Here is a 55181-nt window from a genome sequence, read left to right as displayed (position 1 = left end):
GGCTTCATGCCCTCTTCGATATGGCGGTGGATGTTTTCCACCACCACGATGGCGTCATCCACCACAAGCCCGATGGCCAGAACCATCGCCAGCAGCGTCAGCAGGTTGATCGAATATCCCAGCGCCAGCAGAACCGCCATTATCCCCACCAGCGACAGTGGGATGGTGACGATGGGCATCAGCACCGAGCGCACAGACCCCAAGAACAGCAAGATCACCAGCACCACGATGATCACCGCTTCGGCGATCGTGTGGAACACCTCTTCGATCGAGGCCGAGATGGTCTCGGTGGAATCATAGACGTTCTGGATTTCCATCCCCTCGGGCAGCGAGGCATTGATCGCGGGCAGCGCATCATGCACGGCCTGCGCGGTATCAAGCGGATTGGCGGCAGGCGTCGGCATCACGCCGATGAAGGTGCCCGACTGACCGTTGAAGCTGACGATCTCGCCCGATTCATCCGAGGCCAGCTCGATCCGCGCCACATCGCGCAGGCGGATGACGCTATCGCCTTCCCCACGCAGGGGCAGGGCACCAAAGGCCTCGGGCGAAGACAGCGTGGATTTCAGCGTGATCGACTGGGTGTAGAAGTCGTTTTCCGTGGCCCCCGGTGCCGAAAGGAAATTCGAGGCTTGAATCGCCGCAAGCACCTCGGCGGCGGTCACATTGCGCGCGGCCAGCTTCTTCGGGTCGATCCAGACGCGCATCGCATAGGTAGAGCCGCCGATGATCTGGATCTCGGCCACGCCCTGAATGGTCGACATGCGTGGGCGGATCACGCGGTCCAGATATTCGGTCAGCTGCTCTTGCGTCATATTGGGGTTGGTCGCGGCCAGATACATCAGCGCGAAGGTCATCCCCGTGCCCTTGACGATCTGCGGGTCCTCCGCACCATCAGGCAGATCCGAGCGCACCTGCTGCACTTTGGCCAGCACCTCGGTCAGCGCAACATCAGGGTCGGCACCCAGCTTCATATTGACCGAGACGGTCGATACCGAAGGCCGCGACGAGGAGGTCACGAAGTCGATATTCTCGGTGGTGGCCACGGCAGCAGCAATCGGCGCGGTGATAAAGCCCTGAATGAGGTCCGGCGCGGCCCCGGGATAGGTGGTGGTGACGGTCACCACCGTCTCATCCACCTCCGGGTATTCGCGCACAGGCAGGTTGAAAAACGCCTGCGCCCCGATCAGCAGCATGAAAGCGCCGATGACCATCGACAGCACCGGCCGCCGGATGAAGATTTCGGTGAAATGCATGATCCGTCGTCCTTATTTCGAGGCTTCGGGTGCGATATCGCGGCCCGGATCGGCGGGGAGGGTCACCGAGTTGTCGATCGTGACGGGGGCGCCGGGGGTCAGGCGGTTCTGGCCGGCATTGACGACCTGATCACCGCTTTTCACGCCCTCGGTGATTTCCACCATGTCTCCCGAGCGGCGGCCCAGTTTGACGAAGACCTGACTGGCGATCTGGCGGGTCTCGCCGTCTTTGTCCTCGTCGCGCACGACATAGACGGAAGCGCCATAAAGGCTGGAGGTCACGACCGTTTGCGGCAGGGCGATCACACCGGCTTGCGTGGGCAGGATAACCCGCACCTGCAGGAACTGGCCGGGTGTCAAAGCGCGGTCGTCATTGGAAATTTCGGCGCGCAGCCCGACCAGACGGGAGTTCGCGTCGATTTTGGGTTCGATCCCGATAATTTTTCCCGCTTTGGTGATGCCGCCCACTTCCGAGGTCACCTCGACATCCTGTCCGACAGAGACATTGCGCACCTGCTGTTCGGATAGCGTAAAATCGACATGCATCCTGGAGGCGTTCTGGAGCGTTGCATAGGGGGTGCCCACCGTTGCATATTCGCCCAGATCCACTTGCGGGATGCCGATCGTGCCGTCAAACGGTGCCAGAAGGCGTTTTGTCTCCAATGCGGCTTTCAGTTTCTGCACGGTGGATTGTGCGGTGGTCGCATCGGCGATGGCGCTATCGAGGGTGGACACCGCCGACACGCCACGCTCGTTCAGTTTCTGCGCCCGCGCCAGCGAGGTCTGCGCCAGTTCCAGCGAGGCTTCTGCGGCTGCCAGATCCGCCTTTTCCTGACGGTCGTCGATCTGCACCAGAAGCTGGCCTTTCTTGACGGTATCATTGGCCGCAAAGGTGATCTCGCGCACGATGCCCGCCGCTTCGATGGCAAGATCGGTGCCTTCTGCCGCATTGGCTGTGCCGATGGCTTCGATCCCCGGGGTCCATGTCACCGGCACGACCTTGGTCACCGATACAACGGCTGCGGGCTGCTGCATCGTGGCGAAGAACTGGCCGATCATTTTTTCGCGGAACAGGTTGAAACCGATAATACCGCCCGCAATGACTGCCAGCAAAAGGAGGGCAATAGCGGCGACGAGGAGTCTCTTGAACATGGTGGCTCCGATACGGCACAGGCGTGCACTAGACGAGAAGAGGTGAACTGTTCGGTTTAGTTAGGGTAACTTATTCCGATCACGTTTCGCTGAGCAAGCTTAAAATTGATCGGATGGGAGCACGCCGATTTTATGTGGCAAAAGTTGTCTCAGCCTGTCTTGCGTGCGCGGGCTTCATATTTCGTCAGCTTCTTAGTGCCAAAGTCGTGTAGTAACCTGCGTCACAAATGCATTAATGGACCCTTGAGGCCATCTATGCGATGCTGCAGGTGCAGCATCGTTTAGGTCGCATCTAGTATTGGAAAGGTGACCCATGTTTTTCGACCCTTTGGCTTCGGCTTCTTTGCCCATCGAGACGGCTTGGCTTAGCTGGGAGGCTCAAGCCGTGATCGCGATGCGTCTCGCCGGTATGGCAGGGCTCTGGCATGCCGCCCCCGACGAGATGACCCGTATGGTCACCGAAAAAATCGACGCGGGATTCGAGGCGACGGAGGCGGCCACCCGCACCGTTTTCTCCGGCGGCACCATGGACCAGGCTATGCGCGCTGTGGTGCGGGAATTCAGTCGCCATACCGCTGATAACGTGCAGCGACTGTCCAAGCTTGGCCCCGCACAGGTTTTCTGACCACGCGCAGCGCGCGGGCCAGACGTTTTTGAACGGTCCATGAAACCCATGGGCCGTTTTTGCGTTCTGCCTGTAATCACAGGAGATCGCTTGAATGTCAGTTACATTTGCCCAGACAGAGACACCTGAGGATGAGGCGCGGCATGGGGCGAACCTTGCTGCGACGCGGGTGCCCTTCCGCCGTATCTATGTGGTCGCCAACCCGAATTCGGGGCAGAATTCGCGCACGCGGGAGCCGATCGAAGCCGCGCTGAAAGTGTTCGGGGACGAGGCGAAACTCTATCGTTGGGAGCCGGATCACGAAGTCTCCGAGACCGTAGATCGCGCCATTGCCGACGGGGCAGAATTGATCGTTGCGGCAGGGGGGGACGGGACAGTGATGGCCGTCGCACAAGCCATGCTTGGAAAGGGTGTGCCGATGGCGGTGCTTCCTCTTGGCACGTTCAACTTCTATGCGCGGGGGCTACGGTTTTCGGAAGACGCGACGGAAGCTGCGCAACAGATCCTCAAAGGCGAGACGCGGGAGATCCAGGTTGGTTCTGTTGATGGGCGGGTGTTCCTGAACAATGCTTCTTTGGGGATCTATCCGAAAATCCTGAAAGCGCGCGAGGCGATCTATGCCCGTTGGGGGCGGCACCGGATGGTGGCCTATTGGTCTGTAATCAGGACTTTCCTGAAATTCCAGAAACCTATGAAGGTGGATTTTCAGACGGAAGATCTAGCCGATACGCGCGCGACGCCGCTGATTTTCGTCGCGCGTTCGGCCTACCAGCTGGATTTCTTCGGGTTGCGGGGGGCGCGCGCGATCACCGATGACAAATTCGCGGTCTTGATTGCCAAGGGGGAAAACCGGATGCAGCTGTTCCGCCTTGCATGGCGTCTGGTGACGCGGCAGGTCCGTGAAGGGCGGGACTATGATGTGCTGCGCTGTCGCGAATTCACGGTCGGTCTGCGGGGGAAACGTCGCGCGCTTCTGGCTTTCGATGGGGAAAAGGCGCGGATGGAATCGCCATTTGCGTTCCGCATGCATCCGGACCTGTTGACCATCGTGCTACCGGAGGAGAAAGAGCAGGAGGCGGCATGAGACGCATTCTGCATCTGTCGGATCTGCATTTCGGTAAAATCGACCCGCGGCTGGAGCCCCCTTTGTTGCGCAAGATCGCGGAGCTGGAGCCCGATCTGGTGATCGTCTCGGGCGATTTTACCCAGCGGGCGAGGCGTCGGCAATTTGCGCAAGCGCGGGCCTTTCTGAACCGGATCAAGGCACCGGTTCTGGCTGTGCCGGGCAATCATGACACGCCGCTGGATAATATCTTTGTCCGTTTCGTGACACCGTGGAGACGCTACCGGCAGGCCATTGACCGCGAGCTGGAACCCGAATGGCGTGACGCCAAGATACATGTGATCGGGGTGAATACCGTGAACCGCTTCAAATGGCAGCGTGGCCGGATTTCGTCGCATACGATCCGGCGGGTCTGTTCCCGTTTTTCTTCCGTCTCGCGGGAGGTACTACGCATTGTCGTCATGCATCATCCGTTGGAACACGGGCCGGAAACCGACAAGAAACTGATGGAGGGGGCGTCAAAGGCGCTGAAACGGTTGTCCCGATGCGGGGCGGATATTGTTCTGTCAGGGCATTTGCATGAGGGGTCAGCCGCCCCCTTTCATGCCGCCCCCGGGCTGCTGTTCGTACAGGCTGGAACGGGGCTGTCGACCCGGTTGCGCGGAACTCCCAACATGTTCAATATGCTGGACTATCACATGACGGGGGAGGTCTCGATCACCCGCTTTTTCTCCGGCGCGGATGGCCAGTTTGTGGCGCAGGATCGGCGGCATTTCCGTAAAAGCGGATCGGACTGGGCCGAGCTTGTACGCCCGAGTGCTGCGGAGACCCCGTCCTATCAGCTGATCCGCTCTGTCGCCTGCGAACTTTAAGCTTTCCGGTTTTGGTTTAACCTCGTGTTAACCATCTGCGATCCAAACTGGAAACCTCCGTCAGATCTGGGAGGGCACCATGCAACGCGGCCGGAAGTCTCTTGTTTTTGCAGGACTGTGTCTGGCCCTAGCGGGGTGTGGTGCCCAACCTGCGCCGCAGTTCTTCGGGGCCGAGCGTCACGATATCACGCTGGAGGGAATCCGTTTTGTTGTATTCGATCGGGGGGGCGATGCCGAAGTCATCCGGCTTGGCTATCTGCGCTTGCGCGAAAGGGACAGGGTTCCGGCCCTGATGCGGCAGGCGGTCGAGGTGAGCACGGGGTGCAAGGTCGCAGGCCCCTCGACGGGGCCCTTGCGTTCGCCCTCATTGCCCGGAGATACCGGTGAGGCCCGTTTCCGCCTGCAATGCTAGTGGGTTCAGGCCGTTCAGGCGATGAAATCCCGCACGATCTGCTCGAATTCGCGCGGTTTCTCGGCATGAAGCCAATGCCCCACACCGTCAATCTTGGCCATCGTGTTATGCGGGAACAGCCTGTCGATTGTCGGCTGATAGCCAGGCTGCACGTAATCGGACGCCCCGCCATAGACAAACAGCGTCTCGCCGGTGAAAGCGCCGGATAGCTCGGGGAAGCCCACGATCTTGCCCATCTCCGCTTCCAGCACGTCCAGATTGAGCTTCCAGTGCGGCGGTGTCGATTTCAGGTCCAGAGATTGCAGCAGAAAAGCCCGAACCGCCTCGCTTCCGACGGTTTGCGACAAGCGCCGATTGGCTTCCGAGCGGAGCGTCAGCCCGTCCAGATCCAGTCCTTTCATGGCCTGAATGAGCGAATCCTGCGAGTGCTGATAGGCAATCGGCGCCACATCCGCCACGATCAGCCGGTTGACCAGATCGGGGCGGGTCAGGGCCAGTACCATAACCGCCTTGCCCCCCATCGAATGGCCGAGCACGTCCATTTTGCCGCCATTGGCCTCGATCACCTTGGCGATATCTTCGGCCATGTCGAAATAGCTCTGGCTGTCCTGCCAGGGACTGTCACCATGATTGCGTTGGTCAACGGCAAAGACTTCCCGAGCGTCTGACAGACGCTTTTGGATCACGCCCCAGTTACGGGCGGAACCGAAGAGGCCATGAACGATCAGAAGCGGGGGCTGCCCCGTGGGGCTGCCTTGAGAAAGCGTGTTTAACATGCGCATATAGCTAGCGCGCGGATTGCCGCTGCGCCAGCGGTTTCATCGCTTGTTCCTGCACAGTCAGGGGGCTAGCCTGCGCAGATAAAGGAGGCCTGCGATGAACCCTGCCGATTTCCAGAGTAAGCTGGACCATGTGTCAAAGCTCCTGGCCACGCGCCTTGGGGCGAAGGGCGCCACCCTGAGCGACCGGATCAACCATCGCGCCCGTGCGCTGCCGCGTCGTGTGCGGGTGGCTGCGCGCGAGTTGGCCGCGTCGGAGGTGCTGATGGGAGCCCCCAAACTGATGCGGCAGGTTGACGAGAAGGCGACCGAGCGGAACTATCGGCTATGCGTCAAATATCTCGAGCCGCTCGGTTCCGAGCAACGTCTGGTGCAAGGGGTGATGAAGGTCGTGACGGGGGTGGTGTTTGTCATCGTCATGACGGGCGGTGCGATGTTGGCTTGGGCGATTGCGCACGGAAACCTTTGACCTGCCCTGCGTATGAAAACCCTATGCATGAAAAAGGCCTCGGAAAAACCGAGGCCTTTTCTATTGTGCCAAACCGGATCAGAGGTTCGGATAGAGCGGGAATTTGGCGCACAGAGCCGCCACTTCCTCGCGGACAGCCGCTTCCACGGCCTCGTTGTTCTCTTCGCCATTGGCGGCCAGACCATCGACGACCTTCACGATCATGCGGGCGATCTGACGGAACTCTTCTTCCTTGAAGCCGCGGGTGGTGCCTGCGGGGGTGCCCAGACGGACGCCCGAGGTCACGGTCGGCTTTTCGGGGTCGAACGGCACGCCGTTCTTGTTGCAGGTGATATGCGAACGGCCCAAGGCTTTGTCGGTCGCATTGCCCTTCACGCCTTTCGGGCGCAGGTCAACCAGCACGACATGGGTGTCGGTGCCGCCGGTGACGATGTTCAGGCCACCTTTCATCAGCTCGTCCGACAGCGCTTGCGCGTTCTTCACGACCTGCTCGGCATAGACCTTGAACTCGGGGCGCAGCGCTTCACCGAAAGCAACCGCTTTCGCCGCGATGACATGCATCAGCGGGCCACCCTGAATGCCCGGGAAAATGGCCGAGTTGATCTTCTTGGCGATCGCCTCGTCATTGGTCAGGATCATGCCGCCGCGCGGGCCGCGCAGGGTTTTGTGGGTCGTGGTGGTCGCCACATCGGCATAGGGGAAGGGCGAGGGGTGCTGACCGCCGGCCACGAGGCCTGCGAAGTGGGCCATATCGACCATCAGCAGCGCACCCACGGAATCGGCGATCTCGCGCATTTTCGCAAAATCGACCTGACGCGGGATGGCCGAACCACCGGCGATGATCAGCTTCGGCTTATGCTCGTTGGCCAGTTCTTGGATCTGGTCATAGTCGATGCGCTCGTCCTGACGGCGCACGCCATACTGGATCGCGTTGAACCATTTGCCCGACTGGTTGGGCTTGGCGCCGTGGGTCAGGTGGCCGCCTGCATCCAGCGACATGCCCAGAATGGTGTCGCCCGGTTGCAGCAGCGCGGTGAACACGCCCTGGTTGGCCTGGCTGCCCGAATTCGGCTGCACGTTGGCGAATTCACAGCCGAACAGCTGCTTGGCGCGCTCGATGGCGAGGTTTTCGGCCACATCGACGAATTCGCAGCCGCCATAATAGCGCTTACCCGGATAGCCTTCGGCATATTTGTTGGTCAGAACGGAGCCTTGGGCTTCCATCACGGCTGCCGAGACGATGTTCTCGGAGGCGATCAGTTCGATCTCGTCGCGCTGGCGGCCAAGCTCGTTGCGGATCGAGCCAAACAGCTCGGGGTCACGGGTTTCGAGGCTCTCGGTGAAGAAGCCTGCATCACGCTGTTCGGTCATCTCTCGGATCTCCCGGGTAAGGAATTTTCGTGCATCGTTTATCGCAGAAAATCTCCGGCGGAAAGCGCTATAGGCGACAAATATGCGACGAATGGCGGCAGGTGCGGGCTTTGTTCGGGGATTGTCTTGTCTTTCCTTTTGGAGCTTGATCTATCTTCCGACCGAATAGAGGAGAGGGCAGGTGGGCGTTCGAGACAAAATCCATTTCACGGCTTCCCGTGGGGAGGTCGCCCAGTCGGCTCTCAAGATGCTGCTTGATGTCTATGGGCAGACCCCGATTGCAGAGGCCAATGTGATTGTGGCTCTGGGGGGGGACGGGTTCATGCTGCAGACGCTGCATGAGGGGTTGAACCTGCCGGTCTACGGGATGAATCGCGGCACGGTCGGCTTTTTGATGAACCAGTTCTCGGCCGAGGATCTGAACGACAGGCTTGCGCTGGCCGAAGAGGCGGTGATCCATCCGTTGTCGATGACGGCGCAGACTGCCGATGGCGAAATCCACAAAGCTTTGGCAATCAACGAGGTTTCGCTTTTGCGTGCAGGGCCGCAGGCCGCGAAATTGCGGATTTCGGTCAATGGTCGCGTGCGGATGAACGAGTTGATCTGCGACGGGGCGATCTTGTCGACGCCTGCCGGTTCGACCGCCTATAACTATTCCGCGCATGGTCCGATCCTGCCGATCGGGGCGGGGGTGCTGGCTCTGACAGGGATTGCCTCCTTCCGTCCGCGTCGATGGCGCGGGGCGATTTTGCCCGATGCGGCCAAGGTGCGGTTCGAGGTGCTGGAACCGATGAAACGCCCGGTGATGGCGGATGCCGATTCACGTTCGGTGCAGCCCGTCAAATGGGTCGAGGTCGAACTGGAAAACCGCGTGTCGCACCGGATTCTTTTCGATCCGGGGCATGGGTTGGAAGAGCGGTTGATGAACGAGCAATTCGCCTAAGTCGGCTCTTCGCCGGTGGTCTTCCAGGCCTCGAGCTTCCGGTAGAGGGTCGAGGGCGCAATATGCAGCCCCCGCGCGACCTGCGGTACGGAATGGTCATTCTGGCTCAGGCGGTATTCGATGATTCTCCGCTCGATCTCCGCAAGGCTTTGCCCGTCGAACATCGACAGCTCATTGCCGCCCGACATATCACCCATATGCGTTCCGTCAGATGTCGGGAGCATATCCGCTGTCAGATCCGGTCCGCAATTCAGAATAACCGCCGAGCGGATCATGTTCATCAGTTCCCGCACATTGCCGGACCAATATGCCGATTTCAGCCGTTGCAGGGCCTGCGGCGTGATGCGCGTGAAGTTGCGTTGCTCCTGCGCGGAGAATTCTGTCAGGAAGTGCTCTGCCAAAGCAGGGATGTCTTCCGACCGGTTGCGCAGGGGCGGAATATGGATGGCCACCACGCAGAGCCTGTAAAACAGATCAGAGCGTAGCTTGCCCTGTTCCACCGCCTCTTGCGGCGGAATATCCGAGGCGCTGATGATCCTGAGGTCAACTTTCCGCTCTTCGGCAGCGCCTACGGGCCGTACCCTCTGGGTCTGGAGAAACCGCAGCAACTTGCCCTGCAAGGCGGGGTCCAGTTCGGTCAGCTTGTCCAGAAATAATGTGCCGCCATCGGCGCGCATGGCGGCCCCTGCATGGTCGGTAATCGCGCCGGGCAAGGCCCCGCGCATATGGCCGAACAGTTCGGAATCGAAACGGTCCTGACGTATGGCCGAACAGTCGAAGACCACAAACGGATTGCTCGCACGGGGCGACAGAAGATGGATGGCTTCAGCGCAGATTTCCTTGCCGGTCCCTGATTCTCCGACGATAAACACCGATGCATCGGACGCCGCCGTCTGCCGGATACGGTCATAGAGCTTAAGCATTTCCGGCGCATGGCCGATAAAGGCCCCCACCGCGCCGGAATGTGCCGCATCGCGTGTCAGCGGCCTGATCTCGCGGGCATGGGACAAGGCGCGCGACACAACCGATTGCAGGCGCGCTTCACTGACCGGTTTGGTGAGATAGTCAAACGCTCCGGCGCGCATCGCGGTTACGGCGCGTTCGGGCGAACGTTCTGCGGTGATGACAATGATCTGGGTATTGGGCGCCAGCCGCAGCAGACGATCAATCAACTCCATGCCGTCGCCGTCGGGCAGCATCAGATCCAGCAGTACAATCGAGAACGGTTTCTGGGTAAAAAGCGACAGTGCCTGTTTGGCGGTATCAACGATATGCGCTGTCAGCCCCATTTTCTGCACATGCGAGGCGTACACGAGTTGGAGGCTTGAAATATCCTCGACAATCAGGACTTCAGCAGCATCGAAAAATGGCTTTGATGAGGGCGTGGGCACAATGGGCATCATTCCAATTTTTCTTCTGTTTGCTTGTATTTGTGGCGGTCAATTATTTCGTATAGCGCAACAATCTGTTTCCGCATATCTCTGATTTCCCTAGGGACACCTGTAGCGGGGATTTCCGCCACCCGAAGCTCAATTTCTTGTGCAATCTCATGGCTCTCTGCCAAATCGGGCCGCAGTTTCCGTATATGGGCCTTACAAAAAAGGCTCCGGACTGAGAGGAAAAGAAATGCGGTCCGCGCGTCCGGTCGATCTGCCGGACCGCAGGGACAGTCTGTTGCATGGGAAGTTGCCGCAGATCGGGGCTGTTCGGAGGGCGGCATATCTGTCGTGAGATGCCGAGCCGACGCGGCAGGGGCCGCTTTCCCGACATGGGTCAGCGCGGGCTGCGTAAAACGAGGGCGACTGGAAAGGGGCCGTTGCAGGTGAAGCCGTTGGTCGAACACGGCTGCGTCCATCCCGTCTGCTTCATCATGACACCCCAAGGTTTTGTAATCGGTTCTATATTTCAAACGCTGCAAGCGCCGCTTTCCGGCGGCCCGATGGTGTTTTTGCGTATGGGGAATGCCATGCCACATCCGTTGCGAGCCGTGCTTGGCACGGTTCGCGGCCTGATTCCCGCGCAGGCCTTGCGGCTGCGGCAAAGAGGGGGGGCAAGGAAGCGTTTCTGAACTGGCTCGATGTGTCATCTGTGTGCGAACAAAAGAATCTGTTCTACACGTCGTAACGGAAAGGTCTTTGAAAACAGTTACTAATCAAGGAAGCTGAATATTTTCGCCAAGGCGAGGGGCTTTGGCGCAGGGCGCGCCAAAGCCGGTTTGTCCGTATCAGGCCGATTTCGGCAGCCCCAAGACGTGCAGCGCCTCGGCAATTTCGGTCAGCACCGAAGGGTCGTCGATGGTGGCAGGCACATTATAGGGCATGCCATCGGCAATCTTGACCATCGTGGCCCGCAAGATCTTGCCAGAGCGCGTCTTCGGCAGCCGGTCCACCACGCAGGCGGTCTTGAAGGCGGCAACGGGGCCGATCTTGTCCCGCACCAGACCGAGACATTCGCGGATGATCTCGCCATGGGGGCGCGTGCACCCCGCGTTCAGGCACAAAAAGCCCAGCGGCATCTGGCCCTTCAGCGCATCCGATACCCCGACCACCGCACATTCCGCCACGTCGGGATGGGAGGCAAGAACCTCTTCCATCGCACCGGTGGACAAACGGTGGCCCGCCACGTTGATCACGTCATCCGTGCGCGCCATGATATAGACATAGCCGTCCTCGTCGATATAGCCCGCATCGCCGGTTTCGTAATAGCCGGGGAAGTGGTCCAGATAGCTCTTGCGGAAACGTTCTTCGGCATTCCAAAGCGTGGGCAATGTTCCGGGCGGCAGCGGCAGCTTGATTGCGATCGCGCCCAGCTCGCCTTGCGGCAGCGGGTTGCCCTCGTCATCCAGAATATGGATGTCATAGCCCGGCATCGGGACCGAGGGGCTGCCCAGTTTGGTCGGCAGAGTCTCGATCCCGATCGGATTCGCGGCAATCGCCCAGCCGGTTTCGGTCTGCCACCAGTGATCGACCACCGGCACGCCAAGATGTTTCTGCGCCCATTCCACCGTGGCCGGATCGGCACGTTCGCCCGCAAGGAACAGGGCTTGCAGGTCATGCAGTTTGTAGCGGCGGATCCATTCCCCATCGGGGTCTTCGCGGCGAATGGCCCGCAAGGCCGTCGGGGCGGTGAAGAAGCTCTTGATGCGCTGGTTCTGGATGATGCGCCAGAATACGCCCGGATGCGGGGTGCCCACCGGCTTGCCCTCGAAGACCACCGTGGTGGCGCCCGCCAGAAGCGGCCCGTAGCAGATATAGCTGTGGCCCACGACCCAGCCCACATCGGACGCCGCCCAGAAACGGTCGCCTGCTTCGATGTTGTAGATGTTTTTCATCGTCCATTGCAGGGCGACAAGATGGCCGCCCGTTGCACGGATAACCCCTTTGGGTTGGCCGGTCGTGCCGGAGGTATAGAGGATATAGGCGGGGTGGTTGCCCTCCACCGGAACGCATTCCGCCGGTTTGGCACCATACTGGAAACCGTGCCAGTTGAAATCGCGCCCTTCGATCAGCTTGGCGACCTCTTGTTCGCGTTGCAAGATGACACAGAATTCCGGCTTATGGGTCGCCTGCTCGATCGCCTGATCCAGAAGCGGTTTGTAATGGACCACGCGATTGGGTTCGAGGCCGCAGCTTGCCGCGATGATCGCCTTGGGAGTGCAGTCATCAATCCGGACGGCCAGTTCGTTGGCGGCAAACCCGCCAAACACGACCGAGTGGATCGCGCCCAGACGGGCCACCGCCAGCATCGCCACAAGGGCTTCGGGGATCATCGGCATATAGATGATGACGCGGTCGCCCTTTTCGACACCACGCATGCGCAGCGCGCCGGCAAGTGACGCGACGCGGTTCTGGAGTTCTTTATAGGTAATGCCTTTGGTGGAATGGGTGATCGGGCTTTCATGCTGGATCGCAATCTGGTCTCCCCGACCGGCTTCGACATGGCGGTCGACCGCGTTCCAGCAGGTGTTCACCATGCCGTCGTTGAACCACTCGTAAATCGGAGCTTTCTCGTCAAAAAGTGCTTTGCTGGGGCGTTTGTCCCAATCGATTGCCTGAGCGGCCTGCATCCAGAACGCATCCGGATTCGCTTTCCAGCCGTCATAGACATCTTTGTAGTTCATGATTTCCTCCTCCTACCTTAGTCTTTGTTAGGGTGAGGAATGAAATCGGGCAATATTGTTACCGCTGAAGCTGCCGGAATGCCGAAAAAATTTGCATATTTCAGCGCGTCAACGGGGCAATAGTTTGCAAATGCAGCCTCGCGGTAGGGTTTAATCGCAGAATTTGAATAAGTTTGCAAAAATCTGGCAAAAAATAAGCGGGGAGTCTTGCGACACCCCGCTCTATGGTCTGGCTTGACAAGGTGCCTAGCTGTAATGCGCCACCGGTGTTCCCGCGATGGCCGACATGTTCAACAGGCCGCGCGTGGTGATGGATGGCGTGACGATATGGGCCTTGTTGCCCATCCCCATCAGAAGCGGGCCGACTTCAAGGCCATTCGCTTTCATTTTAAGGATGTTGCGCACACCCGATGCGGCATCGGTATTGGCGAAGACCAGAATATTCGCCGAGCCTTTCAGCCGCGAACCGGGCAGAAGGCGGTCACGGACGGTTTCGTCCAGTGCCGCATCCACATGCATTTCGCCTTCGAAGCAGAAGTCCACTTCGCGCGCTTCCAGCAGGTTCATCGCCTCGCGCATGCGCTGCCCCGAGTCGGTGTCGAGATTGCCGAACTGGCTATGCGAGCACAGGGCGATCTTGGGCTCCAGACCGAAGCGCCGCACGTGACGGGCCGCGCCAATCGCGGTTTCCATGATCTGCATCGGCGTCGGCATGTGGTGCACATGGGTGTCGGCAATGAACAGCGGCTCGTCCTCGAGGATCATCAGCGACAACGCCCCGACCGGATGCAGCCCCCCGCGCGCCAGAATCTCGCGCACATATTTCAGGTGCCAGCCGAACTGGCCGAAGGTGCCGCAGATCATCGAGTCGGCTTCGTTGCGATGCACCATCACCCCCGCAATCGCGGTGGTATTGGTGCGCATGATGGCCCGTGCCAGATCGGGGGTGATGCCGCGCCGCGCCATGATATCGTGATAGGTGCCCCAGTAATCGCGGTAACGCGGGTCGTTTTCGGGGTTCACGATCTCGGTCTGGTTGAGATCCAGCGTCAGCCCTGCGCGCTCGCAGCGCATCTGCATCACATCCGGACGCCCGATCAGGATCGGCGTATCGGTGGTTTCCTCGATCATCGCCTGAGCGGCGCGCAGCACGCGCTCGTCCTCGCCCTCGGCAAAGACGATCCGGCGCGAGGCCTGTGCGGCGGCCTCGAAGACCGGACGCATCAGCAGGGCGGATTTGAAGACCGACCCGTCGAGCTTTTGCTTATAGGCTTTGATGTCGGGCAGCGGGCGCTCGGCGACGCCGGTTTCCATCGCGGCACCGGCCACGGCGGTGGCGACGATCCCCATCAGGCGCGGATCGAACGGTTTCGGGATCAGGTAATCCGGCCCGAAGGTCAGTTTTTCCCCCTGATAGGCGGCTGCCGCCTCGGCAGAGGTGGTGATGCGCGCCAGTTCCGCGATGCCTTCGACACAGGCGATCTTCATCGCGTCATTGATCTCGGTCGCCCCCACATCCAGCGCACCGCGGAAGATGAAGGGGAAACAGAGCACGTTATTGACCTGATTGGGATAATCCGACCGGCCCGTGGCCATGATCGCATCGGGCGCCACGTCGCGCACCTCTTCGGGCATGATCTCGGGGGTCGGGTTGGCCAGCGCAAGGATGATCGGCTGCTTGGTCATGCGGCTGACCATTTCGGCCTTGAGAACGCCCGGACCGGAAAGCCCAAGGAACAGATCCGCCCCGTCGATCACCTGATCCAGCGTGCGCAGATCGGAGGCCTGCGCATAGGCCGCCTTATGCGGGTTCATGTCTTCCTGACGGCCTTCATAGACCAGCCCGTTCAGATCGCAGAGCCAGACATTCTCCCGCTTCACGCCAAGCTTGAGCAGCATGTTCAGGCAGGCGATCCCCGCTGCACCGCCGCCGGTCGAGACGATCTTGATGTCTTCGAATTTCTTGCCCGCAATTTTCAGCGCGTTGGTCACGGCAGCCCCGACCACGATCGCCGTGCCGTGCTGGTCGTCGTGGAAGACCGGAATATTCATCCGCTCGCGGCAGATTTTTTCGACGATGAAACAGTCGGGGGCCTTGATGTCTTCAAGGTTGATCGCGCCGAAGGTGGGTTCCATCGCGCAGACGATATCGGCCAGTTTCTCGGGGTCGGATTCGTTCAGTTCGATATCGAAACAGTCGATATTGGCGAATTTCTTGAACAGGACGGCCTTGCCTTCCATCACCGGTTTCGAGGCAAGCGCCCCGATATTGCCCAACCCCAGCACGGCGGTGCCGTTCGAGACCACCGCCACGAGGTTGCCGCGTGCGGTATAGCGGGCGGCGTCACGCGGTTCGGCCTTGATTTCAAGGCAGGCCTCTGCCACGCCGGGGCTATAGGCGCGGCTGAGGTCGCGACCGTTCGCCATCGGCTTGGTCGCGCGGATCTCCAGCTTACCGGGTTTGGGGAATTCGTGATAGTCGAGCGCCGGATGGCGCGGCTTGTCGGACCGGATGTCTTCCATTCTTGCCTCCGATGAGAGTTGGTTTGGTATTAAACTATTTCTTTTGCGGTGGAAATGGCTGCAATGCTCCTTTGTCGGGCTTATACTCGGCTGTCCATCACTTCGCTGTGCGTCGCGTGATGGCATAGGGGGAGGGTGCAGGGGGAAGATGCGGACCGAAACGCCAGCCCTTGCATCGCTGCCACGCTCGGCGCAGACTCCGTGAAACGATGCCCTTGAACGATGCCTGCCTGAGCCGGAGATTATACCATGTCGCTCCTTGATGCTGCCCGTAATGTCCGGGAAAATGCCTATGCTCCCTATTCCAGATTCAAGGTCGGGGCGGCAATCCGCTCGGTCTCGGGGGCCGTCTATGTTGGGGCGAATGTCGAGAATGTCGCCTATCCCGAAGGCACCTGCGCCGAGGCGGGCGCGATTGCGGCCATGATCGCGGCAGGCGAGACGGAACTGGCCGAGGTCGCGGTAATCGCCGACAGCCCGACACCGGTGCCGCCCTGTGGCGGTTGTCGTCAGAAACTGGCCGAATTCGGCAGCATGACCACACCTGTCACGCTTGCGACCCTGTCCGGCAAAGAACTGCGGACCACGATTGGCGAACTGCTGCCGGGCCAATTCGACAAGAGCCATATGGACAACGCCTGATGGATGCGCGGCGGGTGATCGAGGCCGTTCGCGATGGCGAGGGTCTGAGCGTGGAAATGGCCGAGTGGTTCACGCGCGGGCTGGTCGATGGGTCGGTCGGGGATGCGCAGGCCGGAGCCTTCGCGATGGCGGTGTTGTGTCGCGGGGTCGGCGAGGCAGGGCGCGTGGCGCTGACCGAGGCGATGCGCGACAGTGGCAAGGTCATGCGCTGGGATCTGGGCGGGCCGGTGGTGGACAAACATTCGACCGGTGGCGTGGGCGATTGCACCTCGCTGCTCTTGGCGCCCGCGCTGGCGGCCTGCGGGGCCTATGTGCCGATGATCTCGGGGCGGGGGCTGGGCCATACGGGGGGCACGCTGGACAAGCTGGAAGCCATTCCGGGCTATAGCGTCAATCCCGACGAGGAAAGCTTCCGCGATCTGGTGGCCGCAGTGGGCTGTGCCATCGTGGGGGCCAATGACCGGATCGCCCCTGCCGACAAGCGGCTTTACGCGATCCGCGATATTTCCGGAACTGTGGAGAGTATCGATCTGATCACAGCCTCGATCCTGTCGAAGAAACTTGCGGTGGGTCTGGATGCGCTGGTGCTGGATGTGAAGACCGGCTCGGGGGCGTTTATGGCAGGGCAGGATCAGGCCGTGGCGCTGGCGCGGGCCTTGGTGGATACGGCCAATGGGGCAGGGTGCAAGACCTCGGCGCTGATCACCGATATGAACCAGCCGCTCTGTTTTGCGGCGGGCAACGCGCTCGAGATCATCGAAGTCATGCAGACCCTGACCGGCTCGCAGGTCAACGAGGCGCTCTGGGATGTGGTCTCGGCGCTCGGGGGCGAGGCGCTGATGCTTGCGGGGCTTGCCCGCACCGCCGAGGACGGCGCGGCGCGGATCGATCAGGCGCTGGAAAGCGGGCGTGCGGCAGAGGTATTCGGCCGGATGGTGGCAGGGCTTGGCGGGCCGATTGATTTTGTCGAGCATTATCTCGACCGTCTGCCCTCCGTGCCTGTTATGCGCCCCGTGCCCGCGCCGAGGCGTGGATATGTGGCAGCGATCGACACACGGGCCTTGGGCGAGGTCGTGGTGCATCTGGGCGGTGGGCGGTTGCGCGCCGGTGACAGGATCAATCCCGGTGTCGGGCTGTCCAGTCTTGCAATGATCGGCGAGGACCGCGAACCGAACGAGCCGCTGGCGATGGTCCATGCCCTGAATGCCGAGGCCGCCGAGCGTGCGATTGCCCGTGTGCAGGCGGCCTATCACCTTGCGGAGGGCGCGCCCGAAGAGCCGCCCCTGATCCATGAGAGGATCGTCTGATGTCACGTGCGTTTCTGATTGTCATGGATAGTGTCGGCATTGGCGGTGCACGCGATGCCGCGTCCTTCTTCAATGACGGTCGGCCCGATACGGGCGCCAATACCGTGGCCCATATCGCGCAGGCCTGCGCCGAGGGCCGTGCCGAAGAGGGGCGCAGCGGTTTTCTGCATATGCCCGCGCTGGACCGCTTGGGGCTCGGGGCGGCGGTGCGTCTGGCCTCGGGCGCGGCGACGCCGGGGCTGGAGGCGGTGCCAGAAGGGGCGTGGGGGGCGGCCAACGAGGTCTCGAAGGGCAAGGATACGCCCTCGGGCCATTGGGAGCTTGCCGGTGTGCCCGTGCCGTGGGACTGGGGATATTTCCCCGACAGGCAGAACAGCTTTCCCCCCGATCTGGTCGCATTCGTGGCGCAGGCTGCGGGCACGGACGGTCTTTTGGGAAACTGCCATGCCTCGGGGACCAATATCATCGAGGAATTGGGGGATGCGCATATCCGCAGCGGCTGGCCGATTTGCTATACATCCGTGGATAGCGTGTTTCAGATCGCCGCGCATGAGACGCATTTCGGGCTCGACCGGCTGTTGCAGCTGTGTCAGGACATCGCCCCCCGCCTGCATGCGATGAAAATCGGGCGGGTCATCGCGCGCCCCTTCACGGGCGAGAACGGGCAGTTCTTCCGGACCCCGAACCGGCGTGATTTCGCGATCGAACCGCCCGCGCCCACGCTTCTGGACTGGGCCTATGAGGCAGGGCGCGTGACCCATGCCATCGGCAAGATCGGCGATATCTTCAGCCATCGCGGCATTACCCATCTGCATAAGGGCAAGGGGGATGCCGATCTGATGGAGCATCTCCTGCGGCTGGGGGCGGAGGCCGAAGACGGCAGCCTGACCTTTGCCAATTTCGTCGAGTTTGACAGCCTTTGGGGGCATCGTCGCAATGTGTCGGGCTATGCGCGTGCGCTGGAATGGTTCGACCAGGGGACCGCGCGTTTTCTCAAGACGCTGCGTCCAGGTGATCTGGCGATTTTCACCGCCGATCATGGCAATGATCCGACATGGGCCGGCACGGACCACACCCGCGAACGGGTGCCGGTGCTGGCCGCCGGTCTGGGGGCGGCACGGCTGGGACAGTTGGCCTTTGTCGACGTGGCCGCCACGCTTGCCGCGCATCTGGGCGTTCCTGCGCAAGGGGCGGGGCGGAGTTTTCTAACTCAAACCGGTCTGAAGGCCGTGCTGTAGCCGCACGCTGGGCCGCCGATATCATTCACAGGGAACACCATAAGAAGGAGAGGCCAATGGGCCAGCATCTCACCATCGTTGATCATCCGCTTGTCAAACACAAGCTGACGCTCATGCGGAAGGTCGACACCTCGACCGCATCCTTTCGCCAGCTCCTGCGCGAGATCAGCCTGCTTCTGGCCTATGAGGTCACGCGCGATCTGGAACTGACCTCAGTCACCATCCAGACACCGCTGCAGCCGATGGAGGCCCCGATCCTCGAGGGCAAGAAGCTGGCGCTTGTGTCGATCCTGCGGGCAGGCAACGGGCTGCTGGATGGCATCCTCGAACTGATCCCCGCCGCGCGTGTGGGCTTTGTGGGCATGTATCGCGACCCCGAAACGCTACAGCCGGTGGAATATTACTCGAAGCTGCCCAATCTTCTGGAAGAGCGGATGACCATCGTGGTCGATCCGATGCTGGCCACGGGGAATTCCTCGGTGGCCGCTATCGATCTGGTCAAGAAGAAGGGCGCGAAAAACATCATTTTCCTGTGCCTTCTGGCCGCCCCCGAAGGGGTTGCGCGGATGAAAGAGGCCCATCCCGACGTGCCGATTGTCACAGCCGCGCTGGACGAGTGCCTGAACGATCATGGCTATATCGTGCCGGGGCTAGGGGATGCGGGTGACCGTATCTTTGGCACCAAATAAGCCATTTGGGTGCTTTACTTGCGGCGCGTCCTGATTCATCTTTAGGTAACTTCTATTCCGGGGATGGTATATGCGTATGGGCCGCTGGTTAACGAGCACTCTGATCCTTGCGGTTCTGGGGACAACCGGAGCCGCTTTCGCACAGGATGGCGCCCCTTCGGAACTGCCGCCTGCCTCGTTCAAGGGGCGGCAATATGTGGACAGTCAGGGCTGTGTCTTCGTGCGGGGGGGCTTTGGCAATGCGGTGCGCTGGGTGCCGCGGGTCAACCGTGACCGTACACCGGTATGCAATTACAAACCCACATTCGGCGGCAGCGAGAAGGTGCTGGATATCGCCAAATCCGTGCCGGAAGCCCCGAGCGCGCCCGCAGCCCCTGTCGCGCCTGTCCCGCCCAAGGCCAGCGTTGTTGCCGCGGCCCCCAAACCCAGCCCGAAAGCCGATGCGCTTGCAGGCTATTCCGACGGGAATGCGCTGCATCGGGCTTTGACCGGCGCTCCGATGCGGACCATCGCCCTGACCACGACGCCGCCGAAAATCGGGCTGTCGGCGGCCAAGGTCCAGACCATTCCGACAGCCGGTGCCGTGCGCACGGCCCCTGTGGCGATGCCGGTCGCGCCGGTTGTGCCAAGCACGGCGGTGGCGGCGCAGGGCTATGTCTCGCCCTATATGGTGGAGGGAGCGCCCGCGGCTGTGACGATTGCCAGCACCGAAATTCTGTCCGGTCAGGCGACGAACTGCCCCAATCGCCCCGCACAGGCGACGCGCTACCGTCTGAGCGACGGGCGCAGTGTCCTGCGGTGCGGTGCGCCTGCACAGGATCCGGCGGCGTTTATCAATACCGCCAATATCGGCAATCTGACGATCCGGCCCGCCGCGTCGACGGGCGGCTACCAGTCACCCTATGTGGCAGGCGGTGTGGCGCCGGCGCCGGTTTCGGTGGCAGGCAATGGTCGGGCCAGGGTCAACCATAACGTCACCCGACTGCCTGCGGCGATGCCTGTGGCGGCACCCGTGACGGTCTCGCCACAGCAGGCCTATGCAGCCAGCTCGCCCTATGCCATCCCGCGGGAAGTCTATGTGAAAACGCCCAATGCGCCTGTCAGCCTTGCGCCGGTGGCCATTGCAACGTCCAATTCCAACGGCTACGCGCCGGCCTTCGATGATGGCCGCCTGAACCCGTTCCGTGGGCCGCGCAGTCGCAGCGGGGACGCGCAGATGCAGCAACTTTGGGACGATTCCGTGCCTGCCAAGCTGATCCGCTATCCCGCAAGTGGGGCTGCCGTGCCCGCGCAGACGGTTCAGGTCTCGGTCTCGTCGAAATCGCCGTCTGCGCAGGCCCCTGCACCCGCCTCTTCGCGGGCGGTGGCGCCGTCGGGCCGGTTCGTTCAGGTGGGCACCTATGCCGAGGCATCGAATGCCGAGGCTGCCAAGGCCCGCCTGCGCGCGCGTGGTCTGCCGGTAGCGGCCAGCCGGACGGCAAAAGGTCTGGTTGTGGTCTATGCCGGACCCTTCGACAGGGCGGCCCTTGCGGGGGCTTTGGGAACGGCGCGCCGCGCGGGCTTTGCCGACGCCTATATCCGCTAGGCACCGGACACCCGTTTCAGGACGTCCAGAGCCGGTCCGGAGAAGGGCCGGCTTATTTTATGGCGGAGAGGCCCGGTCAGGGGGACGCGATCAGGGGGACGCGGTCAGGGTTATTCGGTGGTGCAGATGTCCTGCAACGCGACCCATTGGCCGTCCTCCAGAAGGGGCGCCGGTGCGGGCGCGCCCTTGAACGGATCGGCTTCGATCAATGGCAGGACCTTCTCGCCCGAAGGGTCAACCGCATAGGCATAGGGGGTCGAAGAGACGCCGACGCTTTCGAATTCTTTCAGAAGCGGAGGGATCTGGGGCAAGGGTTGCGACTGCTCAAGGATCACTCCGTCATATCCGGTGAGGTCATCCTTATCCAGAGCGCCCGTGGTCAGCAGGCGGAAGGCGGCACGAATGCCCGCCCAGTCCAGCAGGCTGCGCAGCGGATCATGTTCCTGTGCATAGACCTTCGCGGCCAGCACAGAACCTACCGCCACTTCGGGTGTGTCATAATTGTTGAGCATATCCTGCCCCATCACGACGATGCCACCCGGCAACCATCGCACCCCGTTGATGCCTTTGGGCAGAACGGCAATGCCCGAAACACCCGGAATGCGCGCGCTCAGGCGGCGCAGCGCGTCATTGCCTGCCTCACCGCCGCAGGGCGCCCCCGTTTTGCGGACCAGATCGCGCAGGATATGCTGGCCGATCTCGTGGCGGGTCGGGGCCGGAGCCACACCTGCGGCATGGCTGATCAGGGCGCTTGGCAGCCAGAACACCGCCGCCCCAACCACTGCAACCGCCAGCGTGACATACAAGATCCCCCGCAGCCGTCCGGGATGGGGCATGCGCGAGGCAATCACATGATGCACCCGCTCGATGGCCTCGACCAATGTGTCGTCGTCAATCTCCAGCCGCTCTTCGGTGTCTTCGGTGGGCGCGTAAAGGGCAGGGCGCTTGCCGGGGTTGAGCCGGACCACAGCGGGCAGGGACCAATGCGCGATAAAGCGGGAGTCCTTGATATCCGAAAGTACGATCGAGGCACGCCCGAAGGACACCACGACTTCTTGCGCGGGCGCATCGGAGGTTTGCATCCAGCGGCCAGTGGCCTCCAGGCGATCATATTTCGGTAGGGAAACCATCTGCTACGTTTCTGTTTTTGTCATTTTGTCCGAAGATAAACGAAAGGGATGCAGGGTCAATCGAATGCAGCTCTGGGCTGTGTTCGAACTGTCTTGGGCGGGCGGATGGAAATCCGATTGCTGGCAGGGGGCAGTTTGCGCCATTATGCAGGGATGATCGTTTCACATGGCCGCCGCTATATTTTCGTGCATATCCCCAAGACCGGCGGCACGGCGCTGGCCTTGTCGCTTGAGGCGCGGGCGATGGCGCAGGATCTGATGCTGGGGGATACGCCCAAAGCGCAGAGGCGGCGCAAACGTCTTGCCGGTATCCCCACTGCGGGCCGCAAGTGGAAACATACGACGCTGGCGGACGGGATCGGCCTTTATACAGCGCAGCAGGCGCACAGCTATTTCACCTTCACGCTGGTGCGCAATCCGTGGGACCGGCTGGTGAGCTATTACCACTGGCTACAGGATCAGGCGTTCGCGCATCCGGCGGTGCAATCGGCGCAGCAGCATGATTTCCGCAGTTTCCTGTCCTTGCCGCATATCCAGCGCAGCCTGTCCGCGCATCCCTATACAAGCTATATGCAGTTGCCGGATGGCGAGGTCTGTTGTCGGGCATTTCTGCGGCTCGAGCATCTTGCCGAGGATATCGCCCCTCTGGAGGCGCATCTGGGATTTGCCCTCAGCCCGTTGCCCGTGGCCAATTCCTCGCGGCGGCGACGCGATTACCGCAGCTATTACGATAGCGCGCTGGCCGAATTGGTCGGGCAGGTCTGCGCGGCGGATATCGCGCGCTTCGGCTATCGCTTCGAGGACTAGCCACATGCCGGTCGCGGGCAAGTAGCAGGCAGGCGGTTGGCATAATCTGACACTGTCGCTGCCCTTAATTAACCTTAATTGCGCCCCTGATTTTCCATCACGGCAGGGTGAACTGGGCTGGCTCCCTCTTGGTCGGGGCGGTCTTGCGATGGAGATGGTTGTGTTTGGCTTGAAAGCGCGTCGGAATGAGAAAAGCTCTGTGCTGCGGTCTGGCATCGACACCCGCCCCAGTCTGCGACAGATGGTGCCGGTGCCGCAGGATGGCAGAACCGAAGGCATCTGTGCCGGAACGCTGATCCTGACAGAGCTGGGCTGGCGCACGGTGGAATCCCTGCAGGCCGGAGATGCGGTCATGACCTTCGATCACGGCTATCGCCCGGTGCGCAAGATCGCGCGGGGGCTGTCTCTGGCAGGGGGGGCGGACTGTCCGGATCACGGGCATGTCATGCATGTTCCGGTGGCGGCTCTGGGCAATCATAATCCGATGGTGCTGCAACCCGACCAGCATGTGATGATTGAAAGCGATCTGGCCGAAGAGGCGTTTGGCGACCCTTTCGTGCTGGTGCCTGCTGCCGCGCTAGAGGGCTATCGCGGCATCAGTGCCGCGCAAAGCGCCCAGAGGCTGTCGGTCTATACGGTGCAATTTGCCGATGACGAGGTGATCTATGTCAACGGGGCGGGGCTTGTGCATTGTGGGGGGCTGTCCAAGATCGGGCTGGAGCAGATGATCGGGGACAGCCTGCCGTCCTACATCTCGCTGCCGGTGCTGGCGGCGCGCGCCGTGGTCGATGCGCTGAAGGAGGCGGACGAGCAGTCCGCGCTTCTGGCCTGACACCCGGCGCCGCCCCGCCGTCTTACAGTCGGTCTGCCGGAGATCCGGGCATCATGTCATAGGGATGCGCCCAGCCGGGCAGGGCGCTGATCCGGTCCAGCCAGCGCGCGATTGCGGGGTGGGTCTGGGCGCTATAGCCGAAGCCCTCGGGGTAATAGAGATAGGCGCAGCACGCGAAATCCGCGATGGAGGCGCTGCCGCCCACCAGCCAGTCCGATTTGGACAGGTGGGTTTCCAGCGTCTGAAGCGCGGCCTGCACCCGCCCCGACAGCCAGTCGATGGCCGCATGCGGGCGCTTTTCTGCCGGAAGGAAATGCATCATAAAGCGCAGCGCCCCGAACTGGCTGGAGCCTTTGTGGTTATCCCAGAACAGCCAGCGCAGCACCTCGTCGCGGTTTTCGCCGCCGAAGCGTCCGGTCTGTTCGGCAATGCGGAGCTGCATCACCCCCGATTGTGCCAGAATTTCGCCCTCCAGATCGAGCACGGGGCATTCGCCCATCTCGTTCAGGGCGCGAAATTCGGGGCGACGGGTCTCGCCGTTGAAGAAATCCACATAGACCGGTTCCCAGTCGAAACCGGAAAGGGTCATCGTCAATGCGGCTTTATAGGCGTTTCCGGATTCCCCGAAACAATAGAGCTTTGCGGTCATGGCATCCTCTGGCCTGCTGGAACGGGTCCAGTATGCGCCCGAATGCCGCGAAGGTCACGCTTTGCGATCTGCCAGTTCGGCTTTGAACAGGCTCAGGCGCGCGGCAAGATTGTCGTCACGAAAGACCGAGCTGAAATTCTCGAAGAGGAAGGTCAGGGCTTCGTCTTGCGACAGCTCCGCGTCCTGCGCAAATCGCTGCAGGCGGCGATAGGCGTCATTGGTCATGGCAACGGGAAAGCGGCGGGTCAGTCGGAGACGTTTGGGCATGGAGATCCTGCGGTTTTCTCCCTTCTAGAGGCAGAATATGGCGGGATTTTGAAGCGCTGGAAGAACGACAACAGGGGGGCTGAGTTTTTGCCAAGAGTGGATTGGCCAAAGCCCCCCTGAGAACAGGCTGCCATGAAAAGGTGGCCGTTTGTCGGAATGGGTTACGAAAGGGATTGCATGAATGGTCAGGCGGCCGAACTTTCGGCGCGACGCGCCTCAAGCCGGTTTTCCCCTGACTCGATCTCTGCACTCAGCTCGTCAATAGCGGTTACAAGATCGTCGCGTTGCTGCTGCATTTCTTCAAGCCGGTTGCGCGCCAGTTTGAGCGTTTCGGTCAGCTGCGTCACCTGATTATCGCCAACGCTGTAAAGATCCAGAAGCTGGCGGATATCTTCGAGACTGAACCCGAACCGTTTGCCGCGCAAGATCAGCTTGAGTCGCGCGCGGTCGCGGCGGGTGAACAGTCGCTTTTGACCCTCTCGTATCGGGAACAGGAGTTCCTTACTTTCGTAGAACCGCAATGTGCGCGGGGTCACCTCGAAGGCGTCGCACATCTCGCGGATCGTCATCACTTCATTTTCCATCCGTGCCTCACACAGTTAATGCACAGGCAGCAGATGAATTTCCACCTATGCGATACTCGATATTTCAAAAGCAGCGCTGGTGGTGCAGCGCAACAATGCCCGACAAGATCGGTAGTAGGTATACATGAAAGGCTTTTTAAAAGGGGTAGATACGGACAAACTACCTATCCGCGATATGCATTCCCAAGCGTAAAAGATCAAGTTGCTTATATGTTACTGGCTCATGGCAAGCGCTTGTTCGCGCAAGTTGCGCAATTCCGATATAGTTTTGTCCAATTCGGCGCGTTGTTTCTCTAATGTGGCTAATTGCCGTTCCGACAGGTCCAAAAACACGCGTAATTGTTCTTCCGTGCCCTCGGTGTCGTAGATTTCCAGCCACTGGCGGAGTTCCTCCAGAGAAAAGCCAAATCTTTTGCCGCGCAGAATGATCGTCATCCGCGCGATTTCTCTTGGGCCATAAAAACGTTTTCGCCCCTCACGTGTGGGGGCGAGCAATTCGATATATTCGTAATATCGCAGGGTCCGAGGGGTGACTTCGAACTTTGCGCACATTTCCTTTAGGTTGAGCATTCGCCTTGCCATTCTTCTTTTCGGCGATACGCTAACAGCAATGGCCAGTATTTCAACCGCAATCAATGCGGGAATTCGTTGGGTGCGGCACTTGTGCTGCGGTGACGGCAGGCAGATAGTGTTAGCGTAGAAAGTCGGAGTTAGCACGTGAACACCACAAATAATCTAACAAATGACACGAAAAACGACAGTTTTCTGATGAAATCGTTTTTGGAAGGCCTGCCGCATTGCCGATCTTTGAATATGAAAGTCGTCGATGTGTCCTCGGGTAAGGCCCGTATGGTCTTGCCATATAACGAAAAGTTGATAGGAGATCCCGAAACCGGCGTCATTCATGGCGGGGCTGTTTCGGTGTTGATGGACACCTGCTGTGCCACGGCTGTCATGGCGCATCCCTCGCAGCCCCGAAGCACCGCAACGCTGGATCTGCGGATCGACTATATGCGTCCGGCCAAGCCGGGACAGAGCATTGTTGCCTCTGCAGAGGTCTATCATATCTCGCGCAGCATCGCCTTCGTGCGGGCCGTGGCGCATGATGAAAGCGACGCGTCGGGCGGTGTGCCGGTGGCGCAGGCCACTGCCGCCTTTACCGTCTATCTGCCCGAGGAGGCCAAAGCATGAAAACCCGTCTGTCTCCGGAACCTGTGCAGGTCATCAAGAAACGGCGCGACGAGGCGCTGCGGCAACTGGTGGCGGCGATCCCCTATATCAACTTCCTCGGGGTGGAATTCGACCGTCGTGGCGACGAGCTGACCGCGATCCTGCCGTTCAAGGAAAGCCTGATCGGCGATGCGTCGGTGCCAGCGCTGCATGGCGGGGCAACGGCGGCCTTCATGGAGATTACCGCGATTGTCGGTCTAAGCTGGTCCACCCTCTGGCCGGATTTCGAAACCGGAAAAGTGGCGCTGGACGGGCTGCCCCCCACGCCGAAGACCATCGATATCACGATGGATTATCTGCGTCCGGGCCTGCCGCGCGACGCCTATGCACGCGCCAAGATCACCCGTTCGGGGCGGCGGTATGCCAGTGTGTTTGTCGAAGCTTGGCAGGACAACCGCTTGCGGCCTATCGCGCAGGCGACGGGACATTTCCTGATGCCCGAACCGGCTGATCTGGCCGGCTAAAAGGAGCCTGCCCATGCCGGCTTCGCCCATCACCAACCGCCGTGTCTTGTCCATCGCCGTTCCGGTGGTGATTTCCAATGTGACGGTGCCTTTGCTGGGCCTCGTGGATACGGCGGTTGTCGGGCAGATCGGGCAGGCCGCGCCCATCGGAGCCGTGGGGGTGGGGGCGGTGATCCTGTCGTCGCTCTACTGGATCTTCGGGTTTTTGCGCATGGGTACGACAGGGCTTGTGGCGCAGGCGCATGGGCGGGGGGATGCGGTGGAAACCGCAGCCGGTCTTCTGCGCGCGCTGTTGCTGGCGCTTGTTGCGGGGGGCGGGCTCTGGATCGGGCAGCAGGCGCTGTTCGATCTGGCGTTCCGCCTTGCACCGGCCAGCGCCGAGGTCGAAAGCCTTGCCCGCACCTACCTGTCGATCCGTATCTGGGGCGCGCCTGCGACAATCGGGCTTTACGGGCTGATCGGCTGGTTGATCGCACTAGAACGCACGCGCGCCGTTCTTATGATTCAGATTGTGATGAACGCGCTCAATGTGGTGCTGGATCTGGCGTTTGTTCTGGGGCTGGGCTGGGGGATCAAGGGCGTGGCCACGGCCAGCCTGATCTCCGAGATATTGGGCGCGGGGCTGGGTCTGTGGTTTGCGCGCGCAGCCTTCCTTCCCGCAGCCTGTGCGTTGGGCCGTCTGTTTGACCGTGCCGAACTGGGACGGCTGGTGCGGGTCAATACCGATATCATGATCCGCTCGGTTCTGCTGCAGGCCAGTTTCACCACCTTCCTGTTCATTTCGGCGGGGCGCGGGGATGTGGCTCTGGCGGCCAATCAGGTGCTGCTGCAATTCCTGCAGATCACCTCTTTCGCGCTGGACGGTTTTGCCTTCGCGGCAGAAAGCCTTGTGGGGCAGGCCGTCGGGGCGGGGTCGGTGGCGCGGCTGCGACGGGCAGGCTGGCTGAACGGGCTCTGGAGCTTTGGTTTCGCCGTCCTTCTGGGGGTGGTCTTTGCCCTGCTCGGGCCGCAGATCATCAATCTGATGGCGCGGGCCGAAGAGGTGCGTGCGCTCGCAAAACACTATCTGCCGTGGATGATGATCATGCCGCTGGCCAGCTTCGGCAGCTATATTCTGGATGGCATTTTTATCGGGGCCACACAGACCCGTGCCATGCGGAATGCGATGATTGTCTCTGTCGCCTTTTATGTAGCGGCGCTGTTCCTGATGGTGCCGCTTTGGGGCAATCATGGCCTCTGGGCGGCATTGATGGTGCTGAACCTGCTGCGTGCGCTCAGCCTCGGGGCGCTTTATCCCCGCCTTGAAGCGCGCATCGTTTAGTTGACGATCTGCATGGCTTGCGCGGTGATCCACGCCACGGCGGCATAGCGGCCGGTTTTTGCCAGAAAGACGATGGGCAGATAAAGCCAGAGCGACATCCGCAGGATGCCTGCGATCAGGCAGATCAGGTCTCCACCCGGGGCCCAGCTAAGAAACAGGATCCATAGGCCCCAACGGTCGAACCAGCGATGGCCGCGGTCAAGCTGCTTCTGGCTGGCGGGAAACCATTTGCGGTCACGCCAGCGGTTGATCTGCCGCCCTATGTAATAGGTGATCAGGGCGCCGAGCGTGTTGCCGATCCCTGCGATCAGGATCATCAATCCGATAGGTGCCGCCTGCGCGGTCTGCATTGCCACAAACACGATTTCGGATTGCGCGGGGATCGGAGTGGCCGCCAGAAGTCCGGAGAAGAACAGGCCGGTCAGGGAGGCGGATAGGTCGAACATAGGGGCTCCGTCGCAGGCATGGTGTGACCCTCGAAAGGGTAATCGTTGGGCCCGAAAAGCAAAACGGGCGATGACAGTGAAATGTCTCGCCCGTCGAACCGGTTCCGTGAGTGATAAAACGGATCAGTTTGAGTCTTCTTCGCGCGGGTCGCGCGGGGGACGGCCAACGACGTCACGCAGGGCGTCAAGCTCGATGAAATTGTCGGCTTGGCGGCGCAGTTCGTCCGCGATCATCGGCGGCTGCGAGCGGATCGTGGACACGACCGATACGCGCACGCCTTGGCGTTGCAGCGCCTCGACCAGGGGCCGGAAATCGCCATCGCCGGAGAACAGGACCGCGTGATCAAGACGCGGAGCAAGCTCCATCGCATTGACGGCCAGTTCGATATCCATGTTGCCCTTCACCTTCCGGCGGCCCATGGAATCGGTGTATTCCTTGGCCGGCTTGGTGACCATCGCATACCCGTTGTAATGCAGCCAGTCGACCAGCGGACGGATCGGGGAATATTCTTCGTTCTCGAGCAGCGCGGTATAATAGAAGGCCCGAACAAGCTTGCCGCGGCGTTCAAATTCCTGACGCAACAGCTTGTAGTCGATATCGAACCCGAGCGACTTTGCCGCTGCGTAGAGGTTCGAGCCGTCAATGAACAGCGCAAGCCGTTCGTCTTTGTAGAACATGAAATCAAAATCCTTTCTATTTCACACTCGCTACAACACGGGCATCCAAAGTGGGGCCGGATGCCCAAAACTTCCCTACTCATTATTCGACGCGAGTGATACCGATCTCAGATAGCAATGCAGCTCGGTCATGGGTATCTGTCTAAATGGATAGTAACACGATTATCATCGCCTTCGGGGCCAATATGACATCCACTTTGGGTAGCCCATCTGATGCAATCAGGGAAGCCTTCAAACGGCTCTGCGTTGCGTCATTTCGTCCCGTGGCGATGTCTCGCTTTTATCGGTCGGCGGCCTATCCGGCGGGCAGCGGGCCGGATTTTGTCAACGCCTGTGGACTGTTCCGCGCTTCCGGCAGTCCTACTGACATATTGTATTTGCTGCATGAAATCGAAAGCGGTCTTGGCCGTGTGCGGCACGGGCGCTGGATGCCGCGGGTGATCGATATCGACTTGATTGATTGCGGTAACATCATTCATCCGTCCGAGGTGACGTTGCGTCACTGGCGGGATTTGCCCTTCGAAGAGCAGCAAAAAGCCACTCCGGAGCAGTTGATTCTGCCGCATCCGAGGCTTGAGGATCGGGGATTCGTGCTGATTCCCATGCGGGAGATCGTCCCGAACTGGGTGCATCCGCTGACCGGACAGACACTGGAACAGCTTGTCGAGGCGCTTCCAGAATCACAAATTGCCGGGCTTTCCCCGCTTGTGGCCGACGATCTGCGCGAATGAGCGCTTGTCAACCGTGCTGTTTGTCCCTATGTAGGCGGTTCAGACATTCCCCGAGATCCGACTGGAGTGACATATGGCCCGCGTGACGGTTGAAGATTGCGTTGACAAAGTCCCGAACCGTTTCGAACTGGTGATGCTTGCTGCCCATCGTGCACGCGAGATCGCCGCCGGTTCTGCCCTGACGGTTGATCGTGACAACGACAAAAATCCGGTTTGTGCGCTGCGTGAAATCGCGGATGAGACCCAATCCGCAGACGATCTGCGCGAACGTCTTATCGAGGCGAACCAGACCCAGATCGAAGTCGATGAACCCGAAGACGATCAGATGGCCCAGCTTATGGCAGGCGAGCCCGCCTCTGCCGACAAGCCGGCTGATGACGACATGAACGAAGAGCGGATGCTGCGCGCGCTGATGGAAGCGCAGGGCCGCGAATAATCTGATCTGTTGAATGGTATGCGGAACGGGCGTCAATGATCGAAGTCGAAGACCTGATCGCGCTCGTTCGCAACTACAACCCGCATACCGATGACGGGTTGATCCGTAACGCTTATGCGTACGGGCTGAAGATGCATGAAGGGCAGTTCCGCCGCTCGGGCGAGCCCTATTTCACGCATCCTGTCGCCGTTGCCGCGATCCTGACCGAGATGCGTCTGGATGATGCGACGATTGTCACGGCGCTTTTGCATGACACGATCGAAGACACCCGTGCCTCCTATGCCGAGGTCGCGGGGCTTTTCGGGGAACCTATCGCCGAGCTGGTCGATGGTGTGACCAAGCTGACCAACCTGCAACTGTCTTCTTCCGAGACCAAACAGGCGGAAAATTTCCGCAAGCTGTTCATGGCGATGTCGAAGGATCTGCGGGTTATTCTGGTGAAGCTGGCGGACCGTCTGCATAACATGCGCACGATCAAGTCGATGAAGCCGGAAAAGCAGGCCCAGAAAGCCCGCGAAACCATGGAGATCTATGCGCCGCTTGCGGGCCGCATGGGGATGCAGTGGATGCGCGAGGAGCTGGAGGATCTGGCCTTCAAGGTGCTCAACCCCGAGGCGCGCACCTCGATCATCCGCCGCTTTGTCGGGCTGCAGAAAGAGACGGGGGATGTGATCCCCAAGATCTCGGGCGATATCCGTCTGCTGCTGGAAGAGGCCAAGATTGACGCCGATGTGTTCGGTCGGGCCAAGCGTCCCTATTCCATCTGGCGCAAGATGGAAGAGAAGCAGCTGGCCTTCTCGCGCCTGTCCGACATCTACGGGTTCCGCGTGATCACCAAGACCGAGGCCGAATGCTACCGTGTGCTGGGGCTGATCCACCACCGCTGGCGCGCCGTTCCGGGCCGGTTCAAGGATTACATCAGCCAGCCGAAAACCAACGGCTACCGCTCGATCCATACCACCGTGTCGGGTCGTGATGGCAAGCGCGTCGAGGTGCAGATCCGCACCCGCCAGATGCATGAGGTCGCCGAATCGGGGGTGGCCGCGCATTGGGCCTATAAGGATGGCGAGCGGTCCTCGAACCCCTTCGCGGTTGATCCGGCACAATGGATCACCACGCTGACCGAACGCTTCGGGGAGGGGGATCACGAGGAATTCCTCGAGAATGTCAAACTCGAGATGTATTCCGATCAGGTCTTCTGTTTCACGCCCAAAGGCGATGTCGTGAAGCTGCCCAAAGGGGCGACGCCGATCGATTTTGCCTATGCGATCCACACGCGGATCGGCAATTCCTGCGTCGGGGCGAAGGTGGATGGTATCCGTGTGCCGCTCTGGACAAGGCTCAAAAATGGTCAGTCCGTTCAGGTGATTACCGCTTCGGGGCAACGGCCTCAGGCGACGTGGCTGGATATCGTGGGCACCGGTCGGGCGCGTGCGGCTATCCGCAAGTCGCTGCGCGAGGAAGACCGGACACGCTTTGTCAAACTGGGGGCGGAGCTTGCGCGTGTGGCCTTTGAACATGTCGGTCGTAAAGTCACCGATAAGGCGCTGCGCACGGCGGCACGGTCGCTCGGGCTGACCGACGAGACCGAGGTTCTGGCCCGTCTGGGTTCGGCCGAGATTGCCTCGGGCGATGTGATTGGCGTGCTCTATCCCGAGCTTGTGCACCGTCGTGAAGAAACGGTCGAACCGACGCGTGCCGTGATCGGGCTCGGGGCCGATCAGAGCTTTACCCGTGCGGGATGCTGTCAGCCACTGCCGGGCGAGCGGATCGTGGGGATTACCTATCGCGGGCGCGGGGTCGTGATCCATTCGATCGACTGCCCCGCTTTGGAAGATGTTGAAAGCGAACCCGAACGCTGGGTCGATCTGCATTGGCAGGGGGGGCAGCATCCGCCGGTCTATACGGCCTCGCTGAAGGTCACGATTTCCAATGACGCAGGGGTGCTTGGCCATATCTGCACGCTGGTTGGCCAACAGAGGGCGAATATTTCCGATCTGAATTTTGTCGATCGGAAACCGGACTTTTACTCTTTGATTATAGAGGTGGAGTTGCGGGATATGGAACATCTGCACCGCCTGTTGACCGCGCTTGAAGCGGAAACAGATGTGGCACAGGTGGAACGTTGGCGCGATTTATCGCGCAAACCGTGACGATTGGCGGTTGCGTCTTACCTATAAGAAGGCGTTCATGGGGTCATGAGTGTCCGCATCGGGCGTTTCCCTGCGGATAGAAGGAAGTATTTCAGACGTGTTCAAGCGGCGTGAGAAAAAACCGATCCTGATCGCCGCGCGGGATGCTTTGTGGCCGCGCACGGGATGGTCCCGTGCGTTCCAGTATGTCAAGCACCGCATAAACCGTCTTCCCGACCGTCCCCAGCGCATTGCCCGCGGGATTGCGGCAGGTGTTTTCATCTCGTTTACGCCGTTTTTCGGGCTGCATTTCTTTGGGGCGGCTGCCATTGCGTGGCTGCTGCGCGGCAATATGATCGCCTCCATTCTGGGGACGTTTTTCGGCAATCCTCTGACCTTCCCGATCATCGCGGTTTTCTCGACGCAATTCGGGCGGCTGATTCTCGGGCAGGACCGTCCGCGTCAGGCTTTGGGGCAGGGCGGCTCTATCCTGACCCCCGATCCACAGGCGGCCAGCACGCTGGGCGAGGTTTTCGCGAGGGCAGGCCATGATCTGGTGCATAACTTCTGGGCGCTGTTTACACCTGCGCGACCGGAATGGGGCGGGTTGCACCAGTTTTTCTCCGATGTTTGGCTGCCCTATCTGGTTGGCGGGCTGCTGCCGGGGCTGATTGCGGCGGTGGTCATGTATTACGTCACCCTGCCGTTTATTTCGGCCTATCAGAACCGCCGCCGCGCCAAGCTGAAAGAGCGCCTTGAGCAGGCGCGTGCGAAACTGGCGGCCCGCTCGCGCGAACGCAGTGAACGGCGTGTCGCAGGGCGCACGAATGACACGGCTGCCAAGCACGAGGGCTGATCGGCCCATGTCAGATTGGGGTTCAATCTGGCGCATAGACACGCCATACTCTGTGCCGGATGATTGCCTTGAAGGTTGGCCCTGAAATGTCGAAGAAACTACGTCTTGGCGTGAATATCGATCACGTCGCTACAATCCGTAACGCGCGTGGATCGTCCTATCCCAGCCCGGTGCGGGCGGCGAAGCTGGCGGAAGCGGCGGGGGCCGACGGGATTACGGCACATCTGCGCGAAGACCGTCGCCACATCCGCGACAGTGATATCGAAGCTTTGCGGGCCGAACTGAGCACGCCGCTGAATTTCGAAATGGCCCCCACACCCGAGATGCAGGCGATCGCGCTGCGCCATATCCCGCATGCCTGCTGCATTGTGCCCGAAAAGCGCGAAGAGGTCACCACCGAGGGCGGGCTGGATGTGGCCGCGGATCAGGCGCGGCTGACGGAATATGTGAAGCCGCTGGTCGATGCCGGGATCCGTGTGTCGATGTTTATCGGCCACGAACCTGCCCAGATCGAGGCTTCGGCCCGCATCGGCGCGCAGGTGATCGAGCTGCATACGGGCCATTACTGCGATATGCATTTCGCGGGCCGCTTTGACGAACGCGATGCCGAGCTGGAGGCGCTGGCGGCAGGGGCGGCCTATGCGGCCGAGCTGGGCCTGGAGGTTCATGCTGGCCACGGGCTGACCTATGACACGGTTTCGCCGGTGGCCGCGATCAAGCAGATCCGCGAACTGAATATCGGTCATTTCCTTATTGCCGAAGCGGTGTTTCTCGGGCTACGTCCCGCCGTTGAACATATGCGCCACCTGATGGATGCGGCGCGCGGATAAACGAGTTTTTGCGGAAATCATTCAATGAATTATCTACGTTACCTTGCCTGTTTTGTGGGCGTGTCGGTTCTGGCCTCGGTGCTGCTTGCGGTGCTTCGGACGGCTGGTGTGCCGCTTTCGGGGGCGGCTTTCGGTGCGGTGCCGATCCTGGTCGCCGCGATGGTCGAGGGGCAGGGCTTTGCGCGTAAATACCAGCGCAGTCCCCGTGCGGGCGAGGCGTGGGGTTTTGCGCTGAAGGCCTTTGTTCTGGTGGCGCTTGTCGAACTGGGGCTGGGCACGCTGGCATGGTTTTTCCTGCCCGGGGCACAGGCGGGCGTTTCTGCTGGGCAACTGCCGTTGTTTCTGGCGATCGTTTTCGGGCTGACGTTTCTGCTGGTGGTTCTCATCTCGCGCTTCTTCTTTAGCACCAGTGCGAAGAACTATCTGAAAGCGATGGAGAAAAAGGCGCAGAAGCTGGCCAAGAGACAGGCGAAGGCATGATTATCGGCATCGGCAGCGATCTGGCCAATATCGAGCGTATCCAGAATACGCTCGACCGTTTCGGGGACCGGTTCCGCAATCGCGTTTTTACGCCGGTAGAGCAGGCCAAGGCCGATGCGCGGGCGGATGTGGCGGGCACCTATGCCAAACGCTGGGCCGCGAAAGAAGCCTGTTCCAAGGCGCTTGGCACGGGCTTGCGCATGGGAATTTCGTGGAAGGATATGGCGGTGACAAACCTGACCACCGGCCAGCCCGTGATGGAACTGACCGGCTGGGCCGCCGAACGGCTTTTGCAGATCACGCCTGCCGGTCACGAGGCAGTGATCCATGTGACATTGACGGATGATCATCCTTGGGCGCAAGCCTTTGTTGTGATCGAGGCACGGCCTCTTTCCACCCCTTCCGGTGCTGGCCTTTCTTGACAGCGCGCGCGCATCGCGCGAAGGAAGGGCGCAACCCACAAAGGAGCAAGCCCCGAATGGCAGACAAGACGAAGTCCCAGAACGGTATCATCGAGACGATCAAGACGGTTTTCTGGGCCCTGCTCATTGCGGGCGTGTTCCGCACGCTCTTCTTCCAGCCGTTCTGGATTCCGTCGGGGTCCATGAAGGATACGCTACTGATCGGCGATTTCCTTTTCGTGAACAAGATGGCTTATGGCTATTCGCGCTATTCCTGCCCCTTCGCGGCCTGCCCGATTTCGGGGCGCATTCTGGCGCATGATCCCAAGCGCGGCGATGTGGTGGTGTTCCGTCACCCGACCAAGGGGGTCGATTTCATCAAGCGGGTGATCGGCCTGCCGGGAGACCGTATCCAGGTGCGCGAAGGTGTGCTCTATATCAACGATAAGGCCGTCAAACTGGAGAATGCACCCGATTTCACCGAGATCAAGGAACAGCAGGGCCCGCAAGGTCTGGTGCCGCGCTGCGCGAATGATCCGGTCGGGCAGGGGGGCACCTGTGTCAAAGAGCGCCAGCGCGAGACGCTGCCCAATGGCGTGACCCATGACATTCTCAATATCACAGATCAGGGCTTCTTGGATAATACCGAAGTCTTCACCGTCCCCGAAGGCGAGTATTTCTTCATGGGGGATAACCGCGACAACTCCGAAGACAGCCGTGTGCCGCTGCGCGCCGGTGGCGTGGGCTTCGTGCCGGCAGAATATCTGGTGGGCCGTGCCGACCGGATCATGTTCTCTTCGGCAGGGCGGTCGCTCTTCTTCTTCTGGACCTGGCGTCCGGATCGTTTCTTCAAGGCAATCGAGTGAAACTCTCAAGCGACATCACAGACTTCATGGAGAGGCTCGGGCATCAGTTTGATAAGCCCGAGCTGATCATTCGTGCATTGACCCATGCGTCGATCTCGACCAAGACCCGCCCCGATAACCAGCGGCTCGAGTTTCTGGGCGACCGCGTTTTGGGGCTGACGATGGCCGAGGCGCTGTTTTCTGCCGATAAGGCCGCGACCGAAGGCCAGCTTGCGCCGCGTTTCAACGCGCTTGTGCGCAAGGAAGCCTGTGCCGAGGTCGCGCGCGAAATCGATCTGGGGGCGGTGCTGAAGCTGGGGCGGTCGGAAATGATGACCGGAGGCCGCCGCAAGGAGGCGCTTCTGGCCGATGCGATGGAGGCGGTGATTGCCGCCGTCTATCTGGATGCCGGTTTCGAGGTCGCCCGCGATCTGGTGCTGCGCCTTTGGGGCGAGCGGGTCGAATCCGTGGATGCCGATAGCCGCGATGCCAAGACATCCCTGCAGGAATGGGCGCAGGCCCGCCATCTTGCCCCGCCGAAATATGTGACCATCTCGCGCGACGGGCCGGACCATGCCCCCGTCTTCGAGATCGAAGCGCAACTTGAAAATGGCGAAACCGCCCGTGCCAAGGCCCGCGCAAAACGTCAGGCCGAACAGGCCGCAGCCCGAGCCCTGCTCGACCGGATGGAGAAAAAAGCATGACCGAAGAGACCCGCGCAGGCTTTGTCGCCCTGATCGGCGAGCCCAATGCCGGTAAATCGACGCTGCTGAACCGGATGGTGGGCGCGAAAGTGTCGATCGTCACGCATAAGGTGCAGACCACCCGCGCCCGTATTCGTGGTGTGGCAATGGCCGGCCAAAGCCAGATCGTCTTCGTGGATACCCCCGGTATCTTCCGCCCGCGCCGTCGTCTGGACCGCGCGATGGTGAAAGCTGCTTGGGGTGGGGCGGCAGATGCCGACGTGGTGGTTCTGCTGGTCGAGGCCCATCGTGGTTTGACCGGCGGCGTCGAGGCGATCATCGAGGCGCTGAAGGAACGCGGCGGCGACCAGCCTGTGGCGCTCGCGATCAACAAGATCGACAAGGTGAAATCCGAGGATCTTCTGGCGCTGACCCAGAAGCTGAACGACGCTTTCCCCTTCGTGAAGACCTTCATGATCTCTGCCGAGCGCGGTCATGGCGTAGAAGACCTGCGCGAATGGCTGGCAGGCGAGGTGCCCGCAGGCCCGTGGCTCTATCCCGAAGACCAGATCGCCGATCTGCCGATGCGCATGATCGCGGCCGAGATCACCCGCGAGAAGCTGACCCTGCGTCTGCATGAGGAGCTGCCCTATCAGCTGACCGTCGAGACCGAACATTGGACCGACCGTGAGGATGGCACCACCCGTATCGATCAGGTGATCTATGTCGCGCGCGATGGCCATAAGGGCATCGTGCTGGGCAAGGGTGGCGAAACGATCAAGGGCGTATCCACCGCGGCCCGTGCCGATCTTTGCGAATTCCTTGGCAAGACCGTGCATCTGTTCTTGCAGGTGAAGGTGCGTCCGAACTGGCTCGAAGAGCGTGACCGCTATTCCGAGATGGGTCTGGATTTCAAGGACGGCGATTGATGCTGACGGCGGAATTCTGGGTGAAGGCCTATCTCAAACGGCTCGAACTTGCGAATATTCCGGCCTATGTGACGGCGCATGGCAATGATGCCTCGGGCGCGGTGCTGGTGAAATGCGCCCGCCTTGATGGCACTGCCGAGGCCTTCCAGCGCAGTTTTGATCTGATGACCGGTGCGCGCAAATGGATGTCTCTGGTGGCGGGGCCGGAGGCCGATGTCGATGCCTCGATCCGCAAACAGCGCAGTTTTGACCGCGACCTCTGGGTGATCGAGATCGAAAGCCGCGAGGGCGTGACCCTTCTGGATGAAGACGGTTTGATGGATTGAGATGGATTGGGTTGACCAAGGCACCATCCTGACCAGCCGTCCGCAGGGCGAGACCTCGCGCCTGATCGAAGTATTTACCGAAACCCATGGCCGCCACGCGGGCATCGTGCGGGGCGGGGCCTCGCGCAAGATGGCGGCGCATCTGCAACCGGGAAGCCATGTGTCCGTCCGGTGGCGGGCGCGTCTGGCCGATCAGCTTGGGGCCTTCACCGTCGAGCCGCTTAAATCGCGTGCGGGGGCGATGCAGGACCGGCTGGCGCTGCTGGGGCTGAATTCCACCTGCGCTCTGCTGGCCTTCGCATTGCCCGACCGTGAGGCGCATCCCGCCCTTTATCATCGCTCCGAGCCGCTGTTCGATGTGATCGGGCAGGCCCATGAGGGCTGGATTTTGGATTACCTGCGCTGGGAAATGACCCTTCTGGAGGATCTGGGCTACGGGCTGGATCTGACGCGCTGTGCGGTGACCGGCAGTTTTGACGATCTGGCTTATGTCAGCCCCAAAACGGGTCGTGCGGTGAGCCGTAAAGGCGCGGGCGATTGGGCGCCGCGCCTTCTGCCCTTGCCGCAATTCCTGTTGGGGCAGGGGCCTGCCTCGCTGGCTGAGGTCGAAGAGGGGCTGGGGCTCACGGGCTATTTCCTGAACACCCATCTGGCCCCTGCTTTGGGCAACCGCCCTTTGCCTGCGGCACGGGCGCGTCTGGTCGAGGCTTTAGCGCGGCTTTAGGGCGCGGGACGGTCGTCCAGCTTCAGTTGCAGCAGCACCAGATTGAGCCAGCGTCCGAATTTGCGCCCTACCTCCGGCATGCGGCCCGTTTCAACAAAGCCCAGCCGTTCGTGCAGCTTGATCGATCCGGGATTGTCTTCGGAAATCGCCGCCACCATCACATGTTTGCCGGCGTTCCGCGCATGGGCAATCACCGCCTCAAGCAGCGGCGTCCCAAGCCCGCGCCCACGCATCGACGGGTGCACATAGACCGAATGTTCGACGCTTAGCGCATAGCCGTCATGGGGGCGATAGGGGCCATAGCTGGCATAGCCCATAACCTTGCCGTCGACCTCGGTCACAAAGACCGGAAAGCCCGCGGCCTGACGCTCGGCAATCCATGCGCGGCGGTTCTCGGCATCAACCAGAACCTCGTTCCAGATGGCGGTCGTGGTCTGCACCGCATCATTGTAGATGTCCAGAATATCTTCGGCATCACTCGCACAGGCGTCACGGATCATCGCATCCCCCTAATGTTTCCGCCCAGATTGCGCGGATTATGGGGCTATGCAATCAGAATCGGGGCCCGAAGGCCCCGATGTCGCAAGATCAGCCCAGCAGGCGGCGGGCGATCACCTGCGCCTGAATCTCGGCAGCACCTTCGAAGATATTCAGGATGCGAGCGTCACAAAGGATGCGCGAGATCTGGTATTCCAGCGCGAAACCATTGCCGCCGTGGATCTGCAACCCATTGTCGGCGGCCGACCATGCCACGCGCGCGCCCAGCAGTTTCGCCATGCCTGCCTCAAGGTCGCAGCGGTGGCCGTGGTCCTTTTCCCAAGCCGAGAAATAGGTCAGCTGGCGGGCGATCATCGTCTCGGTCGCCATGATGGCCAGCTTGCCTGCCACCCGCGGGAATTCGATCAGCGATTTGCCGAACTGCTTGCGGTCGATGGCATATTGCATCGCCACCTCACAGGCCGATTGCGCCACGCCAACGGCACGGGCCGCCGTCTGGATGCGCGCGGATTCGAAGGTCTCCATAAGCTGCTTGAAGCCCTTGCCTTCCTCGCCGCCCAGAAGGTTCTCGCCCTTCACGCGGAAGCCGTCGAAGCCGAGTTCATATTCCTTCATGCCGCGATAGCCCAAGACCTCGATCTCGCCGCCGGTCATGCCCTCGGTGGGGAAGGGGTTGTCATCGGTGCCCGGCGTCTTTTCGGCCAGGAACATCGACAGGCCCTTATAGTCGCTGGTCGAAGGATCGGTGCGGGCCAGAAGCGTCATCACATGGGTGCGCTGCGCATGGGTGATCCATGTCTTATTGCCGGTGATCACCCAGTCATCGCCATCCTTCACCGCGCGGGTCCGCAAAGACCCCAGATCCGAGCCGGTGTTCGGTTCGGTAAAGACGGCGGTGGACAGGATCTCGCCCGAGGCCAGACCGGGCAGCCATTTCTGCTTTTGCTCTTCGGTGCCGCCGCAAAGGATCAGCTCTGCCGCGATTTCCGAGCGCGTGCCCAGCGAGCCCACGCCGATATAGCCGCGCGACAGTTCTTCGGTGACCACGGCCATCGCCGCCTTCGACATGCCGAAGCCGCCATATTCCTCGGGGATGGTCAGGCCGAAGACGCCCAGTTCGGCCAGTTCCTCGATGGTCTCCATCGGGATCAGCTCGTCCTTCAGGTGCCATTCATGGGCGAAGGGTTTTACCTTTTCCTCGGCGTAGCGGTAGAATTGCTCGCGCACCATCTCCAGCTCTTCGTCCAGACCGGAGGTGCCGAAGATCGAACGGCCCTGCAGCTCGCGCAACTCGGCAACCAGCATCTGGCGGGCCTCGGGGCTGTTGCCGCGGGTCATCAGTTCGCGGGCTTCTGCCGACGGGGTCCAGCTGATCTCCAGATCCGACAGGCGCGCGATCTCGCCCTGGCTCATCGGGATGCCACCCGCGATCTGGTTGAGATATTCGCCAAAGCCGATCTGCAGCAGCAGACTGTCGATCACACCCAGACCGTTCTCGCTGGAACGCAGCGCCCATGCCTGAAGCTGTTTGAGGCTTTCCTCATAGGTGGCCAGCCATGCCAGCGCATGCGCCTGAAACTGGTGCGCCTCCAGTGCGGCACCCGATACGCGCCCGTCAACGGTTACCTTGTGGCGCAGCGCCTCTTTGGCCTGCGAGACCAGTGTGGCGATCTCGGGCAGGGTTGCCCCCGTCACTGTCGTCAGATCCGCCAGAATGCCAGTCATGCTCATCTCCGCCCCATCATGCGCCATGAATCAGTCCTCCCTGAGTGGACTTCCTTGTAATCCTTTTGCAGTCGCAGCGCAATAAAAAACCAAAATAGAGTTACAATTTGATCCAATGTTACCCTTTGGAAAATATAGTCTCGACTATTCAAGCGCTTCTACGGGTTGTAAGCATGGTCACAAGATTGCGAGGAGGGGTGCAATGTTCGGGATGGAAATCTGGCAGCTTGCGGTGGCCGTCGGGGTGGCGGTGATTGCGGGCTTTGTAAAAGGTGCCATCGGTTTTGCGTTGCCGATGATCATGCTTTCGGCCTATGCCTCGATCTTCGACGCAGATACGGCGCTTGCGCTTTTGATCCTGCCGGTGACGGCCACCAATGTGGCGCAGGCGTTGCGGCAGGGCTGGCGGGCGGCTTGGGAGACGGCGGTGCAATACCGGCTGCATCTGGTCACGCTGCTGGTCTGTATCGCCATCAGCGCCAATTTCGTCACGGTGCTGCCCAAGGCGTTGGGCTATGCGCTGTTGGGCGTGCCGATCATCCTTTACACGGCGTCGGAAATTCTGGGCTACGGGCTACGCTTGCACACCCGCCATGCGAAACGCTTCGAGTTCTGGTCCAGCGTTGTGGGCGGCTTGTTTGGCGGGATCTCCGGCATCTGGGGGCCGCCGCTGATTGCCTATCTGATGTCGATGAAGGTCGAGAAGACCGAAGCCATGCGGATCATGGGCGTGTCCTTTTTTGCGGGCGGGGTGATGCTGACGGGCGCGCATCTGATGACGGGAGTGATGAATGCCCATACCTTCCCGATGTCGGCGCTTCTGGTGATTCCGTCTTTTGCTGGGCTGTGGCTGGGATTCTGGGCGCATGACCGGCTGAATGCGGTGCTGTTCCGGCGCGCGACCCTGTTTGTGTTGCTGCTGACGGGCATCAATCTGCTGCGCAAGGCGTTTATGGGCTAGTGTTGTGCCTGTGCGGCCTTCGCGCTATGCGAGGGGAAACCCCTGACAGGAGCCCAGCCCATGCCTATTGATCCCGTCGACCTCAGCGCCCAGCTGATCCGCTGCCCCTCTGTCACACCGCAGGAGGGGGGCGCTTTGGTGCTTCTGGAGGGCATGCTGAGCGAGGCGGGCTTTGCCTGCACGCGCGTGGACCGCGGCGGCGTGTCCAACCTCTTCGCCCGCTGGGGGGCGAAGAATGCGGCCAGGTCTTTCGGCTTTGGCGGCCACACCGATGTGGTGCCGGTGGGCGACGAGGCCGCTTGGACCAAGCCGCCGTTTTCCGGCCTGATCGAGGATGGTGTTCTTTGGGGGCGCGGGGCCACCGATATGAAAACCGGCGTGGCGGCCTTTGTCGCGGCGGCGGTGGATTTCGTGAAGGATACGCCACCTGATGGGGCGATTGTCTTCGTGATTACCGGCGATGAGGAAGGCCCCGCCAAGGATGGCACCGTGGCCGTTCTGGACTGGATGGAGGCTGAAGGCGAGACGATGTCGGTCTGTCTGGTGGGCGAGCCGACCTCTCCGGAAGTGTTGGGCGATATGATCAAGATCGGGCGTCGGGGCTCGGTGACCTTCGATCTGCTGGCCGAGGGCGTGCAGGGCCATGTCGCCTATCCGCATCGGGCCAAGAACCCGCTGCATGCGCTGGTGGATCTGCTGGGGCGCATGAATGCCCAGCCGCTGGACAATGGCACCGCGCATTTCGACCCGTCTTCCTTGCAGGTGACCACCATCGATTGCGGCAATACGGCCAGCAATATCGTGCCTGCCCGTGCGACGGCGCAGGTGAACATCCGCTTCAACGATGCCCATAGCGGGGCCTCGCTGACCGAATGGGCCGAAGGCTTGGTGGCAGAGGTCGCGCAGGAGACGGGTGTGAAGATCGGCCTGACGACGTCTATCTCGGGCGAAAGCTTCTATACCGCGCCGGGTCCTTTCGTCGAGCTGGTCTTCGATGCGATCGAGGCCGAATGCGGTCTCCGGCCGGAACTCTCCACTTCGGGCGGCACCTCGGATGCGCGGTTCATCAAACACCATTGTCCGGTGCTGGAATTCGGTCTGGTCGGGAAAACCATGCATAAGGTCGACGAGCGGATCGAGACCTCCCAGATTACCCAGCTGAAGGCGGTCTATACCCGCATCCTTCAGGGCTATTTCGCATGAGAACCTGCGAAGAGGTCACTGATCTGGCGCAGGTCCACGCGCTGCGCCGCGCGGTCTTTATCGAGGAACAGGGCTATAGCGAGGCCGAGGAATTCGATGGCCGTGACGGCGACGCCCTGCAGATCCTGATGCGCGAGGGCGATCAGCCGATTGCCACCGCGCGGGTGTTTATCGAGGGCGAGACCGCCAAGATCGGGCGCATCTGTGTGGCGAAATCGCATCGCGGCTTGGGGCTTGGGGCCGAGATCCTGCGTGATGCGATGACGCGGGCCAAGGCGAAAGGCTGCACCAAGGCGATGCTCAGCGCTCAGGTGCAGGCGATCCCTTTCTACGAAAAACTGGGCTACACCGCCTATGGCGAGACCTATCCCGATGGCCATGTGCCGCATCGCGATATGGTGGCGCCGCTTTGATCTTTCCCGCGTGACGGAAATCGCGCGCCATGCTAGGCAAAACTCATGACAACACAGATTCCGTCCCGTGAGCAAATCCTCGATTGGCTCAATGATAACCCGACCACGACCTCCAAGCGTGATATCGCCCGTGCCTTTGGCATCAAGGGCCAAGCTAAGATCGAGCTGAAGCGCATCCTGCGCGAGATGGAGGACGAAGGGCTGGTCGAGCGCCGCCGCAAGTCCTTCCGCGAGCCGTCCAAGCTGCCGCCGGTGACGGTGCTTGAGGTGCTGCGCCCTGACAGCATGGGTGATCTCTGGGCGAAGCCCCTGGAATGGGAAGGCGAGGGGGCCGAGCCTCTGATCCTGATGATCCCAAAGGCGGGCGAAGAGGCCTTGGGGCCGCATGACCGCGTGCTGGCGCGGCTGACCGAGACGCCCGACGAGCAATATGATTACGAGGCCCGCCCGATCCGCAAGATCGGTTCGGCGGCCAAGAAGGTTGTTGTGGGCATCTTCCGCAAAACCGCCGAGGGCGGGCGGATCGTGCCTATCGACAAGGGGCAGGACAAGGAATGGCATGTGCCGCATGCGGCTGCCATGGAGGCCCGCGACGGCGAGCTGGTCGAGGCCGAACAAAGCGCCCCGCGTGGCCGCATGGGCCTGCCGCTGGCGCGGATCATCGCGCGTCTGGGCGACCCGACTGCGCCCAAGGCCGTGTCGCTGATTGCGATCCATCAGCATGGTATCCCCGACCGTTTCCCCGATGAGGTGATTGCCGAGGCCGATGCCGCAAAGCCCGCCGGTATGGAGGGCCGTGAAGACCTGACGCATATGCCCTTTGTCACCATCGATCCGGGTGATGCGCGTGACCATGACGACGCCTGTTTCGTCGAATATGACCGCGATCCGGCCAATGAGGATGGCACGATCCTTTGGGTCGCCATTGCCGATGTGGCGCATTATGTGACGCCCAATTCCGCGCTGGACCGCGAGGCGCGGATGCGCGGCAATTCGAGCTATTTCCCCGACCGCGTGGTGCCGATGCTGCCCGACCGTCTGTCGGGGGATCTATGCTCGCTGCATGAGGGTGTGTCGCGGGCGGTTCTGGTGGCGAAAATGACCATTGATGCCGATGGCAACAAGGTCCGCCACAGCTTCCACCGTGCGATGATCAAATCGGTCGCTTCGCTGGAATATGGTCAGGTGCAGCGCGCGCAGGATGGCAATCCCGACGAGCAATGCGAACCTCTGATGGAGGAGGTGATCGAGCCGCTTTACGATTGCTACGCCGCTCTTCTGCGGGCGCGGGCGCGTCGTCAGCCGCTGAACCTTGACCTGCCTGAACGCAAGATCGTGCTGTCTGACAGCGGCAAGGTGCTGTCGATCCAGTTCAAGGAACGGCTGGATGCGCATAAGCTGATCGAAGAATTCATGGTGCTGGCCAATGTGGCCGCCGCCGAGGAACTTGAACGCCTGAAGCGCCCGCTTCTGTATCGCGTGCATGAAGAACCCAGTCAGGACAAGCTCGAGTCCTTGCGCGAGGTCGCGCAGGCTTCGGGCTTCAAGCTGGCCAAGGGGCAGGTCTTGCGGACCTCGCATCTGAACCACCTGCTGGAGCAGGCATTGAACAGCGATTTCAACGAGCTGATCAATATGTCTACGTTGCGGACCATGACGCAGGCCTATTACTACCCGCAGAATTTCGGGCATTTCGGTCTGGCGCTGAAATCCTATGCGCATTTCACCTCGCCCATCCGCCGCTATTCGGACCTGATCGTGCATCGGGCGCTGATCTCGGGGCATGGATGGGGCGATGATGGGCTGAGCCAATGGGATATCGAGCACCTCGAAGAGACGGCCAAGCAGATTTCCGATACCGAGCGCCGGTCGATGGCGGCGGAACGCGATACGACCGACCGCTATCTGGCGGCCTATCTGTCGGAACGTGTGGGCAACGAGTTCACGGGCCGCGTGTCGGGCGTGCAGGGCTTTGGCCTGTTCATCCGGCTGGATGAGACGGGTGCCGACGGGATGATCCCGATCCGTGCCATCGGCAACGAGTTCTTCCATTTCGATCGCGAGGCCCAGACGCTGACCGGTGCCGACACCGGCATCGAGATCACCGCAGGCATGCGGGTTCTGGTGCGTCTGGTCGAGGCCGTGCCGGTGACGGGTGGGCTGTTGCTGGATCTGTTGCAACTGGAAGGGGCCGAGCTGCCCTCGTCGCGCCGCTCGGCACGGCGCAAGGGGCGGCCCGGCACATCGGCCCCGCGCAAGATTGGCGCTCTGAAGGCCAAAACCCGCGCCAAGGCCCGTAAGGTCAAGCGCGAGCGGAAGTCAAAGTAACCACTCGATCGGCAGGAACGATCCTGCCACGATCAGGAAACGCTGCCACCACGAGGTATAGGGCTCGTGGTGCCAGATTTCCGTGCCCTGATCGGTGGTGCGTTCCCAGCGGATGCGCTTGTGTTCGCGCGTCAGTTTCCATGCCGCGGCGGGAATAACGCTTTCAAAGCCTTTATGCAGGTGCTCCGCCCAGTCCTTATCGTGGATCACGATCCCCATTTCGGTATTCAGCAGAAGCGAACGCGGATCGAAGTTGAAGGTGCCGATAAAGACCTTCTCGGTATCGACAGACAGGATCTTGGCATGCAGTTTCGTGCGCGCAAAGGGCGAGGTCCCGCGGCGGTGATGCCCGATCAGCCCACGGCGGAACTTGACATGTTCGTCATGGGCGAATTCATAGATCTCCACCCCGCCCGACAGCAGTTTGCGGCGCTGGCCCGAATAGCCGGTATGGACGATGGGCTTGTCCGAGGAGGCCAGCGAATTGGTCAGCACCCGCACCTTCACCCCTGCTTTGGCCAGTTTGATCAACTGGCGGCGGCCCGCATTGCGCGGCACGAAATAGGGCGAGATTATATCGAAACGGGTGGTGGGCGTGCCCATCGCCATATGCATATTGGGAAACAGCAGATTGCGTCGACGGGCGCGGCCCAGAACCTTTTCGGGGGCGTCATAAAGCAGCTTCACCTCGGCTTCACGCAGATTGGGGCGGCCTGCCTCCAGTTCCTCCGTGGTTGGGGTTTCGGCCAGAAGCGCCAGAAAGTTCTGCGCATCCTCACTTTTGACGCGCTCTGCATTCTGCGCCGCGCCTGTTCGGGTGTCCTCTAACAGCCGGTCGGGCAGGATGGTGTCTGCGGGCCATGTCGGTTCGGAATTCCAGTAGGTTTCGAATTCCTCGCGGGCCTCGCATGCGGCGCGGCCCATCACGAGCGCGTCGAAATCCATGAAGGTGCCCATGCGGGCGAGATCATTGTAATATTCATCCCCCACATTGCGCCCGCCAACCACGGCGGCGCGCCCATCGACCACCAGCGCCTTGTTATGCATGCGCCGGTTCAGGCGCCGGAAATCCATTGCATAGCCCAGAAGCCGCATGCCGCGCAGCGGGAAGGGGTTGAAAAGCCGCACTTCGATCCGAGGATGGGCATTCATCCACGCGATCCGCGCGTCAATCGGTTTGGTCGCGTTATCGTCGATCAGAAGGCGCACCCGCACACCGCGCTCCGCCGCTTTGTGCAGGGCCTCCAACATCAGGCTTCCGCAGGTATCGGGACGCCAGAGATAGTATTGCACCTCGATACTATGTTCGGCCATCTCGATCAGCTTGAGGCGGGTCGCGAAGGCCTCGATGCCATCCGGAAGCGGAAGCACACCGGATATCGAGAGATCGGGCCAGATCCCTGCCAACCGCGTCTTTTCCGGCAAGGCGAGAACCTCGGGGGGCAGGTCGGGGCGTTCGGGGAGGCGCGTGCGTGTCCAGAGCCAGAGAAAAGCCATCAGGCCAAGGACGAGAATACCGAAAATCATAGGCCACCACGGTCTGTTACAGTGCAAAGCTAGCGCGTGGGGCAAAAATGGAAAGGGCCGGGAAATCCCGGCCCTTCTTAACGGTCTTCGCTCGGGGGTCAGCCGATCGCGACGGCTTTCACTTCGTCGTCGATATAGGGAACATATTGCTCGAAATTGTCCGAGAACATTTTCACCAGTTTGGCGGCCTGCGCGTCATAGGCGTTCGGGTCGACCCACGTGTCGCGCGGGTTCAGAAGCTTGGTGTCAACGCCAGCCACCAGAACCGGAACTTCGAAGCCGAAATTCGGATCTTTGCGGAACTGGACCGCATCCAGCGACCCGTCGAGTGCGGCATCGAGAAGCGCGCGGGTGGCCTTGATGGGCATACGCGAGCCTTCGCCGAACTTGCCACCGGTCCAACCGGTGTTCACCAGCCAGCAGGATGCACCGTTCTTTGCGATCTTCTCGGCCAGCAGCTTGCCGTAGACTTCCGGACGACGCGGCATGAAGGGCGCACCGAAGCAGGTGGAGAAGGTCGGGATGGGCTCGACCACACCGATTTCCGTGCCCGGAGTTTTCGAGGTGAAGCCCGAAAGGAAGTGATACATGGCCTGTGCAGGGGTCAGGCGTGCGATGGGCGGCAGAACGCCATAGGCATCGCAGGTCAGCATGATCACGTGTTTGGGGCTACCACCGACCGAGGTTTCCGACGCATTCGAGATGTAATGCAGCGGGTAGGCACAGCGCATGTTGTCGGTGATCGAGTTGTCTTCGAAGTTGAGATCCAGCGTCTCGGGATCGAAGGTCATGTTCTCGACCACGGTGCCGAACATCGAGCAGGTTGCGTAGATCTCGGGCTCGGCTTCGGCCGAGAGGTTGATCGTTTTCGCGTAGCAGCCGCCTTCGAAGTTGAAGATGCCCTCGTCCGACCAGCCATGCTCGTCATCGCCGATCAGCGTGCGCGACGGGCTTGCCGAAAGCGTGGTCTTGCCGGTGCCCGACAGGCCGAAGAAGATGGCCGCATCATCGGGATTATCGATGGCGTGGTTGGCCGAGCAGTGCATCGGCATGATGCCATTGCCGGGCAGGATGTAGTTGAGAAGGGAGAACACGCCCTTCTTGTTTTCGCCCGCATATTCGGTGTTGCCGATGAGGATGAGCTTCTTCGAGAAGTTCAGCGCGATCACCGTTTCCGAGCGGCAGCCGTGGCGTTCGGGGTCGGCTTTGAAGCTCGGGCAGTTCACGATGGTGAATTCCGGAACAAAGTTGTCCAGCTCGGAACGCTCGGGGCGGCGCAGCATGGTGCGGATGAAGAGGTTGTGCCATGCGAGTTCGGATACCACGCGCACATCAAGACGATGCGCCGGATCGGCACCGCCGAACAGATCCTGCACGAAGTAGTCGCGGCCCGCCATATGCGCGAGCATATCGGCATGCAGCAGATCGAACTTGTCTTCGTCCATCGGATTGTTGTTTTCCCACCAGATGGTGTTCTCAACTTCGGGGGTGCGGACAACAAACTTGTCTTTGGGCGAGCGGCCGGTATGCGCACCGGTCGTGCAATAGAATGCGCCGCCCTTACCAAGGGTGCCTTCATTGCGTTTGAGCGCCTCTTCGACCAGCGCCGGCTCGATCAGGTTGTAATAGACATTGCCCAGTCCAGAAATGCCTTGATCTTCCAGGCGCTGTGCCGGGTTCACGTGTCCGATGATCATCTGTAGCTCCCGAATGCCGTCGTAGTGCGGCGGTTCAATGGAATCCTCCCGATCCATCCGGGCCTTGGACGGATCGCCTTCGGTGCCAGAAGTGCACCGGATAATCGACCATATACCACGCTAAAATCTTTAGGGAACACAGGGTGCGCTACCGTTAGCGTTATCATTTGCACTTTAGCGCAACCAAACCTGAGACATAGTGACACAATCTTGTCAGTTAACCCTAAATTGAGGCTTTTGGGATGCAATCGCAGGCGGAAACGATGCGCGTTTCAGCTTCGTGTTGATTCTTCCCCTATGGATGCCGATGATGCCGAATAACTATAACCGTCCGGAAGAATGAGGGGGCAGGCTCATGTCGCGAATTGCTTTGGTCGATGATGATCGCAATATTCTTACATCGGTAGCCATGACCCTTGAGGCGGAAGGCTTCGATGTCGAGACCTATAATGACGGTCAGGCAGCACTGGATGCGTTCAACAAACGTCTCCCCGATATGGCCGTGCTGGATATCAAGATGCCCCGTATGGACGGGATGGATCTGTTGCAGCGTCTGCGCCAGAAAACGACGATGCCCGTAATTTTCCTGACCTCGAAAGATGACGAGATCGACGAGGTTCTGGGGCTGCGTATGGGCGCGGATGACTATGTCAAAAAACCCTTCAGCCAGCGCCTTCTGGTCGAGCGGATCCGCGCGCTTTTGCGGCGTCAGGACGCGCTTGAGGGTCGGACGGAAACGGCTGTAACCGAAGAGACAAAGGTGATTACGCGTGGTGCGCTGGTGATGGACCCGCTGCGCCATTCGGTCAGCTGGAAGGGGAAGGACGTTACCCTGACCGTCACGGAATTCCTGCTGTTGCAGGCTCTGGCGCAGCGCCCGGGCTTTGTGAAATCGCGCGATCAGTTGATGGATGTGGCCTATGATGATCAGGTCTATGTCGATGACCGCACGATCGACAGCCATATCAAACGCCTTCGCAAGAAAATGCGCAGCGTTGACGAGGATTTTTCGGCCATCGAAACGCTTTATGGCATCGGTTACCGTTATAACGAAGAATGAGCATCGCGGGACGGATCGGGTTGAGCCTTGGGATGAGTACCAAGAAACGGAACACGGAAACGACGGCGGTCGATCTGGGGGAGGACTGGGTCGCGGGCAGTGGCGCTGTCGATGATGGCATTGCCAAGCGACGCGAGAAGCGGAGCCTGATCTCGTTGAACCGCTCGCCTCTGGCGCGCAAGATCATCACCTTCAACCTTTTGGCAATGGTCGTGCTGGTGGCGGGGGTTCTGTATCTGAACCCGTTCCGTGACAGTCTCGTTGTGCAACGCGAAAATGCGATTGTTGTCGAGGCCGAGCTGATCGCCGATGTATTCGAGGCGAGACTGCCGAAGACTGCGCCGGTCAATCTGGCGGCGGGGGACGGTATCGATGTTGTCGATACGCTTTCAGGGGTCCAGCTTCCGGCGGGGTCTGCGCTGTATGTCTTTGATGCTGCGGGGAATCTTCTGATCAGTTCCGATGACGTGGCCACTGCGCCTGCGGCGGATGTAACGGGGCGGCGCGACGATACTCGCTCGACGCTGATCACCGATATTCTCGGGCGCGGCTGGGAGCTGGCCTCCTCGCTGATCCATCGCGGGGAGGGCGGCGCGCCGGTCAGCACGCAGGTCATCGCGCAGGATCTCAATGCCGAGCTGAGCCCCGGTGTGACCCGCATGGATACCCGTCGTGATATCAGTGGCGCGACAATTTTCTCTGTGGCAACAGGGATCTATCAGGATAACCGCATTGTGGGGTCGATCGCGCTGACCTCGGCTGCGGGCGAAATCGACCATCTGGTGCGGGTCGAGCGCGAGCAGGTTCTGCAGATGTTCGTGATCGCGATCATCGTGTCGATCGGGTTGTCTCTGGTGCTGGCGTCAACGATTGCCAACCCGATTTCCGATCTTGCCGCCGCCGCCGAGATCGGCAGCGAGCGTCATGCCCGCAAGATGAGCCCGTCGCGCGTGCGCATCCCCGATCTGTCGGCCCGCCCCGATGAGATCGGTCGCCTTTCCGGTGCGTTGCGCGGCATGGTCACGGCACTTTACGACCGTATCGACGCCAATGAACAATTCGCCGCCGATGTCAGCCACGAGATCAAGAACCCGCTTGCCAGCCTGCGCTCTGCCGTGGCTTCGCTGCGCATGGTGAAAAAGGAAGAGCATCGCGAGAAGCTTCTGGATGTGATCGACCACGACGTGCGTCGTCTGGACCGGCTGGTTTCCGATATTTCCAATGCCTCGCGCCTTGATTCCGAATTGGTGAAAGAGGAAGAAGAAGCCTTCGACCTGATTCATACGGTCGATAACCTCGCGCAGTATCTCGGGGCTCAGGCGAAGGAAAAAGGGGTTGATTTCATCACCGACCTGCCGTCGGACCCGATCATTATCAATGGTCTCGAAGGGCGTCTGGCGCAAGTCTTCGTCAACCTGATCACCAATGCGATTTCCTTCAGCGAAGAGGGGGATGCCGTGCGGGTCTGGGCGCGCAAGCGTGACAACCGCGTGCTGGTGGTGGTTGAGGATACGGGGCCGGGTATTCCGGAAGAGGCGCTGTCGAAAGTGTTCAAGCGGTTCTATTCGCAGCGGCCCGAGGGGCAATTCGGCGACCATTCCGGTCTTGGGCTGGCGATCTCGAAGCAGATCGTGGAGGCGCATGGCGGTGTGATCTGGGCCGAGAATATCCGTCCCACCGATGCCGATGTCACCTCCGAGCCTCTGGGCGCGCGCTTCGTTGTCGGCCTGCCGTTCTAAGCCCAGATGAGTGCTCGCCACAATCTGCATGCAAGCTGTGTGGCCCTTGATGCGCAGCACGCTGTGCTGATTATGGGCGCGTCCGGCAGCGGGAAATCGACGCTCGCACTGCGGCTTATGGCCTTCGGGGCACATCTTGTCGCGGATGACAGAACCGACCTCCGATGCGAATCTGGACAGATACTGGCATCGGCGCCGTTGGCGATCCGCGGGCGCATAGAGGCGCGCGGCGTCGGGATTCTATCTGCGGATGCTTTGAGTGATGTAATTCTCTCTCTGGTTGTGGATCTTGACCGGATCGAGACAGAAAGGCTTCCGCCGCAGCGCAATATCTCTCTCTACGGGGTCTCTCTGCCTCTTGTGCTGCAGGCGCAACATAGTCATCTTGATGCAGCGATCTGGCAATTTCTGAAAGCCGGGAGAGTGGCGTGACCGAAGCGGCCCATTGTGGAACAGACGAGCGAAGCCAGCGTGTTGTGCTGGTCACCGGCCCTTCGGGAGCGGGGCGCTCGACTGCGATTGCGGCGCTTGAGGATCTTGGTTACGAGACCATCGACAATCTTCCGCTTTCGATGGTGCCGCGTGTGCTGGACGGGCCGGTGCTCCAGCCGATTGCGTTGGGAATCGATGTCCGGAACCGCGAGTTCAGTGCAACCCGTTTGATCGAGCTGATCGACCGCCTGACGCGCGAGCCCGAGATCCAGCTCGAAGTGCTTTACATGGATGCGGACACAGCCGTTCTGCAGCGCCGTTACTCCGAGACGCGCCGCCGTCATCCGCTGTCGCCCGATGATGCGCCCGAAGAAGGCATCCTGCGCGAGATTGATCTGTTGGTGCCGATCCGTGTGCGGGCGGATATCCTGATCGACAGTTCCACGATGACGGTCCATGATGCCCGCGCCGAGATCAATCGCCTGTTCGATCAGCGCAAGACGGCAGGATTGGCGGTCTCGGTGCATAGTTTCAGCTATAAGCGTGGGGTGCCGCGCGGGCTTGATGTGATGTTCGATTGCCGTTTTCTGGCCAATCCGCATTGGCAACCGGAATTGCGGCCCAAGGACGGGCGTGACCCGTCTGTGGCCGCACATGTGGCCGCAGATCCACGCTATCGTGACTTCTTCGACAAGGTGATGGGGCTTCTTCTTTTCACTTTGCCTGCCCATGTTGAGGAAGGGAAAACACATTTGGCCGTAGGCTTTGGATGTACAGGGGGCAAACACCGCTCGGTTGCCCTTACGGAAGCTGTCTCTGGTGCTCTTGCAGAGGCGGGGTGGCACGTGTCTAAACGCCACAGAGAATTGGAACGGCGGGGGGTAGAGCTGCCCGCATCTGGAACGGGAAACGGCGCTTGATCGGGATCGTGATTGTCGCTCATGGTGGATTGGCCCGCGAGTATCTCGCGGCGGTGGAGCATGTCGTGGGGCCGCAGATGGGCATCCGCGCCATCACGATCGAGGATGGCCATGACCGCGCAGAAAAGCAGATCGAGATTCGGGCTGCGGCGGATTCTGTGGATAGCGGCGACGGAGTTGTCGTGGTGACCGATATGTTCGGCGCGTCCCCGTCCAATCTGAGCCTGAAAGCCTGCGAGAATTGCGAGCGCGAGATCATTTATGGTGCCAATTTGCCACTATTGATCAAGCTTGCGAAGTCCAGAAGCCTTGGTGTGCATGCCGCTGTCGAAGCGGCTCTTGATGCAGGGCGTAAATATATCAATAGTTACTCTGCCTATGGGAGCAGGGAAGGAATGCATGGCGCATCAGGAGCTTAAGATCATAAACGAGAAGGGGCTGCATGCGCGTGCCTCTGCCAAATTCGTTGAGGTCGTTGAAAGGTTCGACGCCCGTGCCGAGGTCTCGAAAGACGGGATGAGTGTTTCGGGGGATTCTATCATGGGGCTGTTGATGCTGGCTGCTTCACGTGGAACGTCCATCGAAGTTCAGACAAGCGGACCGGAAGCCGACGCGCTGATGCAGGCGCTTTCCGCCCTTGTGGGCGACTATTTCGGCGAGGGGTTCTAGCCCGCGCGTCGCGCAGTGCAAACCAAGAGGTCTGTCATGAACCAGATGCCGCAATCTGAGTTGAAAGGGGCCGGGGTGACGGGGCAGTCTTCTGTCTTGCAGCGCGACAGGACTGCCGAAGACATCCGGACAGACGAGGGGTTCCAGACGGTTCAGAAGCCCTATGACAAGCGCCGCCTGTCCTATGCGGGCACCTTCAGCAATCCGTTCAAACGTCTGGTGATCCGGCTTGTCGAGTGGGCCACAGCCAAGGTGCAGATCCTGCGTGTCATACGGCAGTTCGAAACGCGCGGTATCCCTGCGGGGCAAGCCTTCTGGGCGCAGGCGTTGGAGATCATGGGGATTACGGTGACGACGCCCGCCGAGGAGATCGCGCGTATTCCGGCCAAGGGGCCCTTAGTGATCGTGGCCAATCATCCGCATGGGCTGGTGGACGGGATGGTGCTGGCCGAGGTGATCGGGCGGGTGCGCGGGGATTACAAGATCCTGACACGCAATTTGCTGACCGGTCTTCCCGAGATCGCGCAATTCATGATCCCCGTGCCCTTCGCCCATGAACCGAATGCGCGCGAGGAGGGGTTAAAGATGCGGGCCGACGCCATGCTCCATCTCAAGCGTGGTGGCTGTATCGTGTTGTTTCCGGCAGGGTCTGTGGCGGCCTCCGACAGTTTCTTCGGCCCGGTGGTCGAGAAAGAGTGGAACCCCTTTACCGCGAAAATGGTGGCGCGTTCGAAAGCGCAGGTGCTGCCGGTCCGCTTCCCGACGCATAATTCGCGGCTTTACCAGATTGCCAATCAGCTTTCCGCGACGTTGCGTCAGTCTTTGCTGCTTTACGAGATCCGCGCGGCGTTTCACAAGCCGCAGCGCCCTATTATCGGGCATGTCAAACAGCCCGACGAGATGGCAGAGGCGCTTGGCAATCCGCGTCAATGGCTTGCGGATATGCGCGAGGAGACGCTGTCCCTGCGCGGGTAAAGAAAAGCCCGGCATGACCCGGGCTTCGTGTCAGCGTGTCGGGACGGGCGTTTCGCCGCGATAATCATAAAAACCGCGACCCGATTTGCGGCCCAGCCATCCGGCTTCGACATATTTCGTCAGCAGCGGGCAGGGGCGGTATTTGGTGTCGGCCAGCCCGTCATGCAGCACGTTCATGATGGCGAGGCAGGTGTCGAGACCGATGAA

Annotated in this window: 59 protein-coding genes (2 of these 59 running past the window's edge); 40 read left to right on the top strand and 19 right to left on the bottom strand. The window is 60.8% G+C overall.

Annotation, left to right across the window (positions count from 1 at the left end; all coding sequences use genetic code 11):
• Together AC2ISB_RS10605 and AC2ISB_RS10600 are read right to left on the bottom strand one after the other, a co-directional pair.
• Positions 1-1256: the beginning of an efflux RND transporter permease subunit gene (locus AC2ISB_RS10605; protein WP_486574953.1), read on the bottom strand. Its footprint begins 1813 nt before the window's first position; 1256 of the gene's 3069 nt are visible here — the first part of the coding sequence; its start codon is at positions 1254-1256; its stop codon lies beyond the left edge, outside the window.
• Positions 1257-1268: 12 nt separating this feature from the next.
• A complete protein-coding gene (locus AC2ISB_RS10600) occupies positions 1269-2408 on the bottom strand; it encodes an efflux RND transporter periplasmic adaptor subunit (protein WP_486574951.1) in 1140 nt (379 codons plus the stop codon).
• Between the two features lie 313 nt (positions 2409-2721).
• Here AC2ISB_RS10600 and AC2ISB_RS10595 point away from each other — a divergent pair, with 313 nt between their 5' ends.
• The 4 genes from AC2ISB_RS10595 to AC2ISB_RS10580 all read left to right on the top strand — a co-directional run bounded on the left by AC2ISB_RS10595 (position 2722) and on the right by AC2ISB_RS10580 (position 5380).
• A complete protein-coding gene (locus AC2ISB_RS10595) occupies positions 2722-3033 on the top strand; it encodes an antibiotic ABC transporter (RefSeq protein WP_339108169.1) in 312 nt (103 codons plus the stop codon).
• Positions 3034-3127: 94 nt separating this feature from the next.
• Positions 3128-4117 (top strand): diacylglycerol/lipid kinase family protein, encoded by a 990-nt coding sequence (locus AC2ISB_RS10590; protein ID WP_486574949.1) that lies wholly within the window; start codon positions 3128-3130, stop codon positions 4115-4117.
• On the top strand, positions 4114-4968 hold the full coding sequence (locus tag AC2ISB_RS10585; protein WP_339108167.1) for a metallophosphoesterase family protein: 855 nt from the start codon (positions 4114-4116) through the stop codon (positions 4966-4968). Before AC2ISB_RS10590 ends, AC2ISB_RS10585 begins: the two co-directional genes overlap by 4 nt.
• 79 nt (positions 4969-5047) lie before the next feature.
• Positions 5048-5380: a hypothetical protein gene (locus AC2ISB_RS10580; RefSeq protein ID WP_339108166.1), complete on the top strand. Its 333-nt coding sequence runs from the start codon at positions 5048-5050 to the stop codon at positions 5378-5380.
• Between the two features lie 14 nt (positions 5381-5394).
• On the opposite strand, the gene AC2ISB_RS10575 is transcribed toward AC2ISB_RS10580, so the two are convergent.
• Entirely contained in the window at positions 5395-6156 is a 762-nt protein-coding gene (locus AC2ISB_RS10575) for an alpha/beta fold hydrolase (protein ID WP_406721263.1), read from the bottom strand.
• A gap of 100 nt (positions 6157-6256) precedes the next feature.
• On the opposite strand from AC2ISB_RS10575, the gene AC2ISB_RS10570 reads away from it, so the two are divergent.
• Entirely contained in the window at positions 6257-6628 is a 372-nt protein-coding gene (locus AC2ISB_RS10570) for a hypothetical protein (protein ID WP_339108164.1), read from the top strand.
• A gap of 78 nt (positions 6629-6706) precedes the next feature.
• Here the strand turns inward: AC2ISB_RS10570 and glyA are convergent, their stop codons facing one another.
• The gene (glyA, locus tag AC2ISB_RS10565; protein WP_339108163.1) at positions 6707-7999 is read right to left on the bottom strand and encodes a serine hydroxymethyltransferase; all 1293 of its coding nucleotides are present in this window, start codon (positions 7997-7999) and stop codon (positions 6707-6709) included.
• A gap of 181 nt (positions 8000-8180) precedes the next feature.
• Between glyA and AC2ISB_RS10560 the strand changes: the two genes are divergently transcribed.
• Positions 8181-8942 (top strand): NAD kinase, encoded by a 762-nt coding sequence (locus AC2ISB_RS10560; RefSeq protein ID WP_339108162.1) that lies wholly within the window; start codon positions 8181-8183, stop codon positions 8940-8942.
• Here AC2ISB_RS10560 and AC2ISB_RS10555 read toward each other — a convergent pair.
• Complete coding sequence (locus AC2ISB_RS10555) at positions 8939-10345, bottom strand: sigma-54-dependent transcriptional regulator (RefSeq protein ID WP_339108161.1); 1407 nt, start codon at positions 10343-10345, stop codon at positions 8939-8941. The two genes, AC2ISB_RS10560 and AC2ISB_RS10555, sit on opposite strands and share 4 nt — an antisense overlap.
• Before the next feature lie 419 nt (positions 10346-10764).
• Here AC2ISB_RS10555 and AC2ISB_RS10550 point away from each other — a divergent pair, with 419 nt between their 5' ends.
• A complete protein-coding gene (locus AC2ISB_RS10550) occupies positions 10765-11010 on the top strand; it encodes a hypothetical protein (protein WP_486574946.1) in 246 nt (81 codons plus the stop codon).
• Between the two features lie 156 nt (positions 11011-11166).
• Here the strand turns inward: AC2ISB_RS10550 and AC2ISB_RS10545 are convergent, their stop codons facing one another.
• Both AC2ISB_RS10545 and AC2ISB_RS10540 read right to left on the bottom strand, forming a co-directional pair.
• Positions 11167-13062 (bottom strand): propionyl-CoA synthetase, encoded by a 1896-nt coding sequence (locus tag AC2ISB_RS10545; protein WP_339108160.1) that lies wholly within the window; start codon positions 13060-13062, stop codon positions 11167-11169.
• Positions 13063-13308: 246 nt separating this feature from the next.
• Positions 13309-15585, bottom strand: a complete 2277-nt coding sequence (locus tag AC2ISB_RS10540; RefSeq protein ID WP_339108159.1) for an NADP-dependent malic enzyme — start codon at positions 15583-15585, stop codon at positions 13309-13311.
• Positions 15586-15834: 249 nt separating this feature from the next.
• Here AC2ISB_RS10540 and AC2ISB_RS10535 point away from each other — a divergent pair, with 249 nt between their 5' ends.
• The 5 genes from AC2ISB_RS10535 (at position 15835) to AC2ISB_RS10515 (ending at position 21046) form a co-directional block, all read left to right on the top strand.
• Entirely contained in the window at positions 15835-16227 is a 393-nt protein-coding gene (locus AC2ISB_RS10535; protein ID WP_339108158.1) for a cytidine deaminase, read from the top strand.
• Positions 16227-17534, top strand: coding sequence for a thymidine phosphorylase (locus tag AC2ISB_RS10530; RefSeq protein WP_339108157.1), 1308 nt, complete (start codon positions 16227-16229; stop codon positions 17532-17534). The genes AC2ISB_RS10535 and AC2ISB_RS10530 overlap by 1 nt, the downstream gene beginning before the upstream one ends.
• On the top strand, positions 17534-18772 hold the full coding sequence (locus AC2ISB_RS10525; RefSeq protein WP_486574943.1) for a phosphopentomutase: 1239 nt from the start codon (positions 17534-17536) through the stop codon (positions 18770-18772). The genes AC2ISB_RS10530 and AC2ISB_RS10525 overlap by 1 nt, the downstream gene beginning before the upstream one ends.
• A 56-nt stretch (positions 18773-18828) precedes the next feature.
• Positions 18829-19461, top strand: coding sequence for a uracil phosphoribosyltransferase (gene upp, locus AC2ISB_RS10520; RefSeq protein WP_339108155.1), 633 nt, complete (start codon positions 18829-18831; stop codon positions 19459-19461).
• 70 nt (positions 19462-19531) lie between these two features.
• A complete protein-coding gene (locus AC2ISB_RS10515) occupies positions 19532-21046 on the top strand; it encodes an SPOR domain-containing protein (RefSeq protein ID WP_486574941.1) in 1515 nt (504 codons plus the stop codon).
• Between the two features lie 110 nt (positions 21047-21156).
• On the opposite strand, the gene AC2ISB_RS10510 is transcribed toward AC2ISB_RS10515, so the two are convergent.
• Positions 21157-22176 carry a hypothetical protein gene (locus AC2ISB_RS10510; RefSeq protein WP_339108153.1) on the bottom strand — a complete coding sequence of 340 codons (1020 nt, stop codon included), beginning with the start codon at positions 22174-22176 and terminating at the stop codon, positions 21157-21159.
• Positions 22177-22329: 153 nt separating this feature from the next.
• Here AC2ISB_RS10510 and AC2ISB_RS10505 point away from each other — a divergent pair, with 153 nt between their 5' ends.
• Both AC2ISB_RS10505 and AC2ISB_RS10500 read left to right on the top strand, forming a co-directional pair.
• Complete coding sequence (locus tag AC2ISB_RS10505; protein WP_406721615.1) at positions 22330-22983, top strand: sulfotransferase family 2 domain-containing protein; 654 nt, start codon at positions 22330-22332, stop codon at positions 22981-22983.
• 160 nt (positions 22984-23143) lie between these two features.
• Positions 23144-23815: a Hint domain-containing protein gene (locus tag AC2ISB_RS10500; RefSeq protein ID WP_486574939.1), complete on the top strand. Its 672-nt coding sequence runs from the start codon at positions 23144-23146 to the stop codon at positions 23813-23815.
• A gap of 22 nt (positions 23816-23837) precedes the next feature.
• Here the strand turns inward: AC2ISB_RS10500 and AC2ISB_RS10495 are convergent, their stop codons facing one another.
• The 4 genes from AC2ISB_RS10495 to AC2ISB_RS10480 all read right to left on the bottom strand — a co-directional run bounded on the left by AC2ISB_RS10495 (position 23838) and on the right by AC2ISB_RS10480 (position 25897).
• The gene (locus tag AC2ISB_RS10495) at positions 23838-24464 is read right to left on the bottom strand and encodes a glutathione S-transferase family protein (protein WP_406736082.1); all 627 of its coding nucleotides are present in this window, start codon (positions 24462-24464) and stop codon (positions 23838-23840) included.
• 54 nt (positions 24465-24518) lie between these two features.
• The gene (locus tag AC2ISB_RS10490; RefSeq protein WP_339108150.1) at positions 24519-24731 is read right to left on the bottom strand and encodes a hypothetical protein; all 213 of its coding nucleotides are present in this window, start codon (positions 24729-24731) and stop codon (positions 24519-24521) included.
• A gap of 185 nt (positions 24732-24916) precedes the next feature.
• The gene (locus AC2ISB_RS10485) at positions 24917-25315 is read right to left on the bottom strand and encodes a MerR family transcriptional regulator (protein WP_339108149.1); all 399 of its coding nucleotides are present in this window, start codon (positions 25313-25315) and stop codon (positions 24917-24919) included.
• A 213-nt stretch (positions 25316-25528) separates the two neighbouring features.
• Positions 25529-25897, bottom strand: a complete 369-nt coding sequence (locus AC2ISB_RS10480; RefSeq protein WP_406737049.1) for a MerR family transcriptional regulator — start codon at positions 25895-25897, stop codon at positions 25529-25531.
• Between the two features lie 231 nt (positions 25898-26128).
• On the opposite strand from AC2ISB_RS10480, the gene AC2ISB_RS10475 reads away from it, so the two are divergent.
• Genes AC2ISB_RS10475 through AC2ISB_RS10465 form a run of 3 tightly spaced genes read left to right on the top strand, consistent with a single transcriptional unit; the run spans position 26129 to position 28330 of the window.
• Entirely contained in the window at positions 26129-26506 is a 378-nt protein-coding gene (locus AC2ISB_RS10475) for a PaaI family thioesterase (protein ID WP_339108148.1), read from the top strand.
• The gene (locus AC2ISB_RS10470) at positions 26503-27009 is read left to right on the top strand and encodes a PaaI family thioesterase (protein ID WP_339108147.1); all 507 of its coding nucleotides are present in this window, start codon (positions 26503-26505) and stop codon (positions 27007-27009) included. Before AC2ISB_RS10475 ends, AC2ISB_RS10470 begins: the two co-directional genes overlap by 4 nt.
• A 13-nt stretch (positions 27010-27022) precedes the next feature.
• Positions 27023-28330 (top strand): MATE family efflux transporter, encoded by a 1308-nt coding sequence (locus AC2ISB_RS10465; RefSeq protein WP_486574938.1) that lies wholly within the window; start codon positions 27023-27025, stop codon positions 28328-28330.
• Here AC2ISB_RS10465 and AC2ISB_RS10460 read toward each other — a convergent pair.
• Positions 28327-28776, bottom strand: a complete 450-nt coding sequence (locus tag AC2ISB_RS10460) for a YqaA family protein (RefSeq protein WP_486574936.1) — start codon at positions 28774-28776, stop codon at positions 28327-28329. The genes AC2ISB_RS10465 and AC2ISB_RS10460 overlap by 4 nt on opposite strands.
• A 123-nt stretch (positions 28777-28899) precedes the next feature.
• Complete coding sequence (locus tag AC2ISB_RS10455) at positions 28900-29454, bottom strand: LabA-like NYN domain-containing protein (RefSeq protein WP_339108144.1); 555 nt, start codon at positions 29452-29454, stop codon at positions 28900-28902.
• 146 nt (positions 29455-29600) lie between these two features.
• On the opposite strand from AC2ISB_RS10455, the gene folK reads away from it, so the two are divergent.
• From folK to recO, 12 genes are all read left to right on the top strand, one after another.
• On the top strand, positions 29601-30185 hold the full coding sequence (gene folK, locus AC2ISB_RS10450) for a 2-amino-4-hydroxy-6-hydroxymethyldihydropteridine diphosphokinase (protein ID WP_406721255.1): 585 nt from the start codon (positions 29601-29603) through the stop codon (positions 30183-30185).
• Between the two features lie 73 nt (positions 30186-30258).
• Entirely contained in the window at positions 30259-30621 is a 363-nt protein-coding gene (gene rpoZ / locus AC2ISB_RS10445; protein ID WP_339108142.1) for a DNA-directed RNA polymerase subunit omega, read from the top strand.
• Between the two features lie 35 nt (positions 30622-30656).
• Positions 30657-32774 carry a RelA/SpoT family protein gene (locus AC2ISB_RS10440; RefSeq protein WP_339108141.1) on the top strand — a complete coding sequence of 706 codons (2118 nt, stop codon included), beginning with the start codon at positions 30657-30659 and terminating at the stop codon, positions 32772-32774.
• Positions 32775-32871: 97 nt separating this feature from the next.
• The gene (locus AC2ISB_RS10435) at positions 32872-33609 is read left to right on the top strand and encodes a DUF2062 domain-containing protein (protein WP_339108140.1); all 738 of its coding nucleotides are present in this window, start codon (positions 32872-32874) and stop codon (positions 33607-33609) included.
• A gap of 86 nt (positions 33610-33695) precedes the next feature.
• Positions 33696-34439 carry a pyridoxine 5'-phosphate synthase gene (locus AC2ISB_RS10430; protein ID WP_339108139.1) on the top strand — a complete coding sequence of 248 codons (744 nt, stop codon included), beginning with the start codon at positions 33696-33698 and terminating at the stop codon, positions 34437-34439.
• 24 nt (positions 34440-34463) lie between these two features.
• Positions 34464-34919: an ABZJ_00895 family protein gene (locus AC2ISB_RS10425; RefSeq protein WP_486574935.1), complete on the top strand. Its 456-nt coding sequence runs from the start codon at positions 34464-34466 to the stop codon at positions 34917-34919.
• Positions 34916-35341: a holo-ACP synthase gene (gene acpS / locus AC2ISB_RS10420; protein ID WP_406721253.1), complete on the top strand. Its 426-nt coding sequence runs from the start codon at positions 34916-34918 to the stop codon at positions 35339-35341. The genes AC2ISB_RS10425 and acpS overlap by 4 nt, the downstream gene beginning before the upstream one ends.
• 56 nt (positions 35342-35397) lie before the next feature.
• Positions 35398-36186 (top strand): signal peptidase I, encoded by a 789-nt coding sequence (gene lepB / locus AC2ISB_RS10415; protein WP_339108136.1) that lies wholly within the window; start codon positions 35398-35400, stop codon positions 36184-36186.
• Complete coding sequence (rnc, locus tag AC2ISB_RS10410) at positions 36183-36869, top strand: ribonuclease III (RefSeq protein WP_339108135.1); 687 nt, start codon at positions 36183-36185, stop codon at positions 36867-36869. The genes lepB and rnc overlap by 4 nt, the downstream gene beginning before the upstream one ends.
• Positions 36866-37777: a GTPase Era gene (gene era / locus AC2ISB_RS10405; protein ID WP_486574934.1), complete on the top strand. Its 912-nt coding sequence runs from the start codon at positions 36866-36868 to the stop codon at positions 37775-37777. The genes rnc and era overlap by 4 nt, the downstream gene beginning before the upstream one ends.
• Positions 37777-38103, top strand: coding sequence for a DUF1491 family protein (locus tag AC2ISB_RS10400; RefSeq protein WP_339108133.1), 327 nt, complete (start codon positions 37777-37779; stop codon positions 38101-38103). Before era ends, AC2ISB_RS10400 begins: the two co-directional genes overlap by 1 nt.
• A 1-nt stretch (position 38104) precedes the next feature.
• Entirely contained in the window at positions 38105-38827 is a 723-nt protein-coding gene (gene recO, locus AC2ISB_RS10395; protein ID WP_339108132.1) for a DNA repair protein RecO, read from the top strand.
• On the opposite strand, the gene AC2ISB_RS10390 is transcribed toward recO, so the two are convergent.
• Positions 38824-39327 carry a GNAT family N-acetyltransferase gene (locus AC2ISB_RS10390; RefSeq protein WP_486574933.1) on the bottom strand — a complete coding sequence of 168 codons (504 nt, stop codon included), beginning with the start codon at positions 39325-39327 and terminating at the stop codon, positions 38824-38826. The two genes, recO and AC2ISB_RS10390, sit on opposite strands and share 4 nt — an antisense overlap.
• Positions 39328-39415: 88 nt before the next feature.
• Positions 39416-41077, bottom strand: a complete 1662-nt coding sequence (locus AC2ISB_RS10385; protein WP_406721249.1) for an acyl-CoA dehydrogenase family protein — start codon at positions 41075-41077, stop codon at positions 39416-39418.
• Between the two features lie 175 nt (positions 41078-41252).
• On the opposite strand from AC2ISB_RS10385, the gene AC2ISB_RS10380 reads away from it, so the two are divergent.
• The 4 genes from AC2ISB_RS10380 to rnr are packed head-to-tail and all read left to right on the top strand — an operon-like array spanning position 41253 to position 45955.
• The gene (locus tag AC2ISB_RS10380) at positions 41253-42011 is read left to right on the top strand and encodes a sulfite exporter TauE/SafE family protein (protein WP_339108129.1); all 759 of its coding nucleotides are present in this window, start codon (positions 41253-41255) and stop codon (positions 42009-42011) included.
• 60 nt (positions 42012-42071) lie between these two features.
• A complete protein-coding gene (gene dapE, locus AC2ISB_RS10375; protein ID WP_486574932.1) occupies positions 42072-43214 on the top strand; it encodes a succinyl-diaminopimelate desuccinylase in 1143 nt (380 codons plus the stop codon).
• Positions 43211-43627 carry a GNAT family N-acetyltransferase gene (locus tag AC2ISB_RS10370; protein WP_486574931.1) on the top strand — a complete coding sequence of 139 codons (417 nt, stop codon included), beginning with the start codon at positions 43211-43213 and terminating at the stop codon, positions 43625-43627. The genes dapE and AC2ISB_RS10370 overlap by 4 nt, the downstream gene beginning before the upstream one ends.
• 45 nt (positions 43628-43672) lie before the next feature.
• Positions 43673-45955: a ribonuclease R gene (gene rnr, locus AC2ISB_RS10365; RefSeq protein ID WP_486574929.1), complete on the top strand. Its 2283-nt coding sequence runs from the start codon at positions 43673-43675 to the stop codon at positions 45953-45955.
• Here the strand turns inward: rnr and AC2ISB_RS10360 are convergent.
• Complete coding sequence (locus AC2ISB_RS10360) at positions 45947-47482, bottom strand: phospholipase D-like domain-containing protein (protein WP_406736092.1); 1536 nt, start codon at positions 47480-47482, stop codon at positions 45947-45949. The genes rnr and AC2ISB_RS10360 overlap by 9 nt on opposite strands.
• Positions 47483-47580: 98 nt before the next feature.
• Complete coding sequence (locus tag AC2ISB_RS10355) at positions 47581-49179, bottom strand: phosphoenolpyruvate carboxykinase (protein WP_486574927.1); 1599 nt, start codon at positions 49177-49179, stop codon at positions 47581-47583.
• 355 nt (positions 49180-49534) lie between these two features.
• On the opposite strand from AC2ISB_RS10355, the gene AC2ISB_RS10350 reads away from it, so the two are divergent.
• Genes AC2ISB_RS10350 through AC2ISB_RS10320 form a run of 7 tightly spaced genes read left to right on the top strand, consistent with a single transcriptional unit; the run spans position 49535 to position 54974 of the window.
• Positions 49535-50239, top strand: a complete 705-nt coding sequence (locus AC2ISB_RS10350; protein ID WP_339108123.1) for a response regulator transcription factor — start codon at positions 49535-49537, stop codon at positions 50237-50239.
• Between the two features lie 32 nt (positions 50240-50271).
• Positions 50272-51978: a sensor N-terminal transmembrane domain-containing protein gene (locus AC2ISB_RS10345; protein WP_406721244.1), complete on the top strand. Its 1707-nt coding sequence runs from the start codon at positions 50272-50274 to the stop codon at positions 51976-51978.
• Positions 51979-51984: 6 nt separating this feature from the next.
• Complete coding sequence (locus AC2ISB_RS10340) at positions 51985-52410, top strand: HPr kinase/phosphorylase (RefSeq protein ID WP_486574925.1); 426 nt, start codon at positions 51985-51987, stop codon at positions 52408-52410.
• A complete protein-coding gene (rapZ, locus tag AC2ISB_RS10335) occupies positions 52407-53330 on the top strand; it encodes an RNase adapter RapZ (RefSeq protein WP_486574924.1) in 924 nt (307 codons plus the stop codon). Before AC2ISB_RS10340 ends, rapZ begins: the two co-directional genes overlap by 4 nt.
• Positions 53327-53749 carry a PTS sugar transporter subunit IIA gene (locus AC2ISB_RS10330; RefSeq protein WP_339108119.1) on the top strand — a complete coding sequence of 141 codons (423 nt, stop codon included), beginning with the start codon at positions 53327-53329 and terminating at the stop codon, positions 53747-53749. The genes rapZ and AC2ISB_RS10330 overlap by 4 nt, the downstream gene beginning before the upstream one ends.
• The gene (locus AC2ISB_RS10325; protein ID WP_339108118.1) at positions 53730-53999 is read left to right on the top strand and encodes an HPr family phosphocarrier protein; all 270 of its coding nucleotides are present in this window, start codon (positions 53730-53732) and stop codon (positions 53997-53999) included. The genes AC2ISB_RS10330 and AC2ISB_RS10325 overlap by 20 nt, the downstream gene beginning before the upstream one ends.
• Positions 54000-54044: 45 nt before the next feature.
• Positions 54045-54974, top strand: a complete 930-nt coding sequence (locus AC2ISB_RS10320; protein WP_486576792.1) for a lysophospholipid acyltransferase family protein — start codon at positions 54045-54047, stop codon at positions 54972-54974.
• Positions 54975-55004: 30 nt separating this feature from the next.
• Here the strand turns inward: AC2ISB_RS10320 and AC2ISB_RS10315 are convergent, their stop codons facing one another.
• Positions 55005-55181 carry the 3' portion of a 3-hydroxybutyryl-CoA dehydrogenase gene (locus tag AC2ISB_RS10315; protein WP_339108116.1) on the bottom strand. 699 nt of this gene lie beyond the right edge of the window, so only the last 177 of its 876 coding nucleotides appear in the window; the start codon falls outside the window, past its right edge — the gene reads right to left on this strand; the stop codon is at positions 55005-55007.

It is taken from the genome of Thioclava sp. NS-SX20 (genome assembly GCF_057380695.1).
The sequence above is the reverse complement of the archived record's forward strand: the minus strand, read 5'-3'. Positions and strand labels throughout refer to the sequence as shown.

What these genes read in the sequence shown, in the direction of transcription:
- dapE (WP_486574932.1), top strand. Translation starts at nt 42,072, where the DNA reads ATGCCTATTGATCCCGTCGACCTCAGCGCCCAGCTGATCCGCTGCCCC.
- era (WP_486574934.1), top strand. Translation starts at nt 36,866, where the DNA reads ATGACCGAAGAGACCCGCGCAGGCTTTGTCGCCCTGATCGGCGAGCCC.
- lepB (WP_339108136.1), top strand. Translation starts at nt 35,398, where the DNA reads ATGGCAGACAAGACGAAGTCCCAGAACGGTATCATCGAGACGATCAAG.
- AC2ISB_RS10340 (WP_486574925.1), top strand. Translation starts at nt 51,985, where the DNA reads ATGAGTGCTCGCCACAATCTGCATGCAAGCTGTGTGGCCCTTGATGCG.
- AC2ISB_RS10570 (WP_339108164.1), top strand. Translation starts at nt 6,257, where the DNA reads ATGAACCCTGCCGATTTCCAGAGTAAGCTGGACCATGTGTCAAAGCTC.
- AC2ISB_RS10490 (WP_339108150.1), bottom strand. Translation starts at nt 24,731, where the DNA reads ATGCCCAAACGTCTCCGACTGACCCGCCGCTTTCCCGTTGCCATGACC.
- AC2ISB_RS10590 (WP_486574949.1), top strand. Translation starts at nt 3,128, where the DNA reads ATGTCAGTTACATTTGCCCAGACAGAGACACCTGAGGATGAGGCGCGG.
- AC2ISB_RS10555 (WP_339108161.1), bottom strand. Translation starts at nt 10,345, where the DNA reads ATGATGCCCATTGTGCCCACGCCCTCATCAAAGCCATTTTTCGATGCT.
- AC2ISB_RS10515 (WP_486574941.1), top strand. Translation starts at nt 19,532, where the DNA reads ATGCGTATGGGCCGCTGGTTAACGAGCACTCTGATCCTTGCGGTTCTG.
- AC2ISB_RS10475 (WP_339108148.1), top strand. Translation starts at nt 26,129, where the DNA reads ATGAAAGTCGTCGATGTGTCCTCGGGTAAGGCCCGTATGGTCTTGCCA.
- AC2ISB_RS10355 (WP_486574927.1), bottom strand. Translation starts at nt 49,179, where the DNA reads ATGATCATCGGACACGTGAACCCGGCACAGCGCCTGGAAGATCAAGGC.
- AC2ISB_RS10465 (WP_486574938.1), top strand. Translation starts at nt 27,023, where the DNA reads ATGCCGGCTTCGCCCATCACCAACCGCCGTGTCTTGTCCATCGCCGTT.
- AC2ISB_RS10345 (WP_406721244.1), top strand. Translation starts at nt 50,272, where the DNA reads ATGAGTACCAAGAAACGGAACACGGAAACGACGGCGGTCGATCTGGGG.
- AC2ISB_RS10480 (WP_406737049.1), bottom strand. Translation starts at nt 25,897, where the DNA reads ATGGCAAGGCGAATGCTCAACCTAAAGGAAATGTGCGCAAAGTTCGAA.
- AC2ISB_RS10360 (WP_406736092.1), bottom strand. Translation starts at nt 47,482, where the DNA reads ATGATTTTCGGTATTCTCGTCCTTGGCCTGATGGCTTTTCTCTGGCTC.
- AC2ISB_RS10485 (WP_339108149.1), bottom strand. Translation starts at nt 25,315, where the DNA reads ATGGAAAATGAAGTGATGACGATCCGCGAGATGTGCGACGCCTTCGAG.
- AC2ISB_RS10585 (WP_339108167.1), top strand. Translation starts at nt 4,114, where the DNA reads ATGAGACGCATTCTGCATCTGTCGGATCTGCATTTCGGTAAAATCGAC.
- AC2ISB_RS10400 (WP_339108133.1), top strand. Translation starts at nt 37,777, where the DNA reads ATGCTGACGGCGGAATTCTGGGTGAAGGCCTATCTCAAACGGCTCGAA.
- AC2ISB_RS10460 (WP_486574936.1), bottom strand. Translation starts at nt 28,776, where the DNA reads ATGTTCGACCTATCCGCCTCCCTGACCGGCCTGTTCTTCTCCGGACTT.
- AC2ISB_RS10510 (WP_339108153.1), bottom strand. Translation starts at nt 22,176, where the DNA reads ATGGTTTCCCTACCGAAATATGATCGCCTGGAGGCCACTGGCCGCTGG.
- AC2ISB_RS10350 (WP_339108123.1), top strand. Translation starts at nt 49,535, where the DNA reads ATGTCGCGAATTGCTTTGGTCGATGATGATCGCAATATTCTTACATCG.
- AC2ISB_RS10600 (WP_486574951.1), bottom strand. Translation starts at nt 2,408, where the DNA reads ATGTTCAAGAGACTCCTCGTCGCCGCTATTGCCCTCCTTTTGCTGGCA.
- folK (WP_406721255.1), top strand. Translation starts at nt 29,601, where the DNA reads ATGGATAGTAACACGATTATCATCGCCTTCGGGGCCAATATGACATCC.
- AC2ISB_RS10390 (WP_486574933.1), bottom strand. Translation starts at nt 39,327, where the DNA reads ATGATCCGTGACGCCTGTGCGAGTGATGCCGAAGATATTCTGGACATC.
- AC2ISB_RS10575 (WP_406721263.1), bottom strand. Translation starts at nt 6,156, where the DNA reads ATGTTAAACACGCTTTCTCAAGGCAGCCCCACGGGGCAGCCCCCGCTT.
- AC2ISB_RS10370 (WP_486574931.1), top strand. Translation starts at nt 43,211, where the DNA reads ATGAGAACCTGCGAAGAGGTCACTGATCTGGCGCAGGTCCACGCGCTG.
- AC2ISB_RS10425 (WP_486574935.1), top strand. Translation starts at nt 34,464, where the DNA reads ATGAATTATCTACGTTACCTTGCCTGTTTTGTGGGCGTGTCGGTTCTG.
- acpS (WP_406721253.1), top strand. Translation starts at nt 34,916, where the DNA reads ATGATTATCGGCATCGGCAGCGATCTGGCCAATATCGAGCGTATCCAG.
- AC2ISB_RS10580 (WP_339108166.1), top strand. Translation starts at nt 5,048, where the DNA reads ATGCAACGCGGCCGGAAGTCTCTTGTTTTTGCAGGACTGTGTCTGGCC.
- rnr (WP_486574929.1), top strand. Translation starts at nt 43,673, where the DNA reads ATGACAACACAGATTCCGTCCCGTGAGCAAATCCTCGATTGGCTCAAT.
- rpoZ (WP_339108142.1), top strand. Translation starts at nt 30,259, where the DNA reads ATGGCCCGCGTGACGGTTGAAGATTGCGTTGACAAAGTCCCGAACCGT.
- AC2ISB_RS10440 (WP_339108141.1), top strand. Translation starts at nt 30,657, where the DNA reads ATGATCGAAGTCGAAGACCTGATCGCGCTCGTTCGCAACTACAACCCG.
- AC2ISB_RS10455 (WP_339108144.1), bottom strand. Translation starts at nt 29,454, where the DNA reads ATGTTCTACAAAGACGAACGGCTTGCGCTGTTCATTGACGGCTCGAAC.
- AC2ISB_RS10530 (WP_339108157.1), top strand. Translation starts at nt 16,227, where the DNA reads ATGGATGCGCGGCGGGTGATCGAGGCCGTTCGCGATGGCGAGGGTCTG.
- glyA (WP_339108163.1), bottom strand. Translation starts at nt 7,999, where the DNA reads ATGACCGAACAGCGTGATGCAGGCTTCTTCACCGAGAGCCTCGAAACC.
- AC2ISB_RS10525 (WP_486574943.1), top strand. Translation starts at nt 17,534, where the DNA reads ATGTCACGTGCGTTTCTGATTGTCATGGATAGTGTCGGCATTGGCGGT.
- AC2ISB_RS10505 (WP_406721615.1), top strand. Translation starts at nt 22,330, where the DNA reads ATGATCGTTTCACATGGCCGCCGCTATATTTTCGTGCATATCCCCAAG.
- AC2ISB_RS10430 (WP_339108139.1), top strand. Translation starts at nt 33,696, where the DNA reads ATGTCGAAGAAACTACGTCTTGGCGTGAATATCGATCACGTCGCTACA.
- recO (WP_339108132.1), top strand. Translation starts at nt 38,105, where the DNA reads ATGGATTGGGTTGACCAAGGCACCATCCTGACCAGCCGTCCGCAGGGC.
- AC2ISB_RS10535 (WP_339108158.1), top strand. Translation starts at nt 15,835, where the DNA reads ATGTCGCTCCTTGATGCTGCCCGTAATGTCCGGGAAAATGCCTATGCT.
- AC2ISB_RS10545 (WP_339108160.1), bottom strand. Translation starts at nt 13,062, where the DNA reads ATGAACTACAAAGATGTCTATGACGGCTGGAAAGCGAATCCGGATGCG.
- AC2ISB_RS10470 (WP_339108147.1), top strand. Translation starts at nt 26,503, where the DNA reads ATGAAAACCCGTCTGTCTCCGGAACCTGTGCAGGTCATCAAGAAACGG.
- AC2ISB_RS10595 (WP_339108169.1), top strand. Translation starts at nt 2,722, where the DNA reads ATGTTTTTCGACCCTTTGGCTTCGGCTTCTTTGCCCATCGAGACGGCT.
- upp (WP_339108155.1), top strand. Translation starts at nt 18,829, where the DNA reads ATGGGCCAGCATCTCACCATCGTTGATCATCCGCTTGTCAAACACAAG.
- AC2ISB_RS10495 (WP_406736082.1), bottom strand. Translation starts at nt 24,464, where the DNA reads ATGACCGCAAAGCTCTATTGTTTCGGGGAATCCGGAAACGCCTATAAA.
- AC2ISB_RS10325 (WP_339108118.1), top strand. Translation starts at nt 53,730, where the DNA reads ATGGCGCATCAGGAGCTTAAGATCATAAACGAGAAGGGGCTGCATGCG.
- AC2ISB_RS10540 (WP_339108159.1), bottom strand. Translation starts at nt 15,585, where the DNA reads ATGGAAGACATCCGGTCCGACAAGCCGCGCCATCCGGCGCTCGACTAT.
- AC2ISB_RS10320 (WP_486576792.1), top strand. Translation starts at nt 54,045, where the DNA reads ATGCCGCAATCTGAGTTGAAAGGGGCCGGGGTGACGGGGCAGTCTTCT.
- AC2ISB_RS10380 (WP_339108129.1), top strand. Translation starts at nt 41,253, where the DNA reads ATGTTCGGGATGGAAATCTGGCAGCTTGCGGTGGCCGTCGGGGTGGCG.
- AC2ISB_RS10385 (WP_406721249.1), bottom strand. Translation starts at nt 41,077, where the DNA reads ATGGCGCATGATGGGGCGGAGATGAGCATGACTGGCATTCTGGCGGAT.